The organism is Streptomyces sp. NRRL S-87 (genome assembly GCF_000719335.1).
In the GTDB taxonomy this organism is placed as follows: Bacteria; Actinomycetota; Actinomycetes; order Streptomycetales; family Streptomycetaceae; genus Streptomyces.
Genome location: NZ_JOGB01000010.1, coordinates 112885 through 155385, shown reverse-complemented (window position 1 = coordinate 155385; position 42501 = coordinate 112885). Strand labels below are relative to the sequence as shown.

33 protein-coding genes are annotated in these 42501 nt (G+C 74.0%); 16 read left to right on the top strand and 17 right to left on the bottom strand.

The window, feature by feature from the left end; genetic code table 11:
• The coding region (locus IF43_RS0109200) for a type I polyketide synthase (protein ID WP_037887816.1) at positions 1-7147 on the top strand (7147 nt) is incomplete at its 5' end.
• Between the two features lie 152 nt (positions 7148-7299).
• Here IF43_RS0109200 and IF43_RS0109195 read toward each other — a convergent pair.
• Positions 7300-8337, bottom strand: a complete 1038-nt coding sequence (locus IF43_RS0109195) for an ACP S-malonyltransferase (RefSeq protein WP_030196581.1) — start codon at positions 8335-8337, stop codon at positions 7300-7302.
• 655 nt (positions 8338-8992) lie between these two features.
• Here IF43_RS0109195 and IF43_RS0109190 point away from each other — a divergent pair.
• Positions 8993-9637: a thioesterase II family protein gene (locus IF43_RS0109190; protein ID WP_051794979.1), complete on the top strand. Its 645-nt coding sequence runs from the start codon at positions 8993-8995 to the stop codon at positions 9635-9637.
• 80 nt (positions 9638-9717) lie between these two features.
• Positions 9718-11127 carry a class I adenylate-forming enzyme family protein gene (locus IF43_RS0109185; RefSeq protein ID WP_030196576.1) on the top strand — a complete coding sequence of 470 codons (1410 nt, stop codon included), beginning with the start codon at positions 9718-9720 and terminating at the stop codon, positions 11125-11127.
• Between the two features lie 155 nt (positions 11128-11282).
• On the opposite strand, the gene IF43_RS0109180 is transcribed toward IF43_RS0109185, so the two are convergent.
• From IF43_RS0109180 to IF43_RS43420, 4 genes are all read right to left on the bottom strand, one after another.
• Positions 11283-12944 carry an NAD(P)/FAD-dependent oxidoreductase gene (locus IF43_RS0109180; protein WP_030196573.1) on the bottom strand — a complete coding sequence of 554 codons (1662 nt, stop codon included), beginning with the start codon at positions 12942-12944 and terminating at the stop codon, positions 11283-11285.
• Positions 12945-13135: 191 nt separating this feature from the next.
• Positions 13136-13885 (bottom strand): 4'-phosphopantetheinyl transferase, encoded by a 750-nt coding sequence (locus IF43_RS0109175; RefSeq protein WP_030196571.1) that lies wholly within the window; start codon positions 13883-13885, stop codon positions 13136-13138.
• The gene (locus IF43_RS0109170) at positions 13882-14751 is read right to left on the bottom strand and encodes a metallophosphoesterase (RefSeq protein ID WP_234332044.1); all 870 of its coding nucleotides are present in this window, start codon (positions 14749-14751) and stop codon (positions 13882-13884) included. The genes IF43_RS0109175 and IF43_RS0109170 overlap by 4 nt, the downstream gene beginning before the upstream one ends.
• Positions 14752-14824: 73 nt before the next feature.
• Positions 14825-17638, bottom strand: coding sequence for a LuxR family transcriptional regulator (locus IF43_RS43420; protein WP_078910013.1), 2814 nt, complete (start codon positions 17636-17638; stop codon positions 14825-14827).
• A gap of 704 nt (positions 17639-18342) precedes the next feature.
• On the opposite strand from IF43_RS43420, the gene speB reads away from it, so the two are divergent.
• The 3 genes from speB to IF43_RS0109150 all read left to right on the top strand — a co-directional run bounded on the left by speB (position 18343) and on the right by IF43_RS0109150 (position 20523).
• A complete protein-coding gene (gene speB / locus IF43_RS0109160) occupies positions 18343-19332 on the top strand; it encodes an agmatinase (protein WP_030196564.1) in 990 nt (329 codons plus the stop codon).
• Between the two features lie 72 nt (positions 19333-19404).
• Positions 19405-20199, top strand: coding sequence for a VOC family protein (locus tag IF43_RS0109155; RefSeq protein WP_030196561.1), 795 nt, complete (start codon positions 19405-19407; stop codon positions 20197-20199).
• 120 nt (positions 20200-20319) lie between these two features.
• The gene (locus IF43_RS0109150; protein WP_030196558.1) at positions 20320-20523 is read left to right on the top strand and encodes a CsbD family protein; all 204 of its coding nucleotides are present in this window, start codon (positions 20320-20322) and stop codon (positions 20521-20523) included.
• Between the two features lie 107 nt (positions 20524-20630).
• On the opposite strand, the gene IF43_RS0109145 is transcribed toward IF43_RS0109150, so the two are convergent.
• Complete coding sequence (locus IF43_RS0109145) at positions 20631-21080, bottom strand: SRPBCC family protein (RefSeq protein ID WP_030196555.1); 450 nt, start codon at positions 21078-21080, stop codon at positions 20631-20633.
• A 335-nt stretch (positions 21081-21415) separates the two neighbouring features.
• On the opposite strand from IF43_RS0109145, the gene IF43_RS0109140 reads away from it, so the two are divergent.
• A complete protein-coding gene (locus tag IF43_RS0109140) occupies positions 21416-22594 on the top strand; it encodes a zinc-dependent alcohol dehydrogenase (protein WP_030196553.1) in 1179 nt (392 codons plus the stop codon).
• Positions 22595-22709: 115 nt separating this feature from the next.
• Positions 22710-24173 (top strand): aminotransferase class I/II-fold pyridoxal phosphate-dependent enzyme, encoded by a 1464-nt coding sequence (locus tag IF43_RS0109135; RefSeq protein WP_030196550.1) that lies wholly within the window; start codon positions 22710-22712, stop codon positions 24171-24173.
• An 83-nt stretch (positions 24174-24256) separates the two neighbouring features.
• Here IF43_RS0109135 and IF43_RS0109130 read toward each other — a convergent pair whose 3' ends face one another.
• The gene (locus tag IF43_RS0109130) at positions 24257-25522 is read right to left on the bottom strand and encodes a cytochrome P450 (protein WP_037887808.1); all 1266 of its coding nucleotides are present in this window, start codon (positions 25520-25522) and stop codon (positions 24257-24259) included.
• Between the two features lie 167 nt (positions 25523-25689).
• Here IF43_RS0109130 and IF43_RS0109125 point away from each other — a divergent pair, with 167 nt between their 5' ends.
• From IF43_RS0109125 to IF43_RS41545, 3 genes are all read left to right on the top strand, one after another.
• Positions 25690-26583, top strand: coding sequence for an SDR family oxidoreductase (locus tag IF43_RS0109125; protein ID WP_030196544.1), 894 nt, complete (start codon positions 25690-25692; stop codon positions 26581-26583).
• Complete coding sequence (locus IF43_RS0109120) at positions 26580-27581, top strand: PHP domain-containing protein (protein ID WP_030196543.1); 1002 nt, start codon at positions 26580-26582, stop codon at positions 27579-27581. Before IF43_RS0109125 ends, IF43_RS0109120 begins: the two co-directional genes overlap by 4 nt.
• Positions 27582-28100: 519 nt before the next feature.
• Positions 28101-28271 carry a hypothetical protein gene (locus IF43_RS41545; protein ID WP_158939252.1) on the top strand — a complete coding sequence of 57 codons (171 nt, stop codon included), beginning with the start codon at positions 28101-28103 and terminating at the stop codon, positions 28269-28271.
• A gap of 43 nt (positions 28272-28314) precedes the next feature.
• Here the strand turns inward: IF43_RS41545 and IF43_RS36265 are convergent, their stop codons facing one another.
• The 5 genes from IF43_RS36265 to IF43_RS0109085 form a co-directional block, all read right to left on the bottom strand.
• Positions 28315-31041 carry a tetratricopeptide repeat protein gene (locus IF43_RS36265; RefSeq protein ID WP_107048438.1) on the bottom strand — a complete coding sequence of 909 codons (2727 nt, stop codon included), beginning with the start codon at positions 31039-31041 and terminating at the stop codon, positions 28315-28317.
• A 14-nt stretch (positions 31042-31055) separates the two neighbouring features.
• Positions 31056-31367 carry a hypothetical protein gene (locus IF43_RS0109105; protein WP_199922697.1) on the bottom strand — a complete coding sequence of 104 codons (312 nt, stop codon included), beginning with the start codon at positions 31365-31367 and terminating at the stop codon, positions 31056-31058.
• Positions 31368-31567: 200 nt separating this feature from the next.
• Positions 31568-32464, bottom strand: coding sequence for a YhjD/YihY/BrkB family envelope integrity protein (locus tag IF43_RS0109100; RefSeq protein ID WP_234332039.1), 897 nt, complete (start codon positions 32462-32464; stop codon positions 31568-31570).
• 237 nt (positions 32465-32701) lie between these two features.
• Entirely contained in the window at positions 32702-34132 is a 1431-nt protein-coding gene (locus tag IF43_RS0109095) for a cellulase family glycosylhydrolase (protein WP_030196532.1), read from the bottom strand.
• A 431-nt stretch (positions 34133-34563) separates the two neighbouring features.
• The gene (locus IF43_RS0109085; protein WP_107048437.1) at positions 34564-36180 is read right to left on the bottom strand and encodes a phospholipase D family protein; all 1617 of its coding nucleotides are present in this window, start codon (positions 36178-36180) and stop codon (positions 34564-34566) included.
• A 312-nt stretch (positions 36181-36492) separates the two neighbouring features.
• Here IF43_RS0109085 and IF43_RS0109080 point away from each other — a divergent pair, with 312 nt between their 5' ends.
• From IF43_RS0109080 to IF43_RS0109065, 4 genes are all read left to right on the top strand, one after another.
• On the top strand, positions 36493-36849 hold the full coding sequence (locus IF43_RS0109080; RefSeq protein ID WP_030196524.1) for a PRC-barrel domain-containing protein: 357 nt from the start codon (positions 36493-36495) through the stop codon (positions 36847-36849).
• Positions 36850-36870: 21 nt separating this feature from the next.
• Entirely contained in the window at positions 36871-37038 is a 168-nt protein-coding gene (locus IF43_RS42060) for a hypothetical protein (protein WP_199922696.1), read from the top strand.
• 142 nt (positions 37039-37180) lie between these two features.
• Positions 37181-37360, top strand: coding sequence for a hypothetical protein (locus tag IF43_RS0109070; protein WP_030196523.1), 180 nt, complete (start codon positions 37181-37183; stop codon positions 37358-37360).
• 172 nt (positions 37361-37532) lie between these two features.
• Positions 37533-37856, top strand: a complete 324-nt coding sequence (locus IF43_RS0109065; RefSeq protein ID WP_030196520.1) for a hypothetical protein — start codon at positions 37533-37535, stop codon at positions 37854-37856.
• 55 nt (positions 37857-37911) lie between these two features.
• Here IF43_RS0109065 and IF43_RS0109060 read toward each other — a convergent pair whose 3' ends face one another.
• Positions 37912-38574, bottom strand: coding sequence for an HAD family hydrolase (locus IF43_RS0109060; RefSeq protein WP_030196518.1), 663 nt, complete (start codon positions 38572-38574; stop codon positions 37912-37914).
• Between the two features lie 277 nt (positions 38575-38851).
• The gene (locus IF43_RS0109050; protein ID WP_078910012.1) at positions 38852-39235 is read right to left on the bottom strand and encodes a helix-turn-helix domain-containing protein; all 384 of its coding nucleotides are present in this window, start codon (positions 39233-39235) and stop codon (positions 38852-38854) included.
• Between the two features lie 264 nt (positions 39236-39499).
• Between IF43_RS0109050 and IF43_RS0109045 the strand changes: the two genes are divergently transcribed.
• Entirely contained in the window at positions 39500-40342 is an 843-nt protein-coding gene (locus tag IF43_RS0109045; protein WP_107048441.1) for a SigB/SigF/SigG family RNA polymerase sigma factor, read from the top strand.
• Positions 40343-40539: 197 nt separating this feature from the next.
• Here the strand turns inward: IF43_RS0109045 and IF43_RS0109040 are convergent, their stop codons facing one another.
• The 3 genes from IF43_RS0109040 to IF43_RS0109025 all read right to left on the bottom strand — a co-directional run bounded on the left by IF43_RS0109040 (position 40540) and on the right by IF43_RS0109025 (position 42235).
• Positions 40540-41241 (bottom strand): DUF6766 family protein, encoded by a 702-nt coding sequence (locus tag IF43_RS0109040; RefSeq protein WP_030196512.1) that lies wholly within the window; start codon positions 41239-41241, stop codon positions 40540-40542.
• An 83-nt stretch (positions 41242-41324) separates the two neighbouring features.
• Entirely contained in the window at positions 41325-41705 is a 381-nt protein-coding gene (locus tag IF43_RS0109030; protein ID WP_030196510.1) for a hypothetical protein, read from the bottom strand.
• A gap of 53 nt (positions 41706-41758) precedes the next feature.
• Positions 41759-42235, bottom strand: a complete 477-nt coding sequence (locus IF43_RS0109025; protein WP_030196507.1) for a hemerythrin domain-containing protein — start codon at positions 42233-42235, stop codon at positions 41759-41761.
• Positions 42236-42501 lie beyond the last annotated feature (266 nt).

The following is a 42501-nucleotide window of genomic DNA, read 5'->3' as shown; positions in this document are numbered from 1 at the left end:
GCACGAGCTGACGGCCGACCTGGACCTGTCCGCGTTCGTGCTCTTCTCCTCCGCCGCCGGCGTGTTCGGTGGTGCGGGTCAGGCCAACTACGCGGCGGCCAACACCTTCCTCGACGCCCTGGCCGCCCACCGCCGGGCGGCCGGTCTCGCCGGTACCTCGCTGGCCTGGGGCCTGTGGTCCGAGGCCGGCGGCATGGGCGACGCACTCGCCGCCGACGAGGTCGCGCGCCTGGGCCGCGGGGGCGTCGGCGCCATCGGTGCCGCCGAAGGCGCGGCGCTGTTCGACGCGGCGTGCGCCACCGACCGGGCGCTCCTCGTCCCGGTGAAGCTGGACCTGCCCGCGCTGCGCGCCCAGGCCGGCAGCGGCATGCTCCCGCCGCTCCTGTCCGCCCTCGTGCGGATGCCCGCACGCCGTGCGGCCCGGGCCGCCGGCGGGACGTTCGCCCGACAGGTGGCCGCACTCCCGCAGGAGCGGCAGCATGCCGCCGTCGCCGAGCTGGTCCGCGGCCAGGTGGCCGCGGTGCTGGGCTTCGCCGGCCCCGAGGCGGTCGACCCCGGCCGCTCGTTCAACGAGGTCGGCTTCGACTCGCTCACCGCGGTCGAACTCCGCAACCGGCTCGGCGCCGCCACCGGCGTCCGCCTGCCCGCCACCCTCGTGTTCGACTACCCGACCCCGGCCGTCCTTGCGGAGTTCCTCCTCGCCGAACTGCTCGGCAGCCAGGAGACCGCGACCGCCGCGACGCCGGCGCCCGGCGCCGCGTACGACGACGAGCCGATCGCGATCGTGGCCATGTCCTGCCGCTTCCCCGGCGGCGTGCGGTCCCCCGAGGACCTGTGGCAGCTCGTCCTCGACGGCCGTGACGCCGTCACGGACATGCCGGACGACCGCGGCTGGGACCTCGCCGGCCTGTTCAGCGCGGACCCCGACGAGGCCGGTACGAGCTACAGCACCGCCGGCGGCTTCCTGCACGACGCCCACCACTTCGACCCCGTGTTCTTCGGCATGTCGCCGCGCGAGGCGCTCGCCACCGACCCCCAGCAGCGGCTGCTGCTGGAGGCCTCCTGGGAGGCGTTCGAGCGGGCCGGCATCGACCCGGCGTCGCTGCGCGGCAGCCGCACCGGCGTCTTCGCCGGCGTCATGTACAACGACTACGGCACGCTCCTGCACCGCGCCCCCGCCGGTCTCGAGGGCTACATGGGGACCTCCAGCTCGGGCAGCGTCGCCTCCGGCCGCGTCTCGTACACCTTCGGCCTCGAAGGGCCCGCCGTCACCGTCGACACCGCCTGCTCCTCCTCCCTCGTCACCCTGCACCTGGCCGCCCAGGCACTGCGCACCGGCGAGTGCGACCTCGCGCTGGCCGGCGGTGTGACCGTGATGGCCACCCCGGGCACCTTCATCGCCTTCAGCCGCCAGCGCGGCCTGGCCACGGACGGCCGCTGCAAGCCCTTCGCGGCCGCCGCCGACGGCACCGCCTGGGGCGAGGGCGTCGGCATGCTCCTCGTCGAGCGGCTCTCCGACGCCCGCCGCAACGGGCACCCCGTCCTCGCCGTGGTCCGCGGCTCCGCCGTCAACCAGGACGGTGCGTCCAACGGCCTGACCGCCCCCAACGGCCCCTCCCAGCAGCGCGTCATCCGCCAGGCGCTCGCCAACGCCGGCCTCACCGCGGCCGAGGTGGACGCCGTCGAGGCGCACGGCACCGGCACCACCCTCGGCGACCCCATCGAGGCCCAGGCCCTGCTGGCCACCTACGGCCGGGAGCACACCGAGGACCGCCCGCTGTGGCTGGGCTCGGTCAAGTCCAACTTCGGGCACACGCAGGCCGCCGCCGGCGTCGCCGGCGTCATCAAGATGGTCCAGGCGATCCGGCACGGAGAGCTGCCCCGGACCCTCCACGTCGACGAGCCCACCCCGCACGTGGACTGGACGGCGGGATCGGTCGCGCTCCTCGAGTCGGCCGTCGCCTGGCCGGAGACGGGCCGCCCGCGCCGCGCGGCCGTGTCGTCCTTCGGGATCAGCGGCACCAACGCCCACACCATCATCGAGCAGGCCCCCGAACCGGCGGCACCCGCGGCCCCGGCCGCCGCGACCGACCACGGCGCCGCCCCCGCGGGCGGCCCCGGCGCCGCCGCGCTGCCCTACGTCCTGTCCGCGAAGACGGCCGACGCCCTGCGCGGCCAGGCGGCCCGCCTGCGGGCCCACCTGGCGGAGCCGGACGCCCCCGCACTCGCCGACGTGGCCCTGTCCCTCGCCACCACGAGGGCGGTCTTCGACCACCGCGCGGTGGTCGTGGCCCGGGACCGGGACGCACTGCTCCAAGGCCTGACCGCCGTCGACGACGGGACCGCGGCCACCGGCGTGGCCCGCGGCAGCGCCGGCAGCGGGAAGACGGCGTTCGTCTTCCCGGGCCAGGGCTCCCAATGGGCCGGCATGGCCGTGGAACTGCTCGACACCTCGCCGGTGTTCGCCGCCCGGATCCAGGAGTGCGCCCAGGCCCTTGAGCCCTTCACCGACTGGTCGCTCACCGACGTCCTGCGGGGTGCGGACGGCGCGCCGTCACCGGACCGGGTCGACGTGGTGCAGCCGGCCCTCTTCTCGGTCATGGTGTCGCTGGCGGAGCTCTGGCGCTCCGCCGGTGTCCGCCCCGCGGCCGTGGTCGGCCACTCGCAGGGCGAGATCGCCGCCGCGTGCGTCGCGGGGATCCTCTCCATCCAGGACGCGGCCCGGATCGTCGCCCTGCGCAGCCGGGCCATCGGACGCGTCCTCGCGGGACGGGGCGGCATGGTGTCGGTGCCGCTGCCCGCGGCGGACGTGCGCGAGCGGATCGCCCCCTGGGGCGAGGACCGCATCTCCGTCGCCGCGGCCAACGGCCCGTCGTCGGTGGTCGTGTCCGGCGAGGCCGCGGCCCTGGACGAGTTCCTCGCCGCGTGCGGGGCGGACGGCGTGCGCGCGAAGCGGATCGCGGTGGACTACGCCTCCCACTCCGCCCAGGTCGACCTCCTGGCGGAGGAGCTGGCCGGGCTGCTCGCACCCGTCACCCCCCGGCCCGCCGAGATCCCCCTCCTGTCGACCGTCACGGGGGAGTGGGTGCAGGGCCCCGAGCTCGACGCCGGGTACTGGTTCCGCAACCTGCGCCGGACCGTCGAACTGGAGGACGCCACCCGCACCCTCCTCGACCAGGGCTTCGACGTCTTCGTCGAGTCCAGCCCCCACCCCGTCCTGACGGTCGGCCTCCAGGAGACGGCCGAGCACGCCGGGCGCGAGGCGGCCGTCCTCGGCTCCCTGCGCCGCGACGAGGGCGGCCTCGACCGCTTCCGGCTCTCGCTGGCCGAGGCGCACGTGCGCGGCGTCCCGGTCGACTGGGACGCCGTCCTCGCCGGCACCGGCGCCCAGCGCGTCGACCTGCCCACGTACGCCTTCCAGCGGGAGCGGTACTGGATCGACGTACCGACCGGCGGGACCGGTGACGTGGCCTCCGCCGGACTGGACGCGGCCGCGCACCCGCTGCTGGGCGCCGCCGTCGAACTGCCCGACTCCGAGGGGCTCCTGTTCACCGGCCGCCTCTCCCTGCGGACCCACCCCTGGCTGGCCGACCACCGGGCGGCCGACGCCGTCCTGCTGCCGGGCACCGCCTTCGTGGAACTCGCCCTGCACGCCGGCCGGCGGGTCGGGAGCGTCCTCCTGGAGGAGCTGACGCTGGAGGCGCCCCTGGTGCTGCCCGAGCACGGTGCGCTCCAGCTCCGCGTGTCCGTGGCGGAGCCCGACGGCTCCGGCCGGCGGGCCCTGGGCGTGCACACGCGCCCCGAGGGCGCAGCCGGCGAGGACGGCCGGGCCCAGGACGAGCCGTGGACCCGGCACGCCACCGGTGTGCTCGGGGCCCCCGACGCGACGGCCCCGACGGCCGGCGCCGCGCCCGCGACCTGGCCCCCGGCGGGCGCCGAGCGCCTCGACGTGACCGACCTGTACGACCTGTTCGCCGCGGGCGGGTACGCGTACGGCCCGGCGTTCCGCAACCTCAGGGCCGCCTGGCGGCACGGTGACGAGCTCTTCGCCGAACTCTCCCTGCCCGAGGGCGCCGATGCCGGGGCCGCGCACTTCGCGGTGCATCCCGCCCTGCTCGACGCGGGCCTGCACGGCCTCGCGCTGGGCTCCTTCTTCCCGGAGGACGGGGAGGAGGGCGACGGGGCCGTCCGGATGCGGCTGCCGTTCTCCTTCACCGGCGTCGGGCTGCACGCCGTCGGCGCCGGCGCCCTCCGGGTGAGGCTGGCCCCCGCCGGCCCCGGGGCGGTGTCCCTCGCGGCCTTCGACGAGCAGGGCGCAGCGGTCGTCTCGGTGGAGTCGCTGCTGCTGCGCGAACTCGACCCCGCCCGGCTCCGGGCGACCGGGTCCGCGTTCCACCCGTCGCTGTTCCGCCTCGAGTGGCCCGCCGTGACGGTGCCGCCCGCCGCGGACGGCGGACGGTGGGCCGTCGTCGGTACCGACGTCCTCGGGCTGGAGTCCGCGCTGCGCGCGGCCGGCCGGACCGTCGACGCCTACGCCGACCTCGACGCCCTCGCCGGCGTGGTGGCCGCCGGAAAGCCCCGGCCGGACACCGTGCTGGTCCCCTTCGCCGCCGCGCCCGGGGCGTCCTCCGCAGACCGCGCGGACGCCCTGCCGGACGCCGCCGGGACCGCCGGGGCGGCCCGCCGTGCGGCCCTGGACGCCCTCGGCCTGGTTCAGGACCGGCTGGCCGTGGAACAGCTCGACGGGACCCGCCTGGCCGTGGTCACCCGCGGGGCCGTCGAGGCGCGCCCGGGCGAGGGCGTGACGGACCTGGCGCACGCGCCGGTCTGGGGCCTGGTGCGGTCCGCGCAGTCGGAGAACCCGGACCGGTTCCTGCTCCTCGACCTCGACGCCCACCCGGGCGGCCCGGGCGGCCCGGACGGCACCGACCCCGCCGACCACCCCGGCCCCCCGGCCGGGAGCGCTCCGGCGGACCTCGGAGCGCTGCTGTCCGCCGCCGTGGCCACCGGCGAACCCCAGCTCGCCGTACGGGGCGGAGTCCTGCACGCCGCCAGGCTCGCCAGGGTTCCCGTGGACCGTCCCGGCCCGGAAGCGGACACCGGCGACACGGCCCGCACCGCACCGGGCACCGGACGCCACGCCGTCCCCGCCGGGCTCGACCCCGAGGGCACCGTCCTCGTCACCGGCGGAACCGGCGTGCTCGGCAGTCTGCTGGCCCGCCACCTGGTGACGCACCACGGCGTCCGGCGCCTGCTGCTGACCAGCCGTCGCGGCCCCGGCGCCGGCGGCGCCGCCGCACTCGTCGGCGAACTGGCCGCACTGGGCGCCGAGGCCGAGGTCGTCGCCTGCGACGCCGCCGACCGGGAGGCACTGGCCGCCCTCCTGACGGCCGTCCCGGCCGCGCACCCCCTGACCGCCGTGGTCCACGCCGCGGGCCACCTCGACGACGGATCCGTGCCGTCCCTGACCCCGGAGCGGCTCGACGCGGTGCTGCGCCCGAAGACGGACGCCGCCCTGCACCTGCACGAGCTGACCCGGGACGCGGACCTCGCCGCGTTCGTGCTGTTCTCCTCCGCCGCCGGCACGCTGGGCAGTCCCGGCCAGGCCAACTACGCCGCCGCCAACGCGTTCCTCGACGCGCTCGCGCAGCAGCGGCGGGCGGCCGGACTGCCCGCCGTGTCGCTGGCCTGGGGGCTGTGGGAGCAGCGCAGCGAGATGACCGGCGACCTCACCGACGCCGACGTCCAGCGGATGGCCCGGGCCGGACTGGCACCGCTGTCGTCCACCGAGGGCCTCGCCCTCTACGACACGGCGTCGGCCCTCGCGGACCGCGGCGCCGTCTTCGTCGCCATGCACCTGGACACGGCCCCGCTGCGGGCCCAGGCGGACGCGGGAGCCCTCCCGGCCGTCTTCCGCGGTCTGGTGCGCGGCGGACCGCGCAGGGCCGCGGCCCCCGGGGCGGCCGGCGCGGCCGCGTCCGCCGCCGCGCGACGGCTCCAGGGCCTGTCCGCGCTGCCGGAAGAGGAGCAGGAGAGGATCCTGTCGGAGGTGGTGCGGGCCACGGCCGCCGCCGTGCTCGCCTACCCCTCGCCCGAGGCGGTGGGGGAGTCCCAGCAGTTCCTGGAGCTCGGCCTGGACTCGCTGACCGCGGTCGAGCTGCGCAACCAGCTGAACGCGGTGACGGGCCTGCGGCTGCCCGCCACCCTGCTCTTCGACCACCCGACGCCGCTGCTGGTCGCGGAGCGGCTGCGCACCGAGCTCACCGGCACCGCGGACGGCGACGGTGCCGCGGGCGCGGAGGGGACCGGCACGGCCGGGGCCGGCGGCACGTTCGGGGCGATGCTCCACGAGGCCGGCGCGCAGGGCGCGTCCGGTCCGTTCATGGAACTGCTGATGCAGGCCTCGCGGTTCCGGCCGTCCTTCGCCTCGCCGGCCGAACTGCGCAAGGCGCCCGCCCTGGTCCGGCTCTCCCGCGGGGAGACCGGCCCCGGCCTGGTGTGCTTCTCGTCGATCCTGTCGATCTCCGGGCCGCACCAGTACGCCCGGTTCGCGTCCGCGTTCCGCGGCCGGCGCGACGTCCACGCGATGGCCGCGCCGGGGTTCGTACGGGGCGAGCAGCTGCCCGCCACCGCCGAGGCGGTCGTCGAGGCGAAGGCCGAGGCCGTCCTGCGGCACGTGGACGGAGCCCCGTTCGTCCTCCTCGGCCACTCCTCGGGCGGCATCTTCGCCCACTCCGTGGCCGGGAAGCTGGAGGAGGCCGGGGTCTTCCCGGAGGCCGTGGTCCTGATCGACATCTACTCGCACGACGACGACGCGATCCTCGGCATCCAGCCGGGGCTGGCCAAGGGCGTCGACGAGCGGCAGGACACCCACGTCCCGGTCGACGACGACCGGCTGCTGGCGATGGGCGCCTACTTCCGGCTGTTCGGCGGCTGGAAGCCGCAGGAGATCAAGACGCCCACGCTGCTGGTACGGGCCGAGGAGCGGTTCTTCGACTGGACCCGGCCGGCGGACGGCGACTGGCGCTCCTACTGGGACCTCGAGCACGGCGTCCTGGACGTGCCCGGCAACCACTTCACCATGATGGAGCGGCACGCGGAGACCACCGCACGGGCCGTGGAGGGCTGGCTGGACAGCCGGCCCTGAGGCCGGCGCGGCGGCACGACGAGGCCGGGCCCCCACCCGGGAGGGGTGGGGGCCCGGCCCGTCCGGTCGGACGTACGGCATCCGGTCGGACGTACGCGTCCGAGCGGGCCCTGCGGTGTGCGGCGTCCGCCCACCGGGTCCCGGACGGCGGCTCAGGCGCCGCGGCCGCCGCGGGCCGCCCGGGACCGGTCCAGCGCGCGCTGCCGCTCCCGTTCGCGGTCCCGCTTCCTCGGCAGGCCCACGGCGACGACCTCGAACGCGTCCTTGGTGACGTCCAGCCGGTGGAAGAGGTTGTCGGGACCGGTGACGTACAGGGTGCCCACCCCCAGCGCCCGCAGCGAGTCCACCATCCGCGGCCAGTGGATCGGCCGGTCGAAGGTGTCCAGCATCATCGTGCGGATCCCGGCGGCGTCCCGGACGACCGAGCCGTCGTGGTCGACGACCACGGGCAGGGAGGGATCGGCGAACGCGTAGGCGGGGAACACCTCTTCCTCCGCCTTGCGGCGCAGCGCCGAGAAGGCCGCCGCGTGCACGGGCGGCCGCATCGAGTACATGGAGTAGCCGCCCGCCGCGCTGATGCCGGCCTTCAGGCCGTCGAGGTCCCGCTCCCGCACGGAGAGCATGTGGAACCGGGCGTCCAGCCGGCCCGAGAGGTCGTACCAGGCTCCGCGGTCGTCGAACCCGGCGAGGATCTCGTCCAGCGCGTCCTGCGGGGTGCGGACGAAGCAGTGCGTGACCACGTCCTCGTAGGCGCCCGCGAAGTACTCCTCCTCGCACGCGGCCAGTTCGGCGGTCAGCCGCACCACCTCGGGGAAGGACAGCGAGCCGACGAAGGCGGCGGTCGCCTTCTGGCCGAAGCTGGGCCCGGCGCACACGTCGGGGGCGACGCCGAGGACGTCCACGGCCCGGTCGGCCAGCGCCATCGAATTCACCAGGAAAGCGATCTGGAAATCGACCGAGTAGTCCTCGGCGGCGTCACGGAACCGGTCGAAGACCGAATACCCGAGCACCTCGTCCGCCTCCGCGAGGCGGGCCCGCGCATAGGGGTCGAGGAGGAGGAATTTCCCGACCTCGGCGAAGGAGGCCGGACCCATGCCGGGGAACACGATCGCGGTTCCGGAGCGGGAGGTGGAGGAATCCGTGGCGTTCTGTGCGGGGGTTTCTTCGGGGGCCGCGGCGGAACGGGTCATGGTCCGTGAATACCTTTGCTTTCGGGACGGAGGGCACGGGGAAAGGCCCCGTGTCCGGTCCGGCGCGGAGTGCGCCGATCCGTGCACGGGGCCGGAAGGGGACGGACGACCGCCGAATCCCCGGGTCGTTGATTTGTGATTTATGCATGCGAATCGAGCGGGGCGCGGCGACGGCCGTCCGGCAGTCCGTGCGGAAAGCTCGGCAGGGCCGGTGGCGCGTCGGGCGCCGACGGGAGGGGACACGGAAGGGGTCTGCAGCCCTGTCTAGCACGCGCGCAGGTGCGGTGGACCGGGTCGGCCCGGCCCCTAGGGGGAATGGGAAAACGCTTAGGGGGACGTAGGGGTGATCCCGTATTGCCGCCGCGAAATAACCTCACAGCATCACCGTGCGACCGTGCCGGACGCCTCCGACCGCCTCACCGTTCCGCGAGGAGACCCCCGTGTACGGACACGTCCTCCCGGGGGATCCGGCACCCGTCCGCGCCCCGTCCACCGGCCGGGCCGGCACCCGCCTCCCGCAGGCACGGTCCCGGGCGGCGGGCCCGCGGCCCGCGGCACGGCACGGATCCGACCATGAGGCCCCTTCCGAACGGAAGGCGCCGACCGCACGCCCGGCCACGAGCCGGGCACCGTCCGAGGCGGAGTTCCAGGGAGCATGACCCATGCGCACAGCCGGCCCACCGGCGGGGGCGACACCCCCGCCGAGGTGAGCCTGATCCAGGTCCGGCAGCCCGCGCTCCCGAGCAGCTACCGCATGATCTGCTTCCCCAGCTCGCAGAACTCCCCGCTGTGCTACCTCGCCATGGCGGACCTGCTGCTGCCCACGGTGGAACTGCTCATCGTGCAGTACCCCGCCGTCCACGCGGCCGAGGACCCGGACCCGGACACGGGCGCCCTGCTCGCCGACCAGGTCTTCGAGTCCGTACGGGGCTGGTCCGACCGGCCGTTCGCCCTGTTCGGGCACCGCTTCGGCGCCGACCTCGCCTACTCGGTGGGCCGCCGGTTCGAGCGGGAGACCTACGCCGCGCCGCTGACCCTCTTCGTCTCCGGGCGCAACGCCCCCGGCCCCCGTCGCAGCCTCGGCCCGCCCGACCTCAACTGCCGTGTCGTCGCGCTGACGGCCGACCACGACCCGTGCGTCACCCTGCCCGGGGTCCGCGCGTGGCGGCGGGCCACCTCCGGCCGGTTCGACCTGGAGGTCTTCCCCGGCGCCCAGGGGTACCTGCGGTCGTACCGGCGGGAGGTGGTCAACATCGTCCACGACCAGCTGATCTCGCTCGACGAACCCGCCCCCGACTGAGGCGCCCCCGATCCACCGCCGGCCGGCGCACGCACGTCGCCGGCCGTGCCACGTCCCACAGGAAGGACATTGTGCGACCGATGAACGCGAAGATACTGGCACCCGACTCCGTACGGACCATCGAGGACTTCGAACAGGACGCCCTGCGCGTGGCCGAGGCCATCCGCGAACGGGGCGTCGGCCTCGGCACCCGCGTGATGCTCAAGGCCGGCAACTCGGCCAACTACGTGTGCGTGCTGTACGCGCTGATGCACGTCGGAGCCTCCATCGTCCTCGTCGACCAGCAGGAGCACCGGGAGGAGACGCGCCGCATCGCCGTCCGCACCGGCGTGAAGGTCACCTTCGTCGACGACGACACCCCCGTCTACGCCGACGCCGACCCCGTCCACCTCTACGAGCTGATGGTCGCCGTCACCGACCACGAACCGACCGCGCCCGCCCTGGACTTCACCGCCTGGGGCGAGCTGACCGACGGCCTCATCATGTGGACCTCCGGCTCCACCGGGTCCCCCAAGGGCGTGGTGAAGTCCGGAGCGTCGTTCCTGCGCAACCTGCGGCGCAACGCCGACCAGGTCGGGCACCGGTCCGACGACGTGCTGATGCCGCTGCTGCCCTTCGCCCACCAGTACGGCCTGTCGATGGTGCTCATCGCCTGGCTCACCCGCTGCTCCCTCGTGATCGCCCCCTACCGCCGGCTCGACCGCGCCCTGCGCATGGCCCGCGACGCCGGCGTCACCGTCGTCGACGCCACCCCCTCCAGCTACCGCAGCATCCTCGGCCTGATCGCCCGCAAGCCGGCGCTGCGGGACCACCTGACCGCCACCCGAATGTTCTGCGTCGGCGCGGCCCCGCTCGACGCGCCGCTGGTCGAGCGGTACGTGGCGGAGTTCGGGCTGCCCCTGCTCGACAGCTACGGCTCCACCGAGCTCGGCAACATCGCCTTCGCCACCCTCGACAACCCGGTCGCCACCGGCCGGCCCATGCAGGGCATCCGGCTGCGGATCGTCGACGAGGACGGCCGCGAGCTGTCCGCCGGCGAGACCGGCGAGATCCAGGTCGACACCCCGGACGCCCTGCTCGGCCAGGTCGCCGAGGACGGCACCATCGTGCCGGCCCACGCGACCGGCTGGCAGGCCACCGGCGACCTCGGGCACCTCGACGCGGAGGGCAACCTGCACGTCCTGGGACGCAAGTTCGCCGTCCACCGCATGGGCTACACCCTCTACCCCGAGCTCATCGAGCGGAAGGTGGCCGGCCACGGCTGCGCCACCCGCATCGTGCCGGTGCCCGACGAACTGCGCGGCTCCCAGCTGGTGTTCTTCGTCGAGGACGAGGAGATGCGGGACGCCGGCCACTGGCGGGAGCGGCTCTGCGACCTGCTGCCGGCCTTCGAGCAGCCCAACAAGGTCGTGGTGCTGGAGCAGTTCCCGCTCAACCGCAACGGCAAGCCCGACAAAAAGGCCCTCGCCGCGCTCGCCGCCGAGTCCTGAGGACCGGGGCCGCAGGCCGAGGACGCCCCCGCCCGGCGGCGGGGGCGTCCTCGCGTCCGCGGTGCGGGAGGGGCCGTACCCCTTCGGGCCGGTGGCCCGCGGCCCGTACCCCTTCAGGCCCGTGGCCCTCGGGTCCGTGCCCCGCGCCGTACCCCTCAGTCCTCGTAGGGCAGCTCGACCGGCGCCAGGGAGTCGAAGAGGTCCCCGGGGCCCGGGTTGTCCGGGTGCGTCGCCCCGCCGAGGAGGTCCACCACGCCCCAGACGGCGTTCAGCGCCGTGGTGACGGCGCCCTCCGCGAACCCGCCCGTCCACGAGACGTCGTCCCCGCACAGGAAGAACCCGCGCTCGCCGTCCGGCAGCCCGCGCTGCATGAACTGCGTGAACAGCCGCCGCTGGTAGCGGTAGTGGCCCGGCAGGTTCGCCTTGAACGCGCCCATGAAGTGAGGCTCGTTCTCCCACGTGATGGTGAGCGGACCGCCGACGACGTGCGACCGGACGTCCAGCCCCGGGTAGATCGCCGCGAGCTTGCCCAGGAGCACGTCGAGCCGCTCCTGCGGGCTCAGCGTCGCCATCTTCAGCGAGTCGTCGTTCCACGTGTACGACAGGCACATCACCCCGGGCCGGTCCGGCCCGTCGTCGAACAGGTAGACCCCCCGCGGCATCCGGTCGGTGAGCGTCATGCTCATCACCGGCAGCCCCGTCGCGGGGTCCACGTCGTGCCAGAACGGCCGGTCCGTCAGCACGAACAGCTTGGACGAGCCCATGTAGTGGGTGCGCTCCACCGCCGTCCACAGCGGCGCGCTCAGCAGGGCCGGGTCCGCCTCCACCCGGTTCAGCAGCGTCCACACGTGCGGGGTGTACACCACGGCCGGGTACCGCTCGCGGCGGCCCTCGGCGTCGGTGACGGTGAACCCCGCCCCGTCGCGCGCCACGGCTCGCACCCCCGGCCGGGGCGCCCCGCCGTGCAGGGAGGCCAGCGAGGTGTCCGCGGGCCAGTGCGCGCAGTCCCGCGGCCGGTGCTCCCACAGCCCGCGCGGCACCTGCTGGGAACCGCCGTGGATGGCGACCTGGTGGTCGTCCGCCTCGGTGTAGACCACGCGCAGGATCTCCAGCAGCGAGTTGGGGAAGTCGGTGTCCCAGCCGCCGGTGCCGAAGCCCACCTGGCCGAAGACCTCCCGGTGCCGGAACGACCGGAACGCCGAAGCGGTGGCGAGGAAGCCGTGGAAGGACTGGTCGTCGAACTCCCGGACCAGCCGGTCCCAGACGTGCTTGATCGTCCCGACGTCGCGCCGCCGGACCGCGTCCCGCATGGTCGCCAGCTCCGCCCGCTCCTGCAGCGCCTTCTCCCAGGCCGCGGCCACCTCCTGGTACACGTCCGGGAGCTGCTCCGGCGTGCGCACGGTGTGCCGTACGCCGCCCAGGTCGATCAGCGTGCTCGGGGTCGCCGGGGCCAGCGGGTTGGGGAACGGACCGGTGCGCAGCCCGAGCAGGTCGATGTAGTGGAACAGGGCGCGGGCCGACAGCGGGAAGCGCATCGCGCCCATCTCCGCCACACAGCCGGAATCCCCCGGGAAGGGCACGGAGCGCATCCGTCCGCCCAGCTGGTCGGCCTCGTGGACGACCGGGCGCAGACCCAGCCGCATCAGCTCGTACGCGGCGGTCATGCCCGCCATGCCGCCACCGACCACGGCCACCGGTGTCCCGGCCCGCCCGGCCGGCAGGGAGCCGAGGCCGGCCGGGTGGCGCAGCCAGCCGTCGTACGGGAACGGGAAGTCCGGCACGAGCATGGAGGTGCGGGCCGGGCTTGCTGATGTCATCTGAGTACCTCTCGGGCCGGTGCGACATCGCTTCCAGGGGAACCGGGGACGCGCCGGGCGCAGCCGGGAACGCGGCATCGCACCAGGGCCGGACGGCGGGAGATCCACGCGCCGTACGCCGTACGCCGTACGCCGTGCGCAGTCGGTCCGGTCCCCGCACGCTATGCAGCGGCCCGCGGGACGGACAACCCCTACCGACCCGGGACCCCGCCCGCCGGGTCGGCGGCGCCCGCGGACCGCCGGGCGGGCACGGTGATGGCGGTGACGACCAGGCCGCGGTGCACGATCCAGCGCCCGTTGAACGCCGACACCGGGTGCCCGTCGGGACCGGCCCCGGGCCGCAGCACGCGGGCCCGGAACGATCCCGTGCGCGCGCCGGCGGCCGGGCCGCCGCCCGCGGCGGCGCCGGGGCCGTCCTCGCGGAAGGCGATGACGGCGTCTTCGAAGTCCAGCTCGGTCCCCACCAGGGGGTACCAGGTCTTGTACACGGCCTCCTTCGCACTGAAGAGCACCCGGTCCCGGTGCAGCGGCCCGGCCCCGGCGGGCGGGGTGCGCACCCAGGCGAGCTCCTGGGGCAGGGCCGTGGCCTCCAGCACGCCGCGGGGCAGCGGCCGGTGCAGCTCGGCGTCGATGCCGACCGCCGTCAGGTCGCTGTCCCGCGCCAGGACCGCGGCCCGGTACCCAGCGCAGTGGGTCATGCTCCCCACCACCCCGGCCGGCCACCGGGGCGCGTTGCGCCTCCCGGGCAGAACGGGGGCCGGCGGCAGGCCGAGGGCCGCCAGCGCGCGGCGGGCGCAGCCCCGCACGGTGGTGAACTCCTCCCGCCGCTCGTTGGGTGCGGCGGCGACCAGGGCCGCCTCCTCGGGGTAGAGGACCGCGGCGCCGTCCGGGCCGAACGCCTCGCTGGCCCGCGCCTCCTGCGGTACGACGTGCTCGATCACCGGGCTCCTCCGCCGTCGGTCGTGGCGGCCGTCCGCCGGGGCGGGGCGGCCGTCGCGGACGCACCACCCCCGGGCGGGCCGGCGTACGGAAGGATCTGCCGCAGCAGGCCCCTGGGGTGGCCCCGGCGGCGCCACTCGCGCGGGTAGCCGATGGACACCTCCTCGAAGCGCACGCCGTCGTACCAGGTGGTCCGCGGGATGTGCAGGTGTCCGTAGACCACCGCGGCCGTGCGGAACCGGCGGTGCCAGTCGGCGGTCAGCACGGTGCCGCACCACTGGGCGAACTCTGGACGCCACAGCACGTCCGTGGGTTCGCGCACCAGCGGGTAGTGGTTGACGAGGACCAGGGGCAGGGCCGGGTCGTGCGCCTCCAGCCGGGCCAGGGTGTGGGCGACCCGGGCCCGGCACCACGCGTCCCGGCCGGGGTACGGGTCGGGGTGCAGGAGGTACTCGTCCGTGCAGACCACGCCCTCGTCGTGCGCCTTGGCCAGCGACTGCTCCTTGGTGGTGGTCCCCGGCGCCCGGAACGTGTAGTCGTACAGCAGGAACAGCGGCGCCACGGCGACGGGGCCGCCGGGCCCGCGCCACACCGGCCACGGGTCCTCCGGCGTGACCACGCCCAGCCCCCGGCACAGCTCCACCAGGTAGCGGTAGCGTTCCGCGCCCCGGGCCTGGACCGGGTCCTCGCGCGGAGTCCACAGCTCGTGGTTGCCGGGGGCCCAGACCACGGTGCTGAACCGGCCGGCCAGCAGGCGCAGGGCCCAGGCGATGTCCTCGGTCAGCTCGCCGACGTCGCCGGCGACGAGCAGCCAGTCGTCCGGGTGGCCGGGGCGCAGCGATTCGAGGAGGGGCCGGTTGTCGGCCATGCCGATGTGCAGGTCGCTCACGGCGAGCAGCCGCGGTCCGGACGGGGCGGATGCCCCGGCGGGGGAGCCGGGGTCAGGCGGTATGTGCGACAACGGAGTCCCAACTCACGGGCAGGTCTTGACGACGTGTGATGTTGATCTTGCGGTAGACGCGGGTCAGATGCTGTTCCACCGTGCTCACCGTGATGAACAGCTTCGCGCTGATCTCGCGGTTCGTGTAGCCGTGCGCGGCCAGTGCCGCCACCCGCCGCTCGGCGTCCGTCAGCGAGGAGACCGCCTCGGGCGCGGACGGCTGGACGGGGCCCGGTTCGACTGCTTCCGTAGGGGCCGCCGGTTCGCCCGGCGGGACCTGGTCGGCCTGGAGGCCTCGCGTCAGGTCGCGGGCTCCGCAGGCCTCGGCGATCCGCCACGCCCGGCGGGTGCAGCTCTTGCCCTGCGCCGCGTCACCGAGCTCCTCGTACGCCGCCCCCAGTTCCGTCAGCGCCCGGGCCAGCTCGTGCGAGTCGCCCTCCCGCTGGAGCAGGGCCACCGCCTGCTCCAGCAGCGCGGGCCGCTCGGGCAGCGGGCGGGCGCCGGCGAGCACCCGCAGGGCCAGGCCCCGGACCCGGGGGCCGGCCCCCGTGGCCAGCTGCTCCCTGGCCAGCCGCTCGGCCTGCCCGGGGTTGCCGAGGGCCAGCGCGGCCTCCGCGGCGCCGACCCGCCAGGGCGCGAGGCCCTCCCGGTCCATGTTCCAGTCGCGCATCCGCTTCCCGCAGGCGGTGAAGTCCGTCAGCGCGGCGTGGTGCCGCCCGGTGGCGAGCCGGTGCCGGGCCCGGGCGTACAGGTAGTGCAGGCCGTAGCGGGTCAGCAGCAGCTGCTCCGGCACCGGGTGGTCCACCAGCGCGGCCGCCGCCTCGTGGTCGCCCATGGCCGTCCGCGCCTCGATCAGCGCGGACAGCGGCAGGCCGATGCCCACCCCCCAGCCGTGCGGCGGCACGTGGTCCAGGGCCTCCTCCGCGAGCGTCCGGGCCCGGGCCAGTTCGCCGCGCCGCAGCGCCATGTGCGCCCGGATCGCCTGCATCACGGCGGTCCAACCGGGGGCCCCGCGCTCCGCGGCCTCCGCCAGCATCCGGTCCGTCCACGCCGTGGCCGCGCCCAACCGCTCCGCGTACAGCAGGGCCAGCAGGCAGGCCCGGACGGTGACGTGGGTCTCCTCGTCGAGGCGGGTCCCGGCCAGGATCTGCTCGGCCTGCGCGATGAACTGCGCGTCCGTGGCGGCCCGGTCCCGGCGGCCGGCCGCCGCGCCGGGCTCCGCCCCCGAGCCCAGGACGCCCTGGAGCGCCTCCAGCCCCCCCGCCAGCCCGTCCGCCGGCCCGCCCGAGAGGGGTTCCGCGTGCGCGAACGCCGCCCGCAGCGCGGCGTCGTCCATCAGCGTGGGGTAGGTGGACGCCAGCATCAGCCGCACGCACCGCAGTTCGGCGGCCGAGGGCGACTCGCCGGATCCGGGCGCCGCGTCGAGGGCGTACCGTACGGCGACCGCCGCGTCCTTGATCCAGCCGTTCCACAGCAGGTCGCCGACGAGCTGGAGGGACTCGCTGACCGGCAGGGTTCCCTGAGCCAACGCGGCCTGCAGCGGCGCGAGTTCGTGCAGCCAGGCGGACGGCTTGAGCCGCCAGACGAACTTGGCGGTGCTCGCCCGCAGCTGCAGCCGCTCCCGCTCGTCCCGCGAGCACTCCGCCGCGAGGCGCAGGCAGCGCACCGCGAATCCGACCTGCTGCGAGGCGAGCGCCGTGTGGGCCGCGGCGCTGAGCACCCCCGGCACCCAGTCCTCGTCGAGTCCGCCGGGCCCGTGGCCCAACAGGTGCGCGGCGACGTCCACCGGTGCGGCCCCCGCCTCGTAGAGGAGCCGCGCCGCGCGTCTGCGCAGGTGCACCACGACGTCGTCGGTCAGGGTCTCCAGCACCGCGGTGCGCACCGCGTCGTGCCGGAACCGGTCGCCCTGCAGGATGCCCGTGGCCTCGAGCGCGTCCACCACCTGCCGCACGGTCGCCTCGTCGACCGTCACCAGCCGGCCCAGCAACTGCCGGCGTCCGGCACTGCCCAGCAGGGCGATGGCCTGGGCGACGCGCAGCGCGTGGCCGCCCGTGCGGTGGATGCAGATCAGCGCGTTCTGCAGGAACTGCTCACCCGCGGGGAACGGTCCGGGCTCCGCGTCCTCCTGCCCGCCGGCGTCGTCGAGGAGGCTGCGGACCAGCAGGGGGTTGCCGCCGGTGGCCGCGTGCAGGGAGGCGGCCCGGTGGTCGGCGCCGCCCGCCCGGTCAGTCAGCAGCCCGGCTATCCCGGGGGCGCTCAGCGGGCCCAGGTCCAGGCGCAACGCCTCCACCTGTCCCAGGAGTTCCGCCAGGACGGGCGGGGGGACCGCGCCCGCGTCGGGTCCGTGGGTCACCACCAGCGACAGGCGCACCCCGGCCGTCCTGGCCCGGCCCAGTGCGTACCGCAGGCAGTGCAGGGACTGGGGGTCGGCGTACTGCACGTCGTCGACGGCGAGGAGCACGGGCCGGCGCGCCGCGAGTCCGGCGAGCCGGGCGTGGAACGCCACGAGGGTGTGCACGGGTACGAGGTCGCCGGCACCGGTGGGCCCGTGGAGGGGGAGCGGACCACCGGCGTCTTGGGTGTCGCGGAGCAGTTCCTCGACCACGCCGAACGGGATATGACGCTCGGAAGCGGAGGTGACCGCACTGAGGACCCGGACGCCCGAGTCGGCCGTCCGCTCCAGCACGCGGTGGAGCACGGACGTCTTGCCGGACGCGACCGGGCCGCCGATCAGGGCCATCCGGCCCTGCGTTCGGTCCGGGCCGGTCGCCCAGGAGGTCAGTTCGGTGATTTGCTCATCCCGCTCAACCAACATGGCTGCCTCCCCGATGAGATGCGAAACGGCGCACGCCGGTTCCAGAACACGGCATGGCTATTCCTTCGAGTTCACGTGCCCGCAGGAAGAACGGTGCCCGAAGAGCGCATGGAAATGCAGTGCTCGCCGGTGGTCAAACGGCGGGCGGTTTCATCCCGTTCGGCAGGTTGGAATGTACCGTACCAACCTTCGGAGGGTGCTCCGCCTGCGTGTCTTTCCCATGAACGTAACGAAGCCCGCGCCCGGTTCACCGCCTCGGAGGGACGTCCGTATCCCGGGTTTGAGAAACCTCAAGAAAACCTCAAGAGACGGGTGTTCGGTGTTTTGCCGCTGTAGGGGTGGCCCGGCCGAGAATAGGGGTCGGTGGCGGTGGAACGACCGTGCCGGCCACTCGTTTAATGGCAGCGTGACGACGAACGCCGACGGGAAATCGGCCGTGCCGCGGCCCTGCGTGAACAGGCGTTGCCGCGGTCTCGGTGACCGCGTGACCGGGGCGCGGCACGGAGGGGCGGGCCGACGCCGCGCGAGCGCATCGGGCCGTCGCCCGAGGCACCCCGCCCCCGCGAAGCGGAGGAGCCGGGCCGGCACCGGGACCAGGGCCCCGGGCCGGAGGACCGCACGTCGTATACGACCCCGACCCCGCCGATCTGCTCTCCCCGCACGGCAACCCGCTGCAGTGACCCCCGGAAAGGCCCAGACGCACGATGACCACCCAGCCCAACGGCGTGGTACCGCCCCAGCCGCCGACCGAGACCGACCGCACGCTGCACTACGCCGGCCCGGCCACGTTCGGCCGCGTCCCGCGCCTCGACCAGGTGGAGAAGGCCGACATCGCGGTGGTCGGGATCCCGTTCGACGGCGGTGTCACCTACCGCCCCGGTGCCCGCTTCGGCGGCAACGCCATCCGGGAGGCGTCCCGGACCCTGCGCCCCTACAACCCGGCGCAGGACGTGTACCCGTACCACTTCAGCCAGGTGGCCGACGCCGGTGACATCAGCGCCAATCCGTTCGACGCGGCGCAGGCCGTGGAGACCATCGAGGCCGCGGCCGACGACCTGCTCGGCACCGGCGCGCGGCTGATGACGCTGGGCGGCGACCACACCGTCGCGCTCCCGCTGCTGCGTTCCGTCGCCAAGAAGCACGGGCCGGTTGCGGTCCTGCACTTCGACGCCCACCTGGACACCTGGGACGACTACTTCGGCCAGCAGTACACGCACGGGATGCCGTTCCGGCGCGCGGTGGAGGAGGGCGTCGTCGACACCTCAGCCCTGTGCCACGTGGGGACCCGCGGTCCCATCTACGGCAAGCAGGACCTCGACGAGGACGCCAAGCTCGGTTTCGGCATCGTGACGTCGGCGGACGTCATGCGGCGCGGGGTGGACGAGATCGCCCAGCAGCTGCGCGAGCGCGTCGGCGACCGGCCCCTCTACGTCTCCATCGACATCGACGTCCTCGACCCCGCCCACGCTCCCGGCACGGGGACGCCGGAGGCCGGCGGCATGACGTCCCGCGAACTGCTGGAGATCCTGCGGGGCCTGGCCGACTGCCACCTCGTCTCCGCCGACATCGTGGAGGTGGCGCCGGCCTACGACCACGCGAACATCACCTCGATCGCCGCGTCGCACGCCGCCTACGAGCTCATCACGATCATGTCGAAGCAGATCGCCCCGGTCCGCTGGGGCGTGGGGAAGTAGGTCTGTTGCGGTGACGGACGGTCGGCGGGCAGGGTGATCGACGACCGTGTCGCCGTACCACCGGAGGACCGCATGCTCGGTACCGACTTCCGTACCGGATCGCCCAACTGGCTCGACCTCGCCAGCCCGGACACCGCTGCGGCGGCCGCCTTCTACGGGAAGGTCTTCGGCTGGGAGTTCGTCCCGGCCGGGCCCGGGTCCGGCGGGTACGGACTCTTCCGGTTCGGCGGGAACACCGTCGCCGCCCTCGGTCCGGCGACGGACCGGGGCGCGCGCTCCGCGTGGACGGTGCACTTCCAGAGCCCCGACGTGCAGGCCACCGCCGCGGCCGTGCGCGCCGGGGGCGGGTCGGTGCGGACGGGGCCCGTGGACGTCACGGGCGAGGGCCGGCTCGCCCGGTTCACCGACCCGCAGGGAGCCCCGTTCGCGTGCCGGCAGCCCGGGAGGACCGGCGGGCTGGAGACCGCCACGACCGAGAACGCCCTGGAGTGGGTGGAGCTGCACGCACCCGACCCGGTCGCCGCGATCGGCTTCTACGCCTGGGTGTTCGGCTGGCGGTACGTCGAGGAGGAGATAACGGGGACGGCGTACCGGGTGCTGAGCGTCGGCGAGGGCGACCTGGAAGCGGGTTCCTTCGGCGGCGTGGCACCGCAGCGCGAGGGCATGGGCGGCGCGTCGTCGGCGGTGCCGTGCTGGGTCCCCTACTTCCGGGTGACGGACGTCGACGCCACCGCCTCGGCGGTCGAGGGCAACGGCGGCGTGGTCCTGACGCCCGCCGCGGACGTACCCGGAGTCGGCCGGACGGCCTGGGTCCGCGACCCCTGCGGAGCGGTGTTCGCCGTGCTCACGTCGGTCCCGAGGACGTAACAGGGCCGCCGGCCGGACCCGGACGGCCGGTCCGAGCCCCGTGCTCGACGCGCGCATCATCCCGATCTCGCCTAGTTTGTGGAGCGACCGACCGTTCTTCGGAAAAGGGAGTGTTTCCTCATGGCGGAGAAGGCCAAGGGAAAGATGGAGCAGGCCAAGGGCAAGGCCAAGGAAGTCGCGGGCAAGGCGACCGGCAGCGAGCGGATGCAGGCCGAGGGCAAGACGGACCAGCTCAAGGGCAAGGCCCGCGAGGCCGCCGGCAAGGCGGAGGAGCAGGCCCGGGGCATCGAGGACTCCCTGCGCGACCGCCGCCAGGAACCCTGACCCGACCACGGCCGTTCGACGGCTCCTGACAGCGGGTCCCCGGCACGTGGTGCCGGGGACCCGCTCCGCGTCCGGTGCGCCGTCGGTCGGGCGGGGTGCGGCCCCGTTCAGACCTGGCCGCGCCAGGCGCCGGTGGGGTTCCCACGGTCCTCGATGAAGTGCTTGAACCGCTTGAGATCGCCCTTGACCTGTCGGTCGACGAAGCCGAGCTTGTCGCCGAGGGTCTCGGCCATGCCCTCGGGGTCGAAGTCCATCATCAAGGTGACTTCGGTGTGCGAGGGGTCGATGGGCTGGAACGTCACCAGGCCCGACTGCTCGCTCTGGCCGCCCACGGTGACCCAGGCGACCTTGCGGTCGGGGATCTGCTCGGTGATCTCGGCGTCGAACTCCCGCGTCACACCGCCCAACTTCGTCACCCAGTGGGTGAGCGTGTCCGTGCGCTGCTCGATCCGTTCCACGCCCTCCATGAACGCGGGGAACGTCTCGAACTGCGTCCACTGGTCGTACGCGGCCCGCACCGGGACATTGACCTCGATCGATTCCCTGACCTGTGACATCTGCTCACTCCTCGGAATGGGGTTGGGGCAGGTACGAGCGCACCACGTGCGTGGTCACGGCGTGGTGCGCCGCCATCGATGGCGCGCCTGCCCGGTCTCCCCGACCTCATGCGTGCGGCGTCTCCCGTCCCCCCCAAGCCGCGGACGGCCCCCGCAGCCACCCCGCCGGGGATCCGTACGGCCGCGCCCGCTTCGGGACGGGGCCGCCGGATCGCGTACGCGCCGTCGAACCGGGCACACGGCAGAACAGGAACGCAGTCAACCCGGCGTCGCAGGACGGCGGAACCCGGCACGGGTGACGAGGACCCCGCCGCACGGCGCGAGGAGGGATCGCTATGAAGGCACTGACCTGGCACGGCACGGCCGACGTCCGCGTCGACACCGTCGCGGACCCGGTGATCGAGGACCCGACCGACGTGATCGTCAAAATCACGACCACCGGCCTGTGCGGCTCCGACCTGCACCTGTACCAGGTGTTCGGCCCGTTCCTCGAAGAGGGCGACGTCCTCGGGCACGAACCGATGGGCGTCGTCGAGGAAGCGGGAGCGGAGGTCACCGCCGTACGTCCCGGCGACCGGGTCGTGGTGCCGTTCAACGTCTCCTGCGGCACCTGCTTCATGTGCGCACAGGGCCTGCACTCGCAGTGCGAGACCACCCAGGTCCACGAGCACGGCAAGGGGGCGGCCCTCTTCGGCTACACCAAACTCTACGGCCAGGTGCCCGGCGGACAGGCCGAGTACCTGCGGGTGCCGTTCGGCAACACCCTGCCCATCAAGGTCCCCGACGGCCCGGTGGACGACCGGTTCGTCTACCTCTCCGACGTGCTTCCGACGGCCTGGCAGGCCGTCCGGTACGCCGCCGTCCCCGCCGGCGGCAGCCTCGCCGTGATCGGCCTGGGCCCCATCGGCGACATGTGCACGCGCGTCGCCGGCCACCTCGGGGTGGACACGGTGATCGGCATCGACCTCGTACCGGAACGCCGTGAGCGGGCGCGCCGGCACGGCGTCCACGTCTTCGACGTCCGACAGGACGACCTCGTGGCCGAGGTCAGGGAACTGACCGACGGCCGGGGCCCGGACGCGGTCATCGACGCGGTCGGCCTGGAAGCCCACGGCGCGCCCGTGGCGGCAGGCGCCCAGAAGGTCACCGGCCTCCTGCCCGATGCCCTGGCAGCCGCACTGATGAAGCGCGTCGGCGTGGACCGCCTGTCGGCCCTGTACCTGGCCATCGAGCTGGTCCGGCGGGGCGGCACCATCTCCCTGTCCGGCGTGTACGGCGGCATGGCCGACCCCCTGCCCCTGCTGACGCTGTTCGACAAGCAGGTCCAGCTGCGCATGGGCCAGGCCAACGTGCGGCGCTGGGTCGACGACCTGCTGCCCCTGGTCGCCGACGGCGACCCCCTGGGCGTGGAGGACTTCGCCACCCACCGGCTCCCCCTCCAGCAGGCGCCCGAGGCCTACGCGATGTTCCAGAAGAAGCAGGACGGGGCGGTCAAGGTCCTGTTCACGCCCTGACCCCTCCCGGGTTTCACCGTGGCCTCCACGGGCCACACGCGACACAGACCGACCCGTACGGGCCGGTGAACGCGTGAAGCACAGGGACGAGCGGCGACGAGGAGGGAGCGGAGCCATGGACCATTCCCAGGCACCGGTGCTGGAGGCCCTGGAGGAGTTCCGGCGCAGGGGGGACGTCGTCTACGGCCCGCCCGGTCACAAGCAGGGCCGCGGGGTGGACCCCAGGGTGCTGGACGTCGTCGGCTCCGACGTGTTCCGCTCCGACGTCCTCCTGCTGAACGGACTGGACGACCGCCAGGAGTCCCGCGGGGTACTGGAGCGGGCCCAGGAGCTGATGGCCGACGCCGTCGGAGCCGAGCGGGCCTTCTTCTCCACCTGCGGCAGCTCCCTGTCGGTCAAGACCGCCATGCTCGCCGTCGCCGGCCCCGGCGAGAAGCTCCTGATCTCCCGCAACGCCCACAAGTCCGTGATCGCCGGCGTGATCATCAACGGGGTCGAGCCGGTCTGGGTCCACCCGAAGTTCGACGCCGACCGGCACCTGGCCCACCCGCCCGAGCCCGAGGACGTACGCGCGAAGCTGCGCGCCCACCCCGACGCCAAGGGCATGCTGCTGATCACCCCCACCGACTGGGGCACCTGCGCCGACATCCGCGGGACCGCCAAGGTCTGCCACGACGCCGAGGTGCCCCTGATCGTGGACGAGGCGTGGGGCGCCCACCTCCCCTTCCATCCCGACCTGCCGGCCTGGGGCATGGACCACGAGGCCGACCTCGTCGTCACCAGCGTCCACAAGATGGGCGCCGCCATCGAGCAGAGCTCCGTCTTCCACCTCCAGTTCGACCGCGTTTCGCCCGAGGTACTCAAGCAGCGCGAGGACCTGCTCGGCACGACCAGCGCGTCCAGCCTCGTCTACGCCGCCCTCGACGGCTGGCGCCGCCAGATGGCCCAGCACGGCCACGACCTCCTCGAGGCGGCGCTGCGCCGAGCCGAGCGCATCCGCTCCCGCATCGCCGACCTGCCGGGTCTGACCGTCATGGACCGCGAGGTGGTCGACCAGGGTCTGGCCGCCGACCTCGACCCACTGAAGATCGTCATAGACGTCCGCGACCTGGACATCACCGGCATGCAGGCCGTCGAATGGCTGCGCACCCACCGCCACGTGGACGTCGGCGGCTCCGACACGTGCCGCATGAGCGCCTCCGTCACCCTCGCCGACGACAACGAGACCGAAGCGACCCTCCTCACCGCGCTCGAAGCCCTCGTCCGGGGCGCCGAGGAGATCGAGCCGCGATCCGACATCCACCTGCCGAGCCCGTCGGGGCTCGAACTCGAACAGGTCATGCTGCCGCGCGACGCGTTCTTCGCCGCCGCCGAACACGTCGACGCCGACCGCGCGGTCGGCCGCATCGCGGCCGAGACCATCAGCCCCTACCCGCCCGGCGTCCCCGCCATCGCCCCGGGCGAGGTCATCACCCGCGACGTCCTCGACTACCTCACCAGCGGCGCCGCCCACGGCATGCTCCTGCCCGACGCGGCCGACCCCTCGGCGCGCACCATCCGGGTGGTCGGACGGACCTGAGCCCACGGCCGCGGACGGGCCCGCTCCCCGGCCGCCCGTCCCGGCAGGGGACGCAGAACGCGGCGACGCGCCGTCAGGCGGGGCTACGGAGCCGGTACACGGCGCGTGAGACGCGGCGGGACCTGCATGATCACGCCGCTGCGGGGCCGGGTCGGGATGCGGCGGACGGGGATGCGCAGGTCCTGCTCCGGCATGTGGAGCCCGGTGTCCGCCAGGGTGGTGGCCAGGGTTGCCAGGAGGTGGACGGTGATGTCCTCGCCGGGGCAGCGGTGCCCGGTGCGGGCGTTCCCGCCACCCTGGGCGATGAGCTCGCCGGGTTCCGGCTCCCGGCCGAGGAACCGACCGGGGTCGAAGCGCTGTGGTTCCGGCCAGAGGTCCGGGTCCCGGTGGTGGCCGGGTACGTCGAGGAGCACCAGCGTGCCCTCGGGCACGTCCCGTCCGTCGAACCGCAGGTCGCGGGCGGCGAGGCCGCCGACGAACGGCACGAACGGGTAGCAGCGCCGCACTTCGTGGGCGAAGGCCCTGGCGTACGGTCCGTCGTCCGCGCGCAGTTCCTCCAGGACGGTCGGGAAGCGGTGCAGGGCGTGTGCGGCGAAGGCCGTGAACCAGGTGATCGCCACGGTGGGGCGCAGGATGTTCAGCAGTTCCACGGCGGCCGTGTGCGGGTCGAGCGGGCTGCCGTCCGCGTCCCGGTGCGCGGCCACCGCCTCCACGACGGTGGATCCCCCGCCGTGGGCGGCGGCCGCTGCGCCACGGCGTACGTCCTCCACCGTCCGGGCGAGATCGCGCTCCTGGCGGCGTCGGGCGCGGCGGGCCTTCCAGTGGCGGGGGCCGGGCGTGGCGAACCCGTCGACCATGGCCACGCAGTCCTCGGCCAGGAGGCGCACGGCCGGCCCGGGGGTGCGGGGCACCCCGCTCCACTCGCAGGCCGCCGCGGCGAGTGCCACGGCCATCTCGTCGAACAGGACGCCTCGGCGTCCGCGCAGACCGTCGACCGTGCGCAACCAGTGTTCGCGGGCCAGCCGGCCGAGGGCGTGCACGCCCTCGGGTGCCATGAGCCGGGTCGTGAAGAGCTCCTTGCGGACCCGGTGCGCCTCACCGTCCAGCGTGTGCACGGCTCCCCGGCCGAACAGGGTGTCCAGGACCGGTCCGGGCAGCGCGCCGTGCCGGAGCACGTGGCGTTCGTCGTAGAAGAAGTCCACGGCCTCCGGCCCGTGCAGCAGCAGGGCGGGCCGGCCCATCAGCCGGGTCGGGACGGCGCGGCGGTCGCCATGCCGTCGGCGCAGTTCCGGCGCCCAGGCGTAACCGCGGGTCAGGAGGGTCGGGGTGTTGTCGGCGAGCGGATGCATGCCGATCGCCTACCCGGTCGCCCCGCGCGCACGCGCCGCCGAACGGCTGGCGCCGTGTGCCGCGGTCGCGGGTGTGGGTGCGGACACCCGGGGTACGCGCCACTTGTCCTGAACGCAGAGCCCACCCTCTACCTGACACCCCCCGACCGTGCCGGAAGGAGACCGCGATGCCCTCCCACGACGAGCCCCGGCTCACCGATCCGGTGTCGCTGCACGCCCGCCCACCGTTCCCGGAACAGGACCAGGACCACCCCGGCGCCACGAAGGCGATGGATCCCCGCCCCGACCACGGCGAGGACACCTACCGCGGCCACGGCCTGCTGCACGGCCGCAGGGCGCTGGTCACCGGAGGGGATTCGGGGATCGGCCGGGCCGTCTGCCTGGCCTTCGCACGGGAGGGAGCCGACGTCGTCTTCACCCACCTGCCCGAGGAGGCCGAGGAGGCCGAGGAGACCGCCCGCCTGATCCGCCGGGCCGAGCGCACGGCAGTGGCCGTCGCCTGCGACATCCGGCACGAGGGCGAGTGCACCGACCTCGTCGAGAAGACGGTGGGCGAGCTGGGCGGCATCGACCTGCTCGTCAACAACGCCGCCTACCAGATGGCCCAGCCGGACGGGATCGAGGCGATCACCACCGAGCAGTTCGACCGGGTGATGAAGACCAACCTGTACGGGATGTTCTGGCTCACCAAGGCGGCCCTGGCCCACATGCCGCGCGGCGCCTGTGTGATCAACACGGCGTCCGTGCAGGGCTACCAGCCCAGCCCGCACCTGCTCGACTACGCCATGACCAAGTCCGCGATCGTCTCCTTCACCCACAACCTGGCCCAGATGCTCGCCGAACGCGGGATCAGGGTCAACGCCGTCGCCCCCGGCCCGGTCTGGACACCCCTGATCCCCGCGACGATGCCCGACCCGACCGAGTTCGGCCGGCAGTCGCCCCTGGGCCGGCCCGCGCAGCCGGCGGAGATGGCGCCCGCGTACGTCTTCCTCGCCTCCGACCAGGCCACCTACATCACCGGCGAGATCCTCAACGCCACCGGCGGAACGCCCCTGCCGTGACCCCGGACGAAGCCCTGCGCCGGATCGCCTTCCTCCTCGAATGGCGAGGGGCGTCCCCGTACCGGGTACGGGCCTTCCACACCGCGGCCGACGCCGTCCGCGCCCTGCCGCCGGGCCCGGTGGACGCCGCCCGGGCCGCGCAACTGCGCGGAGTGGGCCCGGTCACCGCCGAGGTGATCTCCCAGGCGTCCACCGGGGCCGTGCCGCGCTACCTCGCCCGCCTGCAGGCCGAAGCCGGCCCTGAAGCCCGGGCCGGCTGGGACCTCGCGGTGGCGAGCACCGGGGACTGCCACCTGCACTCCGACTGGTCCGACGGCGGCAGCCCGATCGAGGTCATGGCCGACGCGGCCCGCGCCCTGGGCCACCACTGGGCCGTACTGACCGACCACTCGCCGCGGCTGACGATCGCACACGGACTGAGCCCGGACCGGCTCAGGAGCCAACTGCGGGCCGTGGCCGACGTGAACTCCAGGACCGGCCCGGATTTCCGGCTGCTGACCGGTATCGAGTGCGACATCCTCGACGACGGCTCACTCGACCAGGACGAGGACCTGCTCGGCGCACTCGACGTCGTCGTGGCCTCCGTGCACTCCAAGCTGCGCTCGGAACCCGGACCGATGACCGCCCGCCTGCTGACCGCGGTGCGCAACCCGCACGTCGACGTCCTCGGGCACTGCACCGGCCGGATCATCACCGGCCGGGGCCGCCCGGAGTCCCGCTTCGACGCCGAGGCCGTGTTCACCGCGTGCGCCCGGGCCGGCACGGCCGTGGAGATCAACTGCCGCCCCGAACGCCGCGACCCCCCGGACGACCTGCTCGCGCAGGCTGCCGCCGCGGGCTGCCTGTTCGCCGTGGACACCGATGCCCACGCCCCCGACCAACTGCACTGGCAGAGCTCGGGGTACGCGCGCGCGGCCCGGATCGGCCTAGGAGCGGACCGGCTGATCACCACGTGGTCCCTCGAGCAACTGCTGGCCACCGGAACCGGACCGCAGTGAGCCCCCCGACGGCGTCCGGCCCCGGGGTGGGCTCGTACAGCGGGAAGGATCGTCACCCCTTCCTCCCAGGAGGCCGGCCTTCAGGCCGGGGCGGAGCGGGTCCGGCCCGGCCGTGGTGGCGGCGGTGCCTGTTCAGCCCGGTCTCCACGCTCCACCCCGGCCCGGGGGAGGGGCATCACACGACCGGGCAGGCCCGCTACGACTTTCGGGGGACCCGCAACGAGCGGAAGGACCCGTCGTGCCTGGACGGTCCAGGGCCGGAGGCGGTGGGGGTGGCGGGTGGCGGTGTCGATGACTGCGCCTCCCGCAGCGCAGGCACGAACACCGGCTCCTGCAGGCGATTCGAACAGATCTCGCACGCGCAACCGAGGCCCGGACCCGACGCCCGCCGGCGGCCGGCGGACCGTCCGGTCAGGTGCCGGCCGCTCGTCGAACGCGCGGGTAACAGGGCGGAATCCGCCCGCATTTGATAGATGTGGGTCGGTTGTCGTATCTGCGGTGCCTGGAAGGGGTGTTGTGATGGGGTTCCTACCCACGACGCTGCGCCACTGCCGGGCCTGCGGCGCGGACGAGGACAGCGGTGAGGCGCGCACGGTGGTGATCGTCGACGGCGGCCTGTCGGTGACGTGGCACCTGCTCGCCTGTCCGCACTACCGGGCCGATCGGATCCTCGCCGGTCGCGAAGCCTGAGCCGGCCGCCCCCTCTCGGCCGGGAGACCCGCAACGGCGGCGGTCACACCCCCCTCCGCTCCCGCCACCGGGCCAGATCGTGACGGGTGGCGAGGGTGTCGGGGTGGTCCTCGCCGAGCACGCGCACCATGTCCGGCAGCAGCCCGGCGTACGCGGCCGCGGCACCGGCCGCATCTCCCGCCTCCCCCCGCCAGCGGGCCAGGCTGCGGCGGGTGGCGAGGGTGTCGGGGTGGTCGTGGCCCAGCACCCGCTCCCGGTCCGCGAGCAGCTCGGCGTACGCGGCCGCGGCACCGGCCGGATCCCCTGCCTTCCCCCGCCACCAGGCCAGGTTGTGGCGGGTGACCAGAGTCCGGGGGTGGTCTTCGCCGAGCAGGCGTACCCCGCCGGCCAGCAGTTCGGCGTACGCGGCAGCCGCACCGGCCGCGTCCCCTGCCTTGCCCCGCCACCAGGCCAGGTTGTGGCGGGTGGCGAGGGTGTCGGGGTGGTCGTGGCCCAGCACCCGCTCCCGGTCCGCCAGCAGCTCGGCGTAGGCGGCCGCGGCACCGGCCGGATCCCCTGCCTTCCCCCGCCACCAGGCCAGGTCGTGGCGGGTGGTCAGCGCGTCGGGGTGGTCCTCGCCGAGCACCCGCGCCTGGTCCGCGAGCAGTTCGGCGTAGGCGGCCGCGGCACCGGCCGGATCCCCTGCCTTCCCCCGCCACCAGGCCAGGCCCTGGCGGGTGGCCAGGGTGTCGGGATGGTCCTCACCGAGCACGCGCGCCCGGTCCGCCAGCAGCCCGGCGTACGCGGACGCCGCACCGGCCGCGTCCCCCACCTCTCCGAGCCAGCGGGCCAGACCCTGGCGAGTGGCGAGGGTGTCCGGGTGGTCTTGGCCGAGCACGCGCACGACGTCCGGCAGCAGCCCGGCGTACGCGGCGGCCGCGCCCGCCGCATCCCCCACCTCCCCGCGCGAGCGTGCCAGGCCGTTGCGGGCGGCGAGGGTGCGGGGGTGGTCCTGGCCCAGCACGCGCACCTGGTCCGCCAGCAGCTCGGCGTACGCGGTCGCGGCTCCGGCCGCATCCCCCGCCTCCCCCTGCCACCAGGCCAGGCTGTGGCGGGCGGCCAGGGTGTCGGGGTGGTCGGGGCCGAGCCGGCGGGTGCTGGTGTCCACCATGCGTCGGAAGTGGGTGAGGGCAGCGCTGATCTGGCCGCTGTCACCGAGGCTCGTGCCCAGTCGGTACAGCACGGCATGGGTGTCGGGCCGGTACAGGGCGTCTTCTGCGTGTCGGGCGAGCGCGCCGGTGTTGGCCCGCAGGGCCTGGGCGAGGGCGGTGTCGCGTTCGACGGCGGGCCAGGCGGCTGTGAGGGCGTCGGCGGCGGCGCGGGTGTACCGGTCCTGCCGGGCCGGGGTGAGGGTGTCGCGGGTGGCGCGCTGGATGAGCTGGTGGATGCGGACGGCCTGGTGGGGGCTGTCGGGCCGGTGGTCGATGAGGCTGAGGCGCTCCAGGGCGCGCAGGGCCCGTACGGCGTCGCGGCGTGAGACGGGGGCAGGTACCGCGACGGAGTCGGGGCTCGTCGGGGTGCGGTGTGCGGCGAGGTGTGCCCGGGCCGCCTCGCCGGTCAGGACGTCGTGGGGGATGCCGTTGGGGTCGAGGAGGGCGGCCAGGTGGAGCATGGGGCGGGCCAGGCCGGCGGGGCGCAGGAGGTCGGCGCGGTCGACGGACAGGGACCAGGCGGCGGCCAGGGCGACGGCCTGCTCGTCGGGCAGTGCGTCGGGGGCGAGGTCGGCGAGGTGGGTGCTGCGGTCGGCCAGCAGGCCGCGGTAGGCGGCCGCGGTCTCGCCGGAGTCGACGAGGTACGCGGCGGCTTGGGCCAGGGCAAGGGGCAGGTGTCCGAGGTCGCGGGCGAGGGCGGTGAGCTGGTCTGCGGGCTCGGTGCGGCCATGGGCGTGAAGGGACGCGGTGAGGTAGGCGAGGGACTCGTCCGGGGTGAACAGACCGACCTCGATCCGTCGGCGGCCCTCGCCGAAGAGCGCGGCGTCGCGGCGGCGGGTGGTGAGCAGGGTCCGGCCGTCCGGGCTGGCCGGTGGCCACAGGCTGTAGCGGTGGGCGGGGTCGTCGGAGTGCACGATGAGGTCGTCCGGGTCGGCGAGGTCGTCCAGGACGACCAGCCACCGGCACGGCCGCTGCCCGGGCTTGGGGGCCAGCCAGGCCAGGAACTGCCGCGCGGCCCGGTCGGGGTCGTCGGGGTCGGCCCGGCACAGTTCGACGCCGGCCTGCGCGTATCCGCTCACGACGGACGCCTGGGCACTCGCCGTGACCCAGAGCAGGACGTCCAGGCCGCCGTCGGCCCAGGCGGCGCGGGCGTAGTCGGCGGCGAGTTGGGTCTTGCCGACCCCGCCCGTCCCGGTCAGCACCTGGCAGGGCACCGCGGTGCCCCCACCTGCCACCGCCGACCGGAGCCGGTCCGCCTCGCCGCGGTGCTGGAAGGACCGCGCCGGCAACGGGACCACACCGACCTGGTGCGGCCAGCAGGCAGGCTCCCGCAACAGAGGCTGCTGCACGGTCAGCGTATGGACGTAGCCGCTGACAGCGGTTCCTCCGTGGGCGGCCGTCGCGTCCCCGGTGCCGGACACCCGTACGACCCCGGGGACGCCCCCGCCTTCCGGGGCCGGTCCGCGATAGCCGGTCACGGCCGCCCCGTCGTCATGGGACCCGGCCTCGCCGGTGTCCGCCACGGTCACGGACGGCCCCGGCCGCTCGCCCCACGCCGCACGCGCTGATCGCTTCGCCATGGATACGGGCCTGCTCACGAATCCGAGTAGTCGATGCCGGAAACGGAGTTCCGGCCACTGGCGTCGCCCGTCCGATCGGCCGTGGCCGAGCCGCGTCCCCGGCCACCGGGCCGACGGATGCCGGAAGCACCACCACGCTCCGCCCTCCCGGTCCGGCTGGCCCGGTCTGCGGGCCCGGTGGGCGAAGGGCGCTGGAACACCGCCCAGACCAGGGCGGCGACACCCACCGCGGCCTGGACGGTGGCCCCGGCCAGCTGGCCCGCATCGGGATCGTCCAGCAGCCAGATCAGCGGCGTGGACAGGACACCGACCGCCGCCAGCACCATGACCGTGATCTTCCACCCCTGCGACACGACAGGCCCCCCTCACCCTGGCACACGCACGACCGCCGGCTGGCGGTCCACCCCTTCGCATTGCCCCGCGCGGCCTTCCCCCGAACCAGCCGCCCGCAGTCCAACGGGCCGAGCCCCCTTGAGGGGGCGGGACCGTGGTGCGGGCCGGCTGCTGGGGAGTGCCGACCCCGGCGTCACCGCTTTCGGGTCAAGCGGGCCAGGAGGGCTTGGCCGCGGTTGGTCTGCCAGCGGGACCGCGCCTGCTGCAGGACGGTGTCCCATTGCTGGCGGACTTCGTGGTCCGGTGGGCGTTCGCCGCGGCCGATCCTGGCGAGCTCGTCCTGGACCTCCCGTCCGAGGGCTGCCGAGCCGACGGTGGCGAGCATGGCTCCGAACAGGCCGGTGAGCATCGCGAAGACCGCCCCGACGGCGCCGTAGCGGTGGGTGTAGGAGTTGAAGAGGCGGGGCAGGTAGGCGGTCATGACCAACGAGTAGCCGGTCAGCAGGACCGCCCCGATGCATCCGAAGGGCACGAGGTCGCGTGTGAGGATCCGGCCCGCGGACAGGAGCCTGCCGCCCCAGACGAGGAAGGCCGCTGTCAACGGTGCCACCGCCGCGGACGCGGCCAGCGACAGCGGTCTGCGGTCCAGGGCCGCGTGGACCCCGCCGCTCAGCGCGGTGTACACGGCCAGCAGAGCGATCCACTTCATCTCGTTGACCGTGTTGCGGACGCTCAGGGGCCGCAGCTCCCAGCCCTGCTCGAAGAGCCGCTGGGCGGCCCGCGCGAAGCTCAGCACGGAGACCAGGAGGAACACGGCACCGAAGATGCCCACGGGCGTCGCCTCGTCCGACGCGGACAGGATCCCGCGAACGGCTTCGGCGCCCTCTCCCGAGAGGCCGTAGCGATCGATGACGCCCTGGGCGACGTCCCTGTCGCTCACCCGTGCCGCAAGGGCACCGCAGAGGATGGCGAGCGGCACCAGGGCCGTCAGCGCGGCGGACGCCAGGGCCATCGAGCGGTCGAAGCCGACGAGCCGCTGGAACCGGCTGATCACACGCAGCGCGAAGGCCGGGCGGAGCCAGAAGGTCACGGCCCTCATGATGTTCTCGCGGTTCATCGGTGTCGCTCGGCCCCCGACTCAGTCGGTGAGGGCCGGCCATCCGGAGTGAAGCCCATGCCCCGATCCTGGGGCCGTCACCCCGTATCCGGCCGACCGACACGCATCCGATCAGGTCCGGTGAGCCCGGCACGACAGCCGAACCGCCCCGTCCCGCCCCCGCACTCCCTGGCCGGGTGCCCTCGTTGCCGAACACCCTCCTCCACGGCGCTATCTCGGGCTGATCGTGACCTGGTACGTGGTCCCGGCCCTCCCGCGGGCGTCCACGGACACCGTCTGGCCGTGTCCGTCCCACCTGGCGTGACCGCCTCGGACCGTGACGCGGTAGCCGTTCGGGTAGGCGTCCGCGGGCACGGTGATCTGGGTGGGTCCTCCGGCGTCGGCGCGGGTGCGGAAGGTGAGCGCGTAGGTGCGCGTGGCAGGGTCGTACGCGTAGCTCAGCGGGTCACCCGCGACGGCCCGCGCGTAGGGCTGCGCGAGCAGCCGCGCGTTGGGCTTCGCCGCGCCCGTCCGGTCGAGGAAGCAGTAGCCGCCGCCCCGGCACCACTGCCACCACGTCCAGCCGCTGGAGAAGCGGTCCAGGGAGGCGGTCATGTCGGTGACGAACCGGCTCGCGTGCGCAACGTACGGGTTGCCGCCCCACTCCCCGACGACCACCGGCATGCGGTTGCGGCTCGGATAGTCGCTGATCGCGGCCTCGTAGGCGGGGATGAAGGGGCTGTCGGGGTCGTAGTCGCCGCCGGTCTCCATCGCGGTCTCGTAGAAGTGCGGCGCGTACCCGGCGTGCGGGTCGTCGATGCGCCCCAGCCGGGTCGGGACGCCGAGACCGACGATGACGGTCGGTTCGACGAACACCCACGACCTGCGGTCGACCAGGCGGATCGCACGGGCGAGCCGGTTCCACATCTCCGTGAGCTCGCCGGCCTCGAAGCGGGCCGCAGCGGCAGGGAGGTCCTCGCCCTCGAGGAACCTCGCGAACGGTTCGTTCATCAGGTCGTAGCCGAGCAGCGCCGGGTGCCCACCCAGTGCGGAGGCGACCGTCACCCACATGCGGGCGTGCGCGGCACGCAGGTCGGCGTCCTTGTACAGGTGGTCGAAGGCGGCCTGTACGGACGGCTCGAAGTACTCGGAGAACCAGTCGTCGGGTATCGGCCAGAACGGCAGCCCCTCGTCCCGGGTGGCCCAGTCGGGAACCCCGCGCGCGCCGAAGTGCGGCCCGTACACGTCCTGGTGGGCGTCCAGGATGACCTTGACGTGGTAGCGCTCGGCCCAGTCGAGGATGCGGCGCATCTTGGCGAGGTAGCTGCGGTCGTAGTTCCCGCGGGTGGGCTCGAGGTCGTCCCAGAAGAACGCCAGGCGTGCCAGGTTGAAGCCCCGGGCGGCCATGTCCCGGAGGTCGCTCTCGTGGATGTCGGCGAAAGCGTCGGCGCCTCGGCTGCCCTTGTCGGCGAGGTTGAAGCCGCGCCACTGCAGTGCACGGCCGCGGCTGTCGGTGATGAACGTACGGTCACCGACCGTGACACGGTCGGGGGTACGGTCGGGGGTACGGCCGGGACGGGCCTGGGCCTGCGCCGGCAGGACACCGACCAGGAGGGCTGCCACGGCGAGGGCGACGGGGGCGAGGCGGGAGGTCCGGCGCATGCAGGAGGCCCTTTCAGGGGTGGCTTCTCGGGCGGGGCTACTGGCCGGTCGGATGTTACTGATGAGTGACGCAACTTCCCACCGTTTCGCGGGAGTTGATCCGACGCCCCGCTCCGGGCCCGAAGTTGCCGGAGGACCTCGCCCACCGTGTTCGCGGTCATCCTGGAAGGCCCTCGTGAGCCAGGCGCACCACCTCTGAGAACCACCCCGTCACCGCCGACATCGCCACGGCCGTCGTGGCGTGGCGGGCGGCGGTGCAGAGCGCGAGCATCCCACCCTTGCCGGCCCGCCGCGTTCGGCCCGCCGCGTTCGCCGGCTCGGACTCCGCCGGGACTGCGATCGTCTCCGCGCGGTGCGGGATCACCCACACGGACGGGCGGTCGGTGACCCGAAAGCCGACGAACCACGATTCCGCCAGGACCGACGCACCATCAGAAGACGTTGTGCTTGCGGAACCCGATCGGGCGCCCGTCCGGATCGACGAGGAAGCGGTACAGCGGCATGACGGCGGTGCGTACGGGCGTCGACATGTCCGGAGGGCGGTAGGTGCGCAGGCGGCCGGCCGGCCGGGGGCCGCGGTGTCCGCCCTCGTGCCAGGCGTCCAGCGCACGGGCGCACGCCGCGAACGCATCGAAGGCCTTCACCGGGTCGCACAGCTCGTCCGGCCCGTACGGCGCGTCCGCGGCGCCGGCGTCCACGTGCTCGCAGGAGAGTTCGAGCCGCAGGTCCCGCGCGAACCGGCGGGCGCCGTCCCCGAGTCCGCCCGGATCGGCAGGCGGCCGCCCGTCGGCGCTCTCGTCGAGCACCAGGCAGCTGAGCTCGGAATCGTGCGTCCACGAGCGCAGGTTGACGTTGTCCGAGCCCACCGCGGCCCACACGTCGTCGATCACGCATACCTTGGCGTGCACGTAGACGGGTGTCCCGGCGTGGTTCTCCAACCCGTACACCGCCACCCGCTCGCCCCCGGCGCGGCGCAGCCGCTCGAGCGCCGTGATGCGACCGACCAGGTTCATCGGCAGCGTGAGCCGCCCGTCCTGCTCGGGAAAGGCCGGGATGACGACGACCATGCGCAGCTCCGGACGGTCGCGCAGCGCCCGGGCGAAGGACTCCACGACGTTCGGGGACCAGAGGTACTGGTCCTCCACGTAGACGAGCGCCCGCGCCCGGCGGAGTGCCTTGAGGTAGCCGCGCGCGATGCTGCGCTCCCCGTCGGGGGCGAACGGGTATCCGCGCAGCAGCCGGTTGGGGTAGGTGCGCAGCACCTGCACCGTGTGGCTGCCGCAGGCAGGGGGGTCGGGCAACTGCGGGGGGATGGCGTCCGCGGCGGTGTCCTCGTGGCTCACCAGTTCGCGGAGGCGCACCAGAGGGCTGCGGCTGAGGGGCGACGGGTCCTCCCAGCGCTCGCGGAAGCCCGCCTCGACGTCGCCGACGGCGGGACCGCGGAGGGCCAGCTGCACGTCGTGCCAGGGCGGCCTGCGCCCGTAGGCCGATGCGAAGGGCAGGGCCTGGGGGTCACCGACGTGTGACGCGTCGTCGTTGCGGCCGTGGCACAGGTCGATGCCGCCGACGTACGCCACGTCCAGCTCGGGACGGCCGGGGTGGCGCAGCACGACGAGCTTCTGGTGGTGGGAGCCGCCGGGGCGCACCCGCATGTCGAGGAGGCACTCGGCCCCGGCCTCCTCGAGTTCCTCGCCGAGGTGGCGGTTCTCGCTCTCGCTGAACTGGAACCTGTCCAGGTGGGACCGCCACACGAGCCCCTTGACGACGACCCCCCGGCCGGCCGCCTCGGCGAGGACCGTTCCGATCTCCGTGCCCGGGCCGTCGAGCCGCTCGTCGGGGTCGCCGCGCCAGTCCGTGAACATCAGGAGGTCTCCCGCGCGCTGCGCCCGGACCGACCGGAGCAGCTCGGCGAAGTACGTCGCCCCGTGCACGAGGGGCCGCACGTCATTGCCACTGGTCCACGCGGCGCCGTCGGGGTGACGCCGATCCAGCCGGGTCGAGCCGTTGCCTCGCTCCCGGGCGGTGAGCATCCACTGGCCGTACTCCACGGTGCAGCCTCCCAACGGGCGGATACCCCCGCGGCGCCGCCCCGACACGGGCCGCGCCCGCCACCGCGTGCTCGCGACACCGCCACGTCCTGCCCGCTCGTCACCCGGACGACCCGGACGGCACCCTGTGCGGGAGGTGGCGCGTCAAGGATGGGGTTGGGTGCGCGTGGGTGGGGCAGCTGCGACGTAGGTGCCGTAGGGGCCGGCGTTGCTCTCCCCCCGATCGCAGGCCCCACGGCACCGCCAGCCGCCTACCGCCGGCCGTACGCGCCAGCTCCCGCACGGCCTTGCCCCAGAAGAAGCGGAGACCTGATGTTCGAGGTGAGTGACATCCGGGAGTGGCGGGGCCACGACGTCATCGACGCCGACGGGCACAAGATCGGCACGATGGAGTCGGTGTACGTCGACACGGTCACCGACCAGCCGGCCTTCGCCACCGTCACCGTCGGCCTACCGACCCGCCACCGCCTGGTGTTCGTACCCCTGGACGGAGCGACCGTCGGGCCCGGGTACCTGAAGGTCACCTACTCCCGGAAGGCGGTCAAGGGCTCCCCCTCGATGGGCACCGACGACGTCCTGGCGGCCGAGGACGAGCCGGCGCTCTTCGCCCACTACAAGCTGACCCACCAACCAGGTTCGGGCGGCGAGCGGCGCCTGGCCCGCCGCTGACCATCCCGACGGGAGGACCCGATGGCACTGTTCCTGCTCCTGCTCCTCGTTGCCGTCGTACTCGGCTTCATAGGAGTGCTCGCCGAAGGCCTGTTCTACCTGCTCCTCATCGGCGTGGCCGTGCTGATCGTCGACATCGTCATCGTCACCCTCCGGCTCCGCCGGGGCGGCAGACACCTGGCCCGGTAGCGCCGAGCTCGGCAACCGCAGTGAGCGGCAACCGCAGTCGAACGACAACCGCATCCGAACCGGCGTGCGTGCGCGGCCGTCCCCCGGGTAGCCGCGCACAGACCGCGCGGCGCCGGCTGCGCCAGAATGCGAGGTGAGCGGGATGACCAGTCCCGAATTCTACGAACGCGACCGCCCCGAACATCCGAGGCTGCCCGAGGACCGCCCGCGTGGCGCGGGGCCGGAGGACCGTTCCCACCGCGGCACCCGGGCCCTTCTCGTCATCATCCTTGCGGCGTGTCTGATCGTGCTGCTGGTGTTCCTGCTCTTTTCCGTCGTGTGAGGGGGCGGCCGGGGGCCGCAGTGCCCTCGCGAGGCGGTGGGCGCAACGCGCGTCCCACTCTCGAGCGCCCGCCCAGCTCTCCGAACGGCACGCCCGGCAGCAGTTCCTGCGACACCGGCAGTGCGCACCACGGGCCGGCTCCGGCAGGCCCACGAAGCGAAGGAGAACGATCATGCCCCGTGGTTCCTCCCCCAAGAGGGAGCGCCAGTACGAGCACATCAAGGAGTCCGCGAAGGACCGCGGTGAGTCGGAGAAGCGGGCGAAGGAGATCGCCGCCCGCACCGTGAACAAGGAACGCGCCCGCTCGGGCGAGTCGAAGACGGCGAGCCGGTCCTCCACGCAGGACACGTCGTCGTCCAGGCGTGGTGGTCAGCGCTCCCACAGCGGCTCCGAGGGCCCGACGAAGGAGCAGCTGTACAACGAGGCGAAGAAGAGGAACATCGAAGGCCGCTCGAAGATGGACAAGAGCGAACTCAAGCGCGCCCTCGGCCGCTGACCGAGCGTCCCCTGCCCGGCCTTCCCGCGGCCTTCGACGAGGCCTGGCCGGCCCGTCAGATGCGGGCGAAGGCGCTGGTAGCGAGGTCGTCGAGGAGGTGGGCGGGGTCGCGGTAGACGGCCCGGGCTCCGGCCTCCTCGAGGTCGGCGCGGGGGATCCCGCCGCACAGGAGTCCCAGGCAGGCGACCCCGGCCCGGGTTGCGGCCTTCATGTCCCACGCGCTGTCGCCGACGAAGACGGAGCGCTCCGCGGCGGCTCCGGCCAGATCGAGGGCGTGGTGGATCGGATCCGGAGCCGGTTTGCCTTCGTCGACGTCGTCGGCGCTGGCGGTGGCGGTGACGGCGTCGTCCGCGCCGATGGCCGTGGTGAGGGCTTCGAGTTCCTTGCTGCTGGCGGAGGTGACGAGCACGACGCGCCAGCCGTCCCGGTCCAGGGCCCGCAGCAACCGGTCGGCACCGGGCAGGCGTGGCAGGCGCTGGAAGTAGGTGGCGTAGAGGGTGTCGTGCGCGTCGCTGAGAGCGTCGTCCCCGCTGGTGTCGCGGTCGTCGCCCAGGAGGTGGGCGATCAGGTCACCGCCGGGCAGGCCGATGGCCCGGTGGATGGCGTGCATCGGCACCTCGTGGCCGGCTTGGCGCATCGCTTCCCACCAGCAGGTGACATGGAGGTGATTGGTGTCGACCAGCGTGCCGTCGACATCGAACAACGCTGCCCGCTCCACCGTGAGTCCTCCCGAGAGCCCTCGTCGCACGCTCGTGCCCGTTACGGACCCAGCCTGCCCCGCGTGCGTCCCGCGCGCCCGCCCGCGACCGCCGACCGGGGCACGGCCCCGACCGCCGACCGGGGCACGGCCTCGACCGCCGACCGGGGCACGGCCCCGACCCGGGACGCAGGGAAGGTGCACCCCTGCTGACGGGTCTGTCCCGCCGCAGCCGGGCCGGGCAGCCGGGGGCGGGCGGTCCGGGCCGGCGGAGCCGCCGGGCTCGAACGGCGGAGGCCTACCGGGCGCCCTCGGGGTGGTGGATCTCGCGCTCGTGCAGGTCGTAGTGCAGCTCGCTCCCGACCGGCGGGGCAGCGGTCAAGGGGCCGGCGAGATAGGCCAGCAGGCCGGAGATCTCCAGTCCTGCCTCCGCGGGGTGGCGGAAGCGGGCGCCGGGGGCGATCTCGTAGCGGTTGCGTCGGCCGTCGCGGGTCCGGGTGAGGTAACCGTCCGTCTGGAGGTCGGTGACGATCGCCTGCACGGTGCGCTCGGTGAGGTTGCAGACCGACGCGATGTCGCGCAGCCGGATGCCCGGGTCCCGCGCGATCGTGACCAGGACCCGGGCGTGGTTCGTCAGGAAGGTCCAGCTGCTGCGCTGGGAACCGGCGTGCTCTGTCTCCACCCCACCATTCTTCAGCCATGACTCGCGAATGGCAAATCCAGAAATAGGTTTCCGGTATCACTTGACGGGTGTTCGTCGACCGGGCAAGGTTCTGGGAAGCGGAGCCGAACTTCCGCATGACCCGATACGCGCCGCAAGCCCCGTGCCCAAGGAGCGAAGACGATGACTTCCACGGCCCCGTCCGTGCCCGAGGCCCCGATCCAGGCCGCGCCCGAAGCCGACCCCCGTCCGGTCGGCACCTCCCCGGCCGCCGCCGACGCGCCGATGCTGAGCGGACTGCCGCACGTGCCCTGCCCACGTGAGCTGGCACCCGCTGACGCCCGGCAGCTGACGCGCCTGTTCTTCGAACGGCTCCGCACCCTCGAGGAGGGCACCCGCGCGTACCAGTACGTGCGCAACACGCTGATCGAGATGAACGTCTCGCTCGTGAACTTCGCCGCCCGCCCGTTCCGGGACCGCCCCGGCGGCCCGGAGAACGAGGACATCGTCCAGGTCGGCATCATCGGCCTCATCAAGGCCATCGACCGCTACGACCCGGACCGGAACACCCAGTTCACCACCCTCGCCCTGCCCTACATCACCGGCGAGATCAAACGACACTTCCGTGACACCACCTGGGCCGTCCGCGTACCCCGCCGCCTCCAGGAGCTGCGCTCCGAGCTCGCGAAGGCGACCGACGCCCTGGGGTCCGTCCTCGGCCACGCCCCCAGCCAGGCGGAACTCGCCCGCTACCTGGACCTCACCGAGGACGAGGTCCGCGAGGGCCTGGTGGCCGCCAACGGCTACTCCACCCAGTCCCTCGACGCCCCCCAGGACTCGGCGGACGACAACCGGCGAGCCGCCGCCTCGAGCCGCTCCGCGCGCAGCCTGGCCGAGACCGTGGGCGAGCCCGACGCGGCCCTGGAAGCCGTGGAGGACTGGCACACGCTCGCCCCCCTGCTCGCCGGCCTCGACGAGCGCTCCGCCCGGATTCTGCGGCTGCGCTTCGCGCAGGAGATGACCCAGGCCGAGATCGGCGCCGAGGTGGGCCTCTCCCAGATGCACGTCTCCCGCATCCTCACCCGCACCCTGCACGAACTGCGCGAGCAACTGCTCCGCGACGACTGACAGCCCGCCGGCCGGCCCTCGAGGACACGACGACCCGCTCGTGGCCCCGCCGGATCGCCCGGGGCCCGGGGAACGCCGCACCGGCTTTCCCCGGGCCCCGGCCCGTTGCCGCCCCGGACGCCCACCCGCGCCCGCACCGCCTCGCCGTGCCCATGCCCCCGCGGTCGCACTCCGAGGCCGGGGCGGGGGCGCCCGACCTAGCCCTCGACGCCGGTGGCGTGGTGCGGGGCGCCGACGGGTTTGGACTCGGGGGAGCCACGCTGGCGGAGGTAGACCGAGAGGATGGCCATGGCGGCCACCGCGAGGAGTTCGGACTGCCAGTTCTGCAGCGTCCGGCTCCAGAAGTCCGCGGAGGCCAGGTAGGCGGCCCAGCTGACCGGTTCGGACAGGTCCCGGAGCTGTTCGGCGTTGTAGGCCGCGGTGCCGGCCACGGACTGCGCCAGCCAGGACAGCACGAACAGCAGCGCCATCACGATGCCGAGCGAGCGCGAGTACAGGGTCTGCCGCCAGCCGCCGACCCCGGCCCACGGCGGGGAGTCCGCCCGCGCGTGCTCACCCATCCGCTGGTCCCGCTCGCTCTCCGGGCCGGCCTTGTCCAGTTCCTTGGACTCGGGGGAGCCGCGCTGGAGCAGGTAGACGGTGCCGAAGATGTAGAGGAAGAACTGCAGGAACTCCGACTGCCAGTTCTCGGTGACGTCGACCGCGAAGTCCGACGACGTGAGGTACTCGCCGAAGGTGACCTGCTGCAACCCTGCCGTGGCGAGCTGCTCGTTGAACTCCGCGCGCCCGGCGACGGCCTGGCAGGCCAGGACGATCAGGAACGCGCCGCCGAAGGCCAGGGTGAGGCTGTTGTCCCGCCAGAATCCCCGCCCGGCGCGGCCCGACGTGCTCGTGGTCATCGTTGGAGCAGTCCGATCGTGGTGAAGTAGGCCAGCCCGACGAGGATGACGGCCAGGACGGTGACGAACAGTCCGCGCATGCTTCAGCCTCCCTTGACCTGGCAGTCGTAGGGCTGGTCGGAGCGGGGGGTGCAGCCGGCGGCGGTGACCTTCCAGCCCTTGTCGAACTGGGACAGGAACAGGGTGTCCCCGACCAGCCGGACCATCGCCTGCCGCCCGTACACCTGCGCCTGCGCCTGCCCGCGCCCGGAGGGCAACTCCTCCTTCGCCAGGGCGCCGGCGCAGTCCTCCTCGCCGGCCACCTCTTCGCGGGTCTGCGGTGCCAGCAGTGTGCAGGCCTGCGCGTACTGGGCGGCGGCCAGGGAGGCCTCGAAGGCCCGTGCCGCGGTGACGGCGTCGTCCTCGCGCGGCCCCGGCGCTCCGCACCCGCTCGCAGCCGTGGCGACCAGTGCCGCGGCCAGCACGCGACCTGCCCCGCGCGCCCGCCGCCATCCCCGTGGGCGACCCGGCTCGACGGTCATTCGGAGGCCGCGCTGGGGACCTTCAGCGGGTCGCGCGGCGCCTGCCCCTTCGCGTCTTCGAGCTGTTCGCCGAGTTCCAGGAGGCGGTTGCGGCCCATGGCCTTGCGGACGTCGGGGAACCAGTCCTTCTCCTCCTCCTCGACGTGGTGGCGCACCTGCTCCATCAGCACGCTCATCTTGGCCTTGAACCGCTCGTCGGACGCGTCCATGGTCTTGAGCTCGGAGAGCATCCACACCACTGCGTGGTGCTCCTCGATGCTCTCGAGGACGTGGTCCTTGGTGTCCGGGGCGGCCTCACGGGCGGCGGGGTAGAAGTACTGCTCCTCGATCCAGGCATGGACCGTGAGCTCCTCGATCACCTCGTCCGCGATCCGGCGCCGCTCGGTGGTGTCCTCGTCGTCGGTCTTCTCGAACGCCTTGAAGAGCTTCTCGACCGTCTTGTGGTCTTCGCGCAGCAGCACGATCGCATCCACAGCTTCTCCTCCAGCCTCGCCGCACGGGACGACCACGGCCGGGTCGACGGTGGTCCCGGTTGACGGCCTTCCCCCTGCAGCGTGTCCGATCCCGCGTCGCAGGACGGAGTCACCCGTCTCGGGTACGGCTGGGCCGGCAAGGCGTCGCCGGCCGAGGACGCCAGGCCCTCACCGGCGCGGGGCAGGGCCGGCCCCGCAGAAGCGCGAAAGGACGCACCCGGGCGGGCGGGCAGCCGGCGGCAGGGGAGTAGGGGCGGGCCTCGCTG

Excerpts from the sequence above, each read along its gene's own strand:
- IF43_RS0109195 (WP_030196581.1), bottom strand. The coding sequence starts at position 8,337 with ATGACCCGTTCCGCCGCGGCCCCCGAAGAAACCCCCGCACAGAACGCC.
- IF43_RS0109190 (WP_051794979.1), top strand. The coding sequence starts at position 8,993 with ATGACCCATGCGCACAGCCGGCCCACCGGCGGGGGCGACACCCCCGCC.
- IF43_RS0109185 (WP_030196576.1), top strand. The coding sequence starts at position 9,718 with ATGAACGCGAAGATACTGGCACCCGACTCCGTACGGACCATCGAGGAC.
- IF43_RS0109180 (WP_030196573.1), bottom strand. The coding sequence starts at position 12,944 with ATGACATCAGCAAGCCCGGCCCGCACCTCCATGCTCGTGCCGGACTTC.
- IF43_RS0109170 (WP_234332044.1), bottom strand. The coding sequence starts at position 14,751 with ATGGCCGACAACCGGCCCCTCCTCGAATCGCTGCGCCCCGGCCACCCG.
- IF43_RS43420 (WP_078910013.1), bottom strand. The coding sequence starts at position 17,638 with ATGTTGGTTGAGCGGGATGAGCAAATCACCGAACTGACCTCCTGGGCG.
- speB (WP_030196564.1), top strand. The coding sequence starts at position 18,343 with ATGACCACCCAGCCCAACGGCGTGGTACCGCCCCAGCCGCCGACCGAG.
- IF43_RS0109155 (WP_030196561.1), top strand. The coding sequence starts at position 19,405 with ATGCTCGGTACCGACTTCCGTACCGGATCGCCCAACTGGCTCGACCTC.
- IF43_RS0109150 (WP_030196558.1), top strand. The coding sequence starts at position 20,320 with ATGGCGGAGAAGGCCAAGGGAAAGATGGAGCAGGCCAAGGGCAAGGCC.
- IF43_RS0109145 (WP_030196555.1), bottom strand. The coding sequence starts at position 21,080 with ATGTCACAGGTCAGGGAATCGATCGAGGTCAATGTCCCGGTGCGGGCC.
- IF43_RS0109140 (WP_030196553.1), top strand. The coding sequence starts at position 21,416 with ATGAAGGCACTGACCTGGCACGGCACGGCCGACGTCCGCGTCGACACC.
- IF43_RS0109135 (WP_030196550.1), top strand. The coding sequence starts at position 22,710 with ATGGACCATTCCCAGGCACCGGTGCTGGAGGCCCTGGAGGAGTTCCGG.
- IF43_RS0109130 (WP_037887808.1), bottom strand. The coding sequence starts at position 25,522 with ATGCATCCGCTCGCCGACAACACCCCGACCCTCCTGACCCGCGGTTAC.
- IF43_RS0109125 (WP_030196544.1), top strand. The coding sequence starts at position 25,690 with ATGCCCTCCCACGACGAGCCCCGGCTCACCGATCCGGTGTCGCTGCAC.
- IF43_RS41545 (WP_158939252.1), top strand. The coding sequence starts at position 28,101 with ATGGGGTTCCTACCCACGACGCTGCGCCACTGCCGGGCCTGCGGCGCG.
- IF43_RS36265 (WP_107048438.1), bottom strand. The coding sequence starts at position 31,041 with ATGGCGAAGCGATCAGCGCGTGCGGCGTGGGGCGAGCGGCCGGGGCCG.
- IF43_RS0109105 (WP_199922697.1), bottom strand. The coding sequence starts at position 31,367 with ATGGTGCTGGCGGCGGTCGGTGTCCTGTCCACGCCGCTGATCTGGCTG.
- IF43_RS0109095 (WP_030196532.1), bottom strand. The coding sequence starts at position 34,132 with ATGCGCCGGACCTCCCGCCTCGCCCCCGTCGCCCTCGCCGTGGCAGCC.
- IF43_RS0109080 (WP_030196524.1), top strand. The coding sequence starts at position 36,493 with ATGTTCGAGGTGAGTGACATCCGGGAGTGGCGGGGCCACGACGTCATC.
- IF43_RS42060 (WP_199922696.1), top strand. The coding sequence starts at position 36,871 with ATGGCACTGTTCCTGCTCCTGCTCCTCGTTGCCGTCGTACTCGGCTTC.
- IF43_RS0109070 (WP_030196523.1), top strand. The coding sequence starts at position 37,181 with ATGACCAGTCCCGAATTCTACGAACGCGACCGCCCCGAACATCCGAGG.
- IF43_RS0109065 (WP_030196520.1), top strand. The coding sequence starts at position 37,533 with ATGCCCCGTGGTTCCTCCCCCAAGAGGGAGCGCCAGTACGAGCACATC.
- IF43_RS0109045 (WP_107048441.1), top strand. The coding sequence starts at position 39,500 with ATGCTGAGCGGACTGCCGCACGTGCCCTGCCCACGTGAGCTGGCACCC.
- IF43_RS0109040 (WP_030196512.1), bottom strand. The coding sequence starts at position 41,241 with ATGACCACGAGCACGTCGGGCCGCGCCGGGCGGGGATTCTGGCGGGAC.